Annotated in this window: 49 protein-coding genes (2 of these 49 running past the window's edge); 23 read left to right on the top strand and 26 right to left on the bottom strand. The window is 43.6% G+C overall.

Annotated features, from left to right (window positions below; all coding sequences use genetic code 11):
• From MKY52_RS03725 to MKY52_RS03735, 3 genes are all read left to right on the top strand, one after another.
• On the top strand, positions 1–248 hold the 3' end of the coding sequence (locus MKY52_RS03725; RefSeq protein WP_076301060.1) for an STM4011 family radical SAM protein. 619 nt of this gene lie to the left of the window's left edge; 248 of the gene's 867 nt are visible here — the last part of the coding sequence; its start codon lies off the left edge, out of view; it ends in the stop codon at positions 246–248.
• Between the two features lie 157 nt (positions 249–405).
• A complete protein-coding gene (locus MKY52_RS03730; protein WP_341049907.1) occupies positions 406–1,134 on the top strand; it encodes a glycerophosphodiester phosphodiesterase in 729 nt (242 codons plus the stop codon).
• Positions 1,135–1,151: 17 nt separating this feature from the next.
• The gene (locus MKY52_RS03735; protein ID WP_341049909.1) at positions 1,152–2,369 is read left to right on the top strand and encodes an SLC45 family MFS transporter; all 1,218 of its coding nucleotides are present in this window, start codon (positions 1,152–1,154) and stop codon (positions 2,367–2,369) included.
• A gap of 100 nt (positions 2,370–2,469) precedes the next feature.
• Here the strand turns inward: MKY52_RS03735 and MKY52_RS03740 are convergent, their stop codons facing one another.
• Together MKY52_RS03740 and MKY52_RS03745 are read right to left on the bottom strand one after the other, a co-directional pair.
• Entirely contained in the window at positions 2,470–3,288 is an 819-nt protein-coding gene (locus tag MKY52_RS03740) for a GGDEF domain-containing protein (protein WP_149646565.1), read from the bottom strand.
• 76 nt (positions 3,289–3,364) lie between these two features.
• Complete coding sequence (locus MKY52_RS03745; RefSeq protein ID WP_341049911.1) at positions 3,365–3,943, bottom strand: histidine phosphatase family protein; 579 nt, start codon at positions 3,941–3,943, stop codon at positions 3,365–3,367.
• 175 nt (positions 3,944–4,118) lie between these two features.
• Here MKY52_RS03745 and MKY52_RS03750 point away from each other — a divergent pair, with 175 nt between their 5' ends.
• The 11 genes from MKY52_RS03750 to MKY52_RS03800 all read left to right on the top strand — a co-directional run bounded on the left by MKY52_RS03750 (position 4,119) and on the right by MKY52_RS03800 (position 15,587).
• On the top strand, positions 4,119–5,276 hold the full coding sequence (locus MKY52_RS03750) for a phosphodiester glycosidase family protein (protein WP_076299211.1): 1,158 nt from the start codon (positions 4,119–4,121) through the stop codon (positions 5,274–5,276).
• 492 nt (positions 5,277–5,768) lie between these two features.
• On the top strand, positions 5,769–6,467 hold the full coding sequence (locus MKY52_RS03755) for a response regulator transcription factor (RefSeq protein ID WP_341049914.1): 699 nt from the start codon (positions 5,769–5,771) through the stop codon (positions 6,465–6,467).
• Positions 6,464–7,462, top strand: a complete 999-nt coding sequence (locus MKY52_RS03760) for a sensor histidine kinase (protein WP_341049915.1) — start codon at positions 6,464–6,466, stop codon at positions 7,460–7,462. Before MKY52_RS03755 ends, MKY52_RS03760 begins: the two co-directional genes overlap by 4 nt.
• A 222-nt stretch (positions 7,463–7,684) precedes the next feature.
• Positions 7,685–8,455 carry an ABC transporter ATP-binding protein gene (locus MKY52_RS03765; RefSeq protein WP_341049917.1) on the top strand — a complete coding sequence of 257 codons (771 nt, stop codon included), beginning with the start codon at positions 7,685–7,687 and terminating at the stop codon, positions 8,453–8,455.
• Positions 8,430–10,376: an ABC transporter permease gene (locus MKY52_RS03770; protein WP_341049919.1), complete on the top strand. Its 1,947-nt coding sequence runs from the start codon at positions 8,430–8,432 to the stop codon at positions 10,374–10,376. The genes MKY52_RS03765 and MKY52_RS03770 overlap by 26 nt, the downstream gene beginning before the upstream one ends.
• The gene (locus MKY52_RS03775) at positions 10,373–11,338 is read left to right on the top strand and encodes a DUF418 domain-containing protein (protein WP_341049920.1); all 966 of its coding nucleotides are present in this window, start codon (positions 10,373–10,375) and stop codon (positions 11,336–11,338) included. The genes MKY52_RS03770 and MKY52_RS03775 overlap by 4 nt, the downstream gene beginning before the upstream one ends.
• 86 nt (positions 11,339–11,424) lie before the next feature.
• Positions 11,425–12,381: a helix-turn-helix transcriptional regulator gene (locus tag MKY52_RS03780; RefSeq protein ID WP_341049921.1), complete on the top strand. Its 957-nt coding sequence runs from the start codon at positions 11,425–11,427 to the stop codon at positions 12,379–12,381.
• A 103-nt stretch (positions 12,382–12,484) separates the two neighbouring features.
• A complete protein-coding gene (locus tag MKY52_RS03785; protein ID WP_341049923.1) occupies positions 12,485–12,943 on the top strand; it encodes an SRPBCC domain-containing protein in 459 nt (152 codons plus the stop codon).
• A gap of 274 nt (positions 12,944–13,217) precedes the next feature.
• The gene (locus MKY52_RS03790; RefSeq protein ID WP_042185387.1) at positions 13,218–13,472 is read left to right on the top strand and encodes a FeoA family protein; all 255 of its coding nucleotides are present in this window, start codon (positions 13,218–13,220) and stop codon (positions 13,470–13,472) included.
• Positions 13,469–14,200 carry a FeoB small GTPase domain-containing protein gene (locus MKY52_RS03795; RefSeq protein ID WP_042185385.1) on the top strand — a complete coding sequence of 244 codons (732 nt, stop codon included), beginning with the start codon at positions 13,469–13,471 and terminating at the stop codon, positions 14,198–14,200. Before MKY52_RS03790 ends, MKY52_RS03795 begins: the two co-directional genes overlap by 4 nt.
• Positions 14,178–15,587, top strand: coding sequence for a nucleoside recognition domain-containing protein (locus MKY52_RS03800; RefSeq protein ID WP_076299203.1), 1,410 nt, complete (start codon positions 14,178–14,180; stop codon positions 15,585–15,587). The genes MKY52_RS03795 and MKY52_RS03800 overlap by 23 nt, the downstream gene beginning before the upstream one ends.
• Positions 15,588–16,119: 532 nt before the next feature.
• Here the strand turns inward: MKY52_RS03800 and MKY52_RS03805 are convergent.
• Together MKY52_RS03805 and MKY52_RS03810 are read right to left on the bottom strand one after the other, a co-directional pair.
• A complete protein-coding gene (locus MKY52_RS03805) occupies positions 16,120–16,803 on the bottom strand; it encodes a hypothetical protein (RefSeq protein WP_341049925.1) in 684 nt (227 codons plus the stop codon).
• Positions 16,804–16,932: 129 nt separating this feature from the next.
• Positions 16,933–18,342, bottom strand: a complete 1,410-nt coding sequence (locus MKY52_RS03810) for an aminotransferase-like domain-containing protein (RefSeq protein WP_341049927.1) — start codon at positions 18,340–18,342, stop codon at positions 16,933–16,935.
• Between the two features lie 161 nt (positions 18,343–18,503).
• Here MKY52_RS03810 and MKY52_RS03815 point away from each other — a divergent pair, with 161 nt between their 5' ends.
• From MKY52_RS03815 to glpX, 4 genes are all read left to right on the top strand, one after another.
• A complete protein-coding gene (locus MKY52_RS03815; RefSeq protein ID WP_341049929.1) occupies positions 18,504–19,436 on the top strand; it encodes a DMT family transporter in 933 nt (310 codons plus the stop codon).
• Between the two features lie 142 nt (positions 19,437–19,578).
• Positions 19,579–20,235 carry a CBS domain-containing protein gene (locus MKY52_RS03820; protein WP_341049930.1) on the top strand — a complete coding sequence of 219 codons (657 nt, stop codon included), beginning with the start codon at positions 19,579–19,581 and terminating at the stop codon, positions 20,233–20,235.
• Positions 20,236–20,247: 12 nt separating this feature from the next.
• Positions 20,248–21,054: a pyruvate, water dikinase regulatory protein gene (locus tag MKY52_RS03825; RefSeq protein ID WP_445670977.1), complete on the top strand. Its 807-nt coding sequence runs from the start codon at positions 20,248–20,250 to the stop codon at positions 21,052–21,054.
• A 42-nt stretch (positions 21,055–21,096) separates the two neighbouring features.
• Entirely contained in the window at positions 21,097–22,092 is a 996-nt protein-coding gene (gene glpX, locus MKY52_RS03830) for a class II fructose-bisphosphatase (protein WP_076283979.1), read from the top strand.
• Between the two features lie 82 nt (positions 22,093–22,174).
• On the opposite strand, the gene MKY52_RS03835 is transcribed toward glpX, so the two are convergent.
• Positions 22,175–22,843, bottom strand: coding sequence for a general stress protein (locus tag MKY52_RS03835; RefSeq protein ID WP_341049933.1), 669 nt, complete (start codon positions 22,841–22,843; stop codon positions 22,175–22,177).
• Between the two features lie 202 nt (positions 22,844–23,045).
• Between MKY52_RS03835 and MKY52_RS03840 the strand changes: the two genes are divergently transcribed.
• Both MKY52_RS03840 and MKY52_RS03845 read left to right on the top strand, forming a co-directional pair.
• The gene (locus MKY52_RS03840) at positions 23,046–23,894 is read left to right on the top strand and encodes an AraC family transcriptional regulator (protein ID WP_339269148.1); all 849 of its coding nucleotides are present in this window, start codon (positions 23,046–23,048) and stop codon (positions 23,892–23,894) included.
• Positions 23,895–23,988: 94 nt separating this feature from the next.
• The gene (locus MKY52_RS03845) at positions 23,989–24,978 is read left to right on the top strand and encodes an aldo/keto reductase (RefSeq protein WP_445671011.1); all 990 of its coding nucleotides are present in this window, start codon (positions 23,989–23,991) and stop codon (positions 24,976–24,978) included.
• A gap of 90 nt (positions 24,979–25,068) precedes the next feature.
• On the opposite strand, the gene MKY52_RS03850 is transcribed toward MKY52_RS03845, so the two are convergent.
• The 7 genes from MKY52_RS03850 to MKY52_RS03880 all read right to left on the bottom strand — a co-directional run bounded on the left by MKY52_RS03850 (position 25,069) and on the right by MKY52_RS03880 (position 33,662).
• Positions 25,069–27,624 (bottom strand): S-layer homology domain-containing protein, encoded by a 2,556-nt coding sequence (locus tag MKY52_RS03850; protein ID WP_341049937.1) that lies wholly within the window; start codon positions 27,622–27,624, stop codon positions 25,069–25,071.
• Between the two features lie 261 nt (positions 27,625–27,885).
• Positions 27,886–29,229, bottom strand: a complete 1,344-nt coding sequence (locus MKY52_RS03855) for an O-antigen ligase family protein (protein ID WP_341049939.1) — start codon at positions 29,227–29,229, stop codon at positions 27,886–27,888.
• 46 nt (positions 29,230–29,275) lie between these two features.
• Entirely contained in the window at positions 29,276–30,007 is a 732-nt protein-coding gene (locus MKY52_RS03860) for a ZIP family metal transporter (protein ID WP_076299193.1), read from the bottom strand.
• A gap of 170 nt (positions 30,008–30,177) precedes the next feature.
• The gene (phnE, locus tag MKY52_RS03865; RefSeq protein ID WP_341049941.1) at positions 30,178–30,981 is read right to left on the bottom strand and encodes a phosphonate ABC transporter, permease protein PhnE; all 804 of its coding nucleotides are present in this window, start codon (positions 30,979–30,981) and stop codon (positions 30,178–30,180) included.
• Positions 30,978–31,769 carry a phosphonate ABC transporter, permease protein PhnE gene (gene phnE / locus MKY52_RS03870; protein ID WP_042185358.1) on the bottom strand — a complete coding sequence of 264 codons (792 nt, stop codon included), beginning with the start codon at positions 31,767–31,769 and terminating at the stop codon, positions 30,978–30,980. Before phnE (MKY52_RS03870) ends, phnE (MKY52_RS03865) begins: the two co-directional genes overlap by 4 nt.
• A 1-nt stretch (position 31,770) precedes the next feature.
• The gene (gene phnC / locus MKY52_RS03875) at positions 31,771–32,553 is read right to left on the bottom strand and encodes a phosphonate ABC transporter ATP-binding protein (RefSeq protein ID WP_149646544.1); all 783 of its coding nucleotides are present in this window, start codon (positions 32,551–32,553) and stop codon (positions 31,771–31,773) included.
• 131 nt (positions 32,554–32,684) lie between these two features.
• A complete protein-coding gene (locus MKY52_RS03880; RefSeq protein ID WP_076283973.1) occupies positions 32,685–33,662 on the bottom strand; it encodes a phosphate/phosphite/phosphonate ABC transporter substrate-binding protein in 978 nt (325 codons plus the stop codon).
• A 172-nt stretch (positions 33,663–33,834) separates the two neighbouring features.
• Here MKY52_RS03880 and MKY52_RS03885 point away from each other — a divergent pair, with 172 nt between their 5' ends.
• Complete coding sequence (locus MKY52_RS03885) at positions 33,835–35,415, top strand: bifunctional metallophosphatase/5'-nucleotidase (protein WP_341049944.1); 1,581 nt, start codon at positions 33,835–33,837, stop codon at positions 35,413–35,415.
• Here MKY52_RS03885 and MKY52_RS03890 read toward each other — a convergent pair.
• The 3 genes from MKY52_RS03890 to MKY52_RS03900 all read right to left on the bottom strand — a co-directional run bounded on the left by MKY52_RS03890 (position 35,412) and on the right by MKY52_RS03900 (position 39,242).
• Positions 35,412–37,181, bottom strand: coding sequence for a M3 family oligoendopeptidase (locus MKY52_RS03890; protein WP_341049947.1), 1,770 nt, complete (start codon positions 37,179–37,181; stop codon positions 35,412–35,414). The two genes, MKY52_RS03885 and MKY52_RS03890, sit on opposite strands and share 4 nt — an antisense overlap.
• A 386-nt stretch (positions 37,182–37,567) precedes the next feature.
• Positions 37,568–38,779, bottom strand: a complete 1,212-nt coding sequence (locus MKY52_RS03895) for an MFS transporter (protein WP_341049950.1) — start codon at positions 38,777–38,779, stop codon at positions 37,568–37,570.
• Complete coding sequence (locus MKY52_RS03900; RefSeq protein ID WP_341049952.1) at positions 38,715–39,242, bottom strand: MarR family winged helix-turn-helix transcriptional regulator; 528 nt, start codon at positions 39,240–39,242, stop codon at positions 38,715–38,717. The genes MKY52_RS03895 and MKY52_RS03900 overlap by 65 nt, the downstream gene beginning before the upstream one ends.
• Positions 39,243–39,522: 280 nt before the next feature.
• On the opposite strand from MKY52_RS03900, the gene MKY52_RS03905 reads away from it, so the two are divergent.
• Entirely contained in the window at positions 39,523–40,062 is a 540-nt protein-coding gene (locus tag MKY52_RS03905) for an NADPH-dependent FMN reductase (RefSeq protein ID WP_042124617.1), read from the top strand.
• Between the two features lie 156 nt (positions 40,063–40,218).
• Here MKY52_RS03905 and MKY52_RS03910 read toward each other — a convergent pair whose 3' ends face one another.
• The 11 genes from MKY52_RS03910 to MKY52_RS03960 all read right to left on the bottom strand — a co-directional run bounded on the left by MKY52_RS03910 (position 40,219) and on the right by MKY52_RS03960 (position 55,785).
• The gene (locus MKY52_RS03910; protein WP_341049955.1) at positions 40,219–41,187 is read right to left on the bottom strand and encodes an alpha/beta hydrolase; all 969 of its coding nucleotides are present in this window, start codon (positions 41,185–41,187) and stop codon (positions 40,219–40,221) included.
• A gap of 39 nt (positions 41,188–41,226) precedes the next feature.
• A complete protein-coding gene (locus tag MKY52_RS03915) occupies positions 41,227–42,279 on the bottom strand; it encodes an LLM class flavin-dependent oxidoreductase (RefSeq protein ID WP_341049957.1) in 1,053 nt (350 codons plus the stop codon).
• 70 nt (positions 42,280–42,349) lie between these two features.
• Positions 42,350–43,219, bottom strand: coding sequence for an NAD(P)-dependent oxidoreductase (locus tag MKY52_RS03920; RefSeq protein ID WP_341049960.1), 870 nt, complete (start codon positions 43,217–43,219; stop codon positions 42,350–42,352).
• A gap of 68 nt (positions 43,220–43,287) precedes the next feature.
• Positions 43,288–43,863, bottom strand: a complete 576-nt coding sequence (locus MKY52_RS03925; protein WP_339245446.1) for a TetR/AcrR family transcriptional regulator — start codon at positions 43,861–43,863, stop codon at positions 43,288–43,290.
• 165 nt (positions 43,864–44,028) lie between these two features.
• On the bottom strand, positions 44,029–44,634 hold the full coding sequence (locus MKY52_RS03930; protein ID WP_341049961.1) for a flavin reductase family protein: 606 nt from the start codon (positions 44,632–44,634) through the stop codon (positions 44,029–44,031).
• 17 nt (positions 44,635–44,651) lie between these two features.
• The gene (locus tag MKY52_RS03935; protein ID WP_341049962.1) at positions 44,652–45,629 is read right to left on the bottom strand and encodes a ring-cleaving dioxygenase; all 978 of its coding nucleotides are present in this window, start codon (positions 45,627–45,629) and stop codon (positions 44,652–44,654) included.
• Between the two features lie 294 nt (positions 45,630–45,923).
• Positions 45,924–50,321 carry a chitobiase/beta-hexosaminidase C-terminal domain-containing protein gene (locus tag MKY52_RS03940; RefSeq protein ID WP_341049963.1) on the bottom strand — a complete coding sequence of 1,466 codons (4,398 nt, stop codon included), beginning with the start codon at positions 50,319–50,321 and terminating at the stop codon, positions 45,924–45,926.
• A 191-nt stretch (positions 50,322–50,512) separates the two neighbouring features.
• On the bottom strand, positions 50,513–52,708 hold the full coding sequence (locus MKY52_RS03945; RefSeq protein ID WP_341049965.1) for an alpha-galactosidase: 2,196 nt from the start codon (positions 52,706–52,708) through the stop codon (positions 50,513–50,515).
• Positions 52,709–52,718: 10 nt separating this feature from the next.
• The gene (locus tag MKY52_RS03950; protein WP_149646533.1) at positions 52,719–53,525 is read right to left on the bottom strand and encodes a carbohydrate ABC transporter permease; all 807 of its coding nucleotides are present in this window, start codon (positions 53,523–53,525) and stop codon (positions 52,719–52,721) included.
• A gap of 1 nt (position 53,526) precedes the next feature.
• Complete coding sequence (locus MKY52_RS03955; protein WP_149646616.1) at positions 53,527–54,366, bottom strand: carbohydrate ABC transporter permease; 840 nt, start codon at positions 54,364–54,366, stop codon at positions 53,527–53,529.
• A 132-nt stretch (positions 54,367–54,498) separates the two neighbouring features.
• Positions 54,499–55,785 carry an ABC transporter substrate-binding protein gene (locus tag MKY52_RS03960; RefSeq protein WP_341049966.1) on the bottom strand — a complete coding sequence of 429 codons (1,287 nt, stop codon included), beginning with the start codon at positions 55,783–55,785 and terminating at the stop codon, positions 54,499–54,501.
• A gap of 193 nt (positions 55,786–55,978) precedes the next feature.
• Here MKY52_RS03960 and MKY52_RS03965 point away from each other — a divergent pair, with 193 nt between their 5' ends.
• Positions 55,979–57,671 carry the 5' portion of a cache domain-containing sensor histidine kinase gene (locus MKY52_RS03965; protein ID WP_341049969.1) on the top strand. The gene runs 104 nt beyond the window's last position, so the window shows 1,693 of its 1,797 coding nt (coding positions 1–1,693); its start codon is at positions 55,979–55,981; its stop codon lies beyond the right edge, outside the window.

A 57,671-nucleotide genomic window follows, 5' to 3' on the forward strand; every position in this document is an offset into this window, starting at 1 on the left:
CCTGCAACGCTGGAAATGAAGTCTTTTATGTACAAGGCGCTGGACTGGTGAAACGCTGCTATAAGGACAGAGGTGTCATAGGCAATCTCTACCGCGATGGCTTGGAAGGTCTATCCGCTGTAAGAGCCTGCCGAATGAAGGTATGCGACTGTTATATCGGTTATATTCATATGCCAGAGCTAAAGCTGCAAAACATCTATGGATCAGGTCTGCTGGAACGGATTCCTTATGGCGCTATGAATCATTGATCCAAGAATTTGCAGAAGGTTAACTGCATGTTAAATTTCAAGAAATAGAGCCCTGTCAGAATTTCTAGACAGGGTTTCTTGTCTTCGTGTGGAATATGAAAAGTAGCCCTCGTCTACAGGGTGACAGCAAACACTAAGTTGGAGGGATGAATAGCTGATGAAAAACATTATTAATTTTGCGCATCGCGGCGCATCGGCAGTGTGTCCGGAAAATACTATGGCAGCGTTCCGCAAAGGTCTTGATTTAGGTGCAACCGGAATTGAAACCGATGTACAAATGACCAAGGATGGCGGGCTTGTTCTTATTCATGATGAAACCCTAAACCGTACGACAAGCGGAAGTGGCTATGTGAAGGATAAAACCCTTGCAGAAATTCTGGAAGTGGACGCGGGCTCTTGGTTCAGTCCCGAGTTCAAAGGCGAGAAACTCCCCTTGCTAGAAGATTTGTTAGATCTGCTGCAAGGTCGAGATACAGTACTGAACATCGAGTTTAAGAATGGTACTTTCTTTTACCCGGGTATGGAGGAAAAGGTTATCGCGGCTGTACGGGAGTTCAAAATGAGCGATCGCGTGATTTTTTCAAGCTTTAACCATTATTCATTAGCTCACAGTAAAACGATCGCACCTGAGATCAAGACAGGAATTCTATACGGGGAAGGTCTGTATCGTCCTTGGGATTATGCAGCTACGCTTGGCGCAAACGCACTACATGCTTATCATCAAGCGGTACTTCCTGAATTCGTCAAAGAAGCCGCTAAGCATGGCATCGCCTATCATCCTTGGACTGTTAATGATCCAGAACGGATGAAGGCTTTAATCGAAGCTGGAGTGTCAGGTATTATTACAGATCATCCAGATGTGCTGGCTGGGCTTCTAGCTAAATAATAAGGGAGTGTGACTGTGTGAAAAAAGTCTGGTTGCTCGGATTCGGCTTTTTCAGCATCAGCATTACGTGGAGTCTGTATAACGCATTTGTACCCTTTTTTCTAGAAAAATACGTACATAGTGTGGCACTTATCAGCTTCTTGATGACGATTGATAATTACTTTGCCTTATTCCTGCAGCCTTGGATTGGCAACCGTAGTGACCGCACTACCTCGCGTTTTGGACGCAGAATGCCTTATCTTATGATCGGTATGCCTTTCGCGGCCGTGCTAACCATGCTGATTCCGTTTCATACCGGACTATTTACACTTCTGTTGTTTATGATGCTAATGAATCTGGCCATGAGCTTATACCGTTCACCAACCGTCGCCCTTATGCCGGACATTACGCCAGAAGAGCAGCGTACAAAGGCCAACGGGCTGATTAATTTCATGGGTGGGTTCGGTTCTATTCTCGCTTTTGGCGTAGGTTCGATCCTGTATAAATCCAATCCAGCACTTCCGTTTATCGTAGCTGGACTGATTACCTTATTATGTATGTTTATCGTATCACGCTTCATTAAAGAAAATCGGGACGGCGTAAACGTGCAAATGAAGCTTCCTTCAGAAGCAGCTACTGCCACCAAGCCCTCTCGTATTTCCTTTCGAAGTCAGCTTGACCGTACCACAGTATTTTTGCTAGCGGCGATTTTCTTCTGGTTCGTAGCATATCAAGGCGTTGAGACACTGTTTACCTTATATGGCAAACATCATCTCGGCCTAAGCGAACAGGCGGCCTCTTTCTCGCTCACTTTCTTCTCTTTGGCTTTTGTGCTGTTCGCCATTCCGAGCGGTTGGCTGGGCGGAAGATTCGGGAAGAAAAAAATGATCATCATCGGCGTATGCGGACTAATGACCATTTTTGCTCTCGTCGGTTTTGCAAAGGACTTATTGCTCCTTCGAGGGTTACTGTTACTAGGTGGAGTCTTCTGGGCTTGTATTAATATCAATTCCTATCCTTATGTTGTGGCAACAGGGACAGAAGAGAGCATTGGTACACGAACAGGGATGTATTATCTCGTCTCTTCCCTTGCGGCCATCAGTTCGCCTCCACTATTGGGACTTATGATTGATATCTTTGATTACTCGATCCTGTTCTACGTGGCGGCGATTAGTATGGCAGTTGCTCTTGTCTGCTTGTTCCTCATGAAAGGCCGCAAGGATATGACTAGCAGCATTCATTCACCTGGCGCATAATTTCATTTCAAAGAAAATAGTTAGTCCAATAAAAATAGCGGCAGTCGTGGACCTATTGTAAAGGTCCCTGGCTACCGCTTGTATTTTATACCAACTCATTCTAATTCTTATAGACGGAGTAACGCCCCGTACCAAGCTGTTTGGCAGCGTACATCGCTGTATCTGCTTCATTTAGCAGTCTAAAATGATCTACCTTACCATGACTTATGCTGATCCCTATACTCATGGATACGAACAAGTTATGTTCGCCAAGCTGGTAACTCTTAGTCGTCTTCTCCAGAATCCGCACAGCAAGCTGCTCCGCTTCCTTCTGAGTGCTACCTTTGGCGACAATCACAAATTCATCCCCGCCGACGCGGAAAATATGACGTTTTCTTTTGCTGGAGAATTGAATTAGGTTTTTACCCACTTCTTGCAGCAATAAGTCCCCCACATGATGCCCCAAGCTGTCATTGATCGATTTGAAACGATTCAGATCCAGAAACAAAACGGCAAGCTGCTCATTTACTTTGCATCGATCCCAAAAATGATCCATTCCATTCTTATTCAATAACCCCGTTAAAGCATCCTTATACGCCAGTTCTTTCAATTGCTCTCTTTCAGCCAATACTAGATTCATGCGTGTAAGTAAAAACATACATAGGGCTATCGTAAGACTATAGACCACCAGCGGTATAATAACCCCATCATCGGCCACTTCATTTCCCAGTAAGGTTTCTACACCTAGCTGGTGCATGATCCATAGGGAGGCGATGATAATGATCACGGAAAGACCGGTATGAATCGCTCTTTTTTGAGGCGTTTTAGATGAAATATCCCGGTAAAGTCTTAGCACTAAATAACCGGCCGCTGCTGCGATGAGAATGGAGAATAACGTTTGTAAGTAAATCTGGACCTCTGCCACCTTAAATTCGCACATCCTTCTGACTACAAAAATAATTAACTATCTGAGCAATTACTATATTAAAATGCTCTGAACATTATCTGAACACTAATTATATCTTCAAATGCCGTGCACAATTGTATAGTTCACAATTCCATGTCGAATCGGATTTAATAATCCGGGTGATAGATGTATTACTCAGCAAAACAGTTACATTCAGTTCTGGAAAAAGTCTTCTAAGACTACTCCGTAAAATCGCACCATGGCTAACGACCAATATACGACTGCCCGGATGTTTCTCCGCGATATCTTCGATGGCCTGACTGCCTCTGATCTCACTGGCCTCCGGACTTTCCAGTCCCAAATCTAACTTCTTCCACTCACTTCCCCATCGTTCAACGCGATCTTGTTCCGTAGTACCTTCAATCTGCCCTGCGTTCATCTCACGGATACCTGGTACTAAGCCGGTGATCTCCATGCCAAGCCTTGTTGCAATTACCTCTGCTGTTTGTCGCGCTCTAAGCAGATCACTCGAATATAAATAGTCCCATTGTTCAGTGCTGAGCCGTTCAGCAAGAAGAACCGCCTGCTGCACACCCTCAGCATCCAATGGATTATCCGTATGCCCTTGCGCTCTGCCTTCTTTATTCCACGCGGTACTTCCATGGCGAATTAAACCTATTGTAGTCATAAAGATCTCCCTTTAGTTGTTGAGTTCTAGTACTATTCTTTTAATGGTATCTACATTCTATCAGAATCTTTCCATGAGTATTTGAAAAATGAGGTTATCCATGTTTTAGAACTTGAGGTATAATAAACCTTACCGCTTTTTACATCAGCTACAGGATAAGGAGATTTTGGTTAATATGAAAAAGTTATTGTTTCCGTTCTTTCTCGCATTTCTACTATGTTTGGTTCCGGTTTATACAGTTTGTTCCTCCACTGCTGGTGCTGCTCCGGTTCCGAAAAACACCGTGTATGTGACCAAGAATAATCACTCGTACATCCCGCTGCGTCTCTTAAATAATTTCACTGGTATACATGCTGAAATGAATGCTAGTGACAAACGTATAACCATTACGAACGCAGACACTAAGATTACACTTACTGTAGGACAAGCAGCTGCGCTAGTCAACGACAAGCCAGTTACACTAACCGATTCCGCTTTTAGTGATAACGGTACGGTATATATCCCTTTGTCTTTTATCAGCAAAACGCTGGGCTTTCAATTAGAGTGGAATCAGGAAGCCTCTTCTGTAACCCTTACTAATAACGGGGTTTCATCAACGGTACCTGTACTGACTGGCGCACTTATCAAAGCAGATTCCTCCCCCGTTGTCAGTGCTAGCAAAACTTTTAAGGTGGGCGGCAGATCCTTCAAAGCCCAAACGGTTACGGTATCCCTACTGCATCCTAAAGTGAAGCTCGACGTTGTACTAGCAGGAAATACGGTAGGAAAAGTGGAGGACCTGAGCAGTCTAGCCAAGCGCAATAATGCCGTAGTGGCTATTAATGGTACGTTCTTTGATGCCTATACTAAAGGGGCCTACAAAGCTCCTTACGGTTACATGGTCAGTGGTGGAAAAATGCTCAAAAACAGCTCTGGAGATCGCCGTACGATTTTCACCTATGACAGCAATCACCTGGCCTCGCTTATTCCCGGACTAGAGTTTACGAACCATTTCGCTTCCGGATCTATGGAAGGGGCGCTCCAAGCCGGACCACGTCTGCTTGTGAATGGTAAGGTATCTCTTAATGTTGCGGCAGAAGGCTTCAAAGATGCCAAAATCTTAACAGGCGGCGGAGCCCGCAGCGCACTCGGCCTCACTCGCGACCACAAGCTAATTCTGCTAACTACTGGTGGAGCTACTATCCCACAGCTGGCAGAAATGATGAAGCAGGCTGGAGCGTATCAAGCCATGAATCTGGATGGCGGCGCATCGAGCGGCCTTTACTATAATGGCAAATATCTCACGACCCCTGGGCGTCAGATTAGCAACGCAATTGTGGTTAAATATCAATAGAATGATCTAGCCAGCGGCACGAACGAGCGCTGTGCTAGGTTTCGGCTTCTTCTTCTAAGAATACTTTTTTTGATGCATCTATTGCAGTTTGTGCAATAGATGCATTCTTTTTTATAGGAAAATAGGATTCTGTTGTACTTTGTACATTAGAATTCGACCCATTTGTAATAATAAGACGTTTTGATAACCAATTGGTTGCAGAATGTGCAATAAAATCAAATTCCAATGTCTTTTTGATAGAATCTATTGTACAAAGTGCAACTATTCCTCGTGAAACTCTCTCCAGATTTTTTTAGTTGTATTTGGTGCAATTAAATTCCTACTTTTCCTTTCACAGCGCCGAATCTCTACTTTATAGCTGCACTAAGCTAATCTCCTCCTCATATTATTTTTCGGCAGCTAGATGTCCTTTTTGCATAATTTTCCTAGTCCGTGTTACTGTATAACCGTGTGAACCATTGCATTCTTATATTTGATCAAAGGAGCACAACTATGGAGACTATTCTAATCATAGAGGACGATGCTAAGCTCGCAAGCCTACTAAGCACGTATCTATCTAAATATGAATTTCGTACGGTGATAGTAGAGGATTTCAACAGGGTACTGGAGATTTTTAATGACACCCATCCTGACCTTGTTCTGCTGGACGTTAACCTGCCTAAATACGACGGGTTTTATTGGTGTCGCCAGATTCGCACTACCTCACTCTGCCCTATTCTTTTCATATCCGCTCGGGATAGTGGAATGGATCAGGTGATGGCGCTAGAAAATGGCGGGGATGATTACATCACCAAGCCTTTTCATTATGAAGTCGTACTTGCCAAAATCCGCAGCCATTTACGCAGAGCTTACGGCTCTTACTCACAAATTCAAGAGGAACGGACGCTCCAAGCCGGAGAACTAATTCTTTATCCTGAGCGGTATGTGATTCAATATGGCGGGCAATCCAGCGAACTGACACAGAAAGAGGCGATCCTGCTCGAAGCTTTAATACTAAAGGAAGGACGTGTCGTAAACCGAGAGCGCCTGCTTGATCTTATGTGGGAAGATCAGCATTTCATTGATGACAATACATTAAATGTCTATATTACCCGTGTTCGCAAAAAGCTTAAAGACCTCGGTCTTGGTGATATTGTGGAAACCGTAAGAGGTGCTGGCTATAGGCTTAATGCTACTAAGGATGCGCCATGAAGCTATTTTGGAAAGACCAGATTTCGATAATCCTTTTCTATCTGCTTCAAATGCTGCTTGTTCCACCACTATATTGGCTGACAGGTGAGGACAGACCCCTCTCGATCATGCTCTATGGCATAGCCCTGAGCACTGTAGTTCTTCTCTTATATCTCGGCTACCGATACGCTCAGCACCGGAGATTATACGCAGCCTTAAGTAATCCCAAGAATATGCTAGAGGAACATCTTGTTTCCTTAGGAGACACTCCGCTACCAGAAGCTATTCATGAGCTATTACAGCTTATTGATCGCCAGTATCAGGACCAGATCAACCAGCATGTGCGCCGGATGGATCAGCATATCGTATTCATGAACCGCTGGGTTCATCAGATGAAGACCCCACTTTCAGTCATTCAGCTTTCGCTAGAGGATGTTGAGGATGAGGCTGCTATAAGTATTCAGGAGGAATTGGAACGTCTGCGCAGAGGGCTGGAAATGGTGATTTATACTTCAAGGCTGGATCAATTTGAGGATGATTTCCAAGTGGAGCCGCTAGTTCTCAGTAAAGTGGTTAGTGAATCTGTAGCTGAGAACCGCAGGCTTTTCATCCGAAGAGGCATAAAGGTAAATATACAAATCAATCCTAACTTCACCGTATATAGTGATGCCAAATGGTTAATGTTTATGCTAACCCAAATCTTGACCAATGCTGTGAATTACACCTCCGGCACCGATAAAACCGTAACCCTTTCATCAAAGCACATCGGAACGGATTTCTTACTTAATATTACAGATCAAGGTATCGGCATTTCTCCTGAAGACCTCAAACGAGTGTTTAATCCATACTTCACCGGTGAACGTGGACGCCAATACCATGAGTCAACAGGAATGGGACTTTATCTAGTGCGAGAAATTTGCAACCGGCTAGGACATACTGTGGAGCTTCAATCTAAGCTTGGAGAAGGCACTACAGTCCAAATTACATTTCACAACAGTGACCATTTACAGAAATAAGATCGGAGGGTACTTCTTGTCATACTTAACTTATGGCTACGGAGTCCCTCTTCTTTATGTATGGCCTACTCGCTTCACGTACGAACATAACCTTAAACGGGTTGTAAGATAACGTTAAGGTAAATCCATAGCAGCACATAGCCCGATCTTGTAAATTATATACATAACACGTCCCCGCTTAGGGACGGCTGAAATCACATTGTAACGGAAGGAATGAAAGGAATGAATGTTTTAGAAGTCAAAGGACTTAACAAAGTATATCCGGGCAAAGTAAAGACACAGGCCCTCACCGATATTCATCTTAGTATTGAAAGTGGCGAATTTGTTGGCATCATGGGCCCCTCAGGGAGCGGCAAAACCACTCTGCTTAACATGGTGTCTACCATCGATCAACCCTCCTCAGGTGAGGTGAATATCAATGGCAGCAACCCTTATCTTTTGAACAAAAAAGACCTTGCTCACTTTCGTCGCAGAGAACTCGGTTTTGTATTTCAAGACTTTAACCTCCTGGAGACTTTAACGGTAGCCGAAAATATCGTGCTTCCTCTAACGCTGGATAATCGCAAGCTCTCCGAAATGGAAGCCTTGCTGCAAAAGGTCGCTGCACGCTTGAACATTACGGAAATTTTGAATAAACGCACCTATGAAATATCCGGCGGACAACGGCAGCGGACAGCGATTGCCCGTGCGATTATAAGTTCGCCTTCGATCATTCTAGCAGATGAACCCACAGGGGCACTTGATTCTAATTCCTCACGAATTGTGATGGAGTCGCTAGAGGATATTAACTGCAAAGAAGGCACTACGCTAATGCTCGTGACACATGATCCGCTGGCAGCGAGCTACTGCAATCGGATTATTTTTATAAAAGATGGGAAGCTAGCAGCCGAAATTCACCGGGGAGATAACCGCCAAGCCTTCTTCCAAAAGATTATCGACACTCTTTCATTCTGGGGAGGGAATAGTCATGAACTTTCCTCAATTCGCGTTTAACAATGTGAAGCGTAATTCTCGGGCGTATTTTGCCTTTTTCTTAAGTAGTGCTTTTATGGTCATGATCTTCTTCTCTTATTCCGTCTTTATTTATCATCCTGGGGTTGCCAGTATCGAGCTAGGTACAAATTCTGCCGCTGGTATGAAAATCGCTTCTTATATTGTGTTTGTCTTTGCTTTCTTTTTCGTTCTTTACTCGATTAGTGCATTTCTGAAACTTCGTAATCTGGAGTTCGGCATACTAATGATGTTAGGTGCACGTTCAGGTCAGATCAACAAACTGATTCTTATAGAAAATATGCTGATCGGACTGCTGTCCATAGTAACAGGTATGTCTTTCGGCATGCTTTTATCCAAGTTATTTTTGCTGCTCAGCACGACCATTATGGGAATGGATCATTTACCCTTCTATTGGCCTGTAAAACCACTGATGATCACATCTATTTCTTTTATATCACTGTTTCTAGTCATCTCTATCTTCACACTGTTATTTATCCGCAAACATCAAGTCCTTGATCTGTTAAAAGGGAGTGTTAAACCTAAAAAGGAGCCCCGTGTATCATGGCTGCTATCACTCCTTGGGCTTCTGTTGTTGACGGCTGGGGCACTCGCTATTCGAAAGCAATTGTCTCCAATTACGTTATTAGTTGCTGCTGTCACGGGGATCGCAGGTACCTATTTCTTTTACTCTCAGCTGTCCGTACTCGGAATACGCCTGCTTAAACTAAGCCGCAAGCGACTTTGGCGCGGAACCAACCTGTTATGGATTTCCGAGATGAGTTACAAGATCAAAGATAATGCAAGAATGCTGTTTCTTGTAACGGTTGTAACCTCGCTCGCTTGCATGGCGTCAGGATTTATTTTATCGATGAATCAAGCAAACGTAGAACTCTATAAAAATAGTCCATTCGCCATGGAGTATTCGATTTATAAACCAGGGAAAACTCCCCCTGATTTAGAACCCATTCATAATAAATTACAAAACGCCAAAGTGGAGTATACAGAGAATAAACTTGAGCTGATCTCTGCCTCCATTCAGAGTCTGGGTAAAGAAGCTACCCAAAGCATTGATTTAATATCCTGGTCCCAGTTTAATCAGTTATCTTCAAAAATGGATATGTCCGAAGTAGCTCCCTTATCTGACAAAGAAGCTGTCTTACTGCTAAACCCTCAGTTGAATTCACAGAATTACACTACTAATCAAAAGATTCTGTTGAAGGTTCAAAACGATACGGAGCTTATGCTGAAAGAGGTACAAATTCCGAAGAGCCATCCCATGGGGCAATATACAAGCTCACTCTTAATTGTAGATGACAGCTTGTACAAGAATATCTCTTCTTCAGCAGCGAAGTATACGAGATCATATGTGAAATATCTATATAAAATCCCTGCTTGGGACGGTCCACCGCCTGTGGAAACCTCACCTGAAGCCATCATCACTAAAGAACTGATCCAGTGGAGTAGGGATTCCAACAATACCAATAATCAATATATCTCCATATTAGATGCTCGAGCAGATAATTATCTAATTACCAAACAAGGTATGGCTATGCTTAGCTTTATAGGGATCTTTATCGCGCTTATCTTCTCACTTTCTTCGGCCAGCTTCCTCTTCTTCAAGCTTCATACTGAGCTGAATGCAGATAAGCAAATGTATAATGCCTTGTCTAAAATCGGTCTAAGCGTCAAAGAAATGTCTGCTTCTGCCACCAGACAAATCTCTGTGCTATTCTATATTCCGATCATTGTCGCCACCATCCAGACGCTTGTCGTAATCCGACCGGTATTGAAACAAATTAGTATCACGAATGTAACGGTGCCTGTGCTGATTACGTCTGGAGCATTCCTTGCTGTGCAAACTATATATTTCATCATAGCGCGATCACGCTACATTCAAAGTCTCAAGAAGATGATGGTATGAAGAATATGGTGAAAAGAATCATAACACTCGATGTACTCCGTGGCTTTGCTCTAATGGGTATCATCTTCATAAACATTCGTCAGATGGTATTCGGTACGATGGAATTTAACTCGCTCGATTTGCAGATTATTCGTTTTCTTGATGTAGCAGTGGATCACCGATTTTTTGTAATATTCTCATTTTTATTCGGTGTTGGCTTTCAGTTATTCTTATCCCGGGCTGAAGCTAAAGGGGAGTCTAAGCCCTGTTTATTATTTCTGCGTAGGCTGTTCATTTTATTTCTAATCGGTCTGGTGCACCATTATTTCCAACCCGGTGAAACCTTGCTCATCTATGCAGTCATTGGACTGATTCTCCTTCCTTTTTATAAGTTAAAGTCAAGTTTTGTACTGGCTGCGGGCATTGTGGTCACCCTTGCAGGTCTCTACTTAGGCCCGATAGTGGTAACGTTTGGTATGTTTCTGCTTGGGCATTGGAGTGGTCTGATTGGATTATTTCAGAATCCATCACGGTATAAGCAAGGATTAAGGATCACACAAGTGGTTTCTCTGCTGCTAATCATTCCTATGTATTTTGCACAGCAGAGTATCATGAATAGTACGGGCGCTCTGGATGTAGCTCTCGCAGTAGGCGGGCTTCCAGTCAGTATTTTTTATGTGACAACGCTAACCCTACTCATGCGCCATGGAGCTGTACAGAAACTACTTGCGCCCCTTGCTTCTCTAGGCAGAATGGCTTTAACCAATTATTTAATGCAGACCGTTATTATTTTAATGCTATCCAATCTGCTAGATTGGCCTGGTACAGTGCATGTATCGACGCAGATGATTGCAGCGGCGGCCATACTGCTTCTACAAATCATATCTAGTACCCTTATTCTCAAACGGTTCCGGATGGGACCGGTAGAATATTTATGGCGACTCGGAACCTATGGTAGACAACGTATGCTTAAACAGCGATAAGATCATACCGAAAGGATTCTGGCTGATCTATGAGCATTTTGCTATAGTTGAACTACTAATTCCTACAGCAAGGAGGCTCAAGATTTATGTCCAAGGCTGATCATATGTTATCCATTCTTTGGATGCTCAAGCAGCGGGGAAGAACCGCCGGAGAACTAGCGGAAGCGTTAGAGATCAGTGTTCGGTCTGTGTACAGGTACATCGATGCGTTATGCATCAGTGGTGTACCCGTTATTGCGGATAGCGGGCCTGGTGGCGGTTACAGCTTACCGGAACATTTTATTGAGGCTCCATTATTCTTTGACTCCGAAGAGCAGCGTGCCCTTCTACAAGCTTCTTCTTTTGCCAGGGGGACCGGATATCCTTATGTTGAAGCTCTGGACCGAGCCCTATCCAAGCTAAAAAGATATAGCAATGCCCAGCAATTAGAACAAATGGAGCGCCATGAGAATGGCATTGAGACGATCCATTCTCCTTCCCCGTCGCTTAGCCACTTGATTCAGGAATTGGAATTGGGGGCAGCGAACGGATACACCCTGCAAATGGAATATCGTAAGGGTAATGGAGAAACCAAATCATCCCGTGCCATTGATCCTTACGGACTTGTACTCTGGAAGGGCCAATGGTACACCGTAGCTTACTGCCACGAGCGACATGAAATTCGTAGTTTCAGGGTGGATAGAATCATTGAACTACATCGTACAGAAGCTGTGTTCGCTCGTCCTGCTGACTTCTCTGCACGTGATTTTTTGTTAAAGAGCTTACTGCCTGCACGCAATACTGAAGAGAAACTAGTTACAGTAGTCATCGCATCCGACGAGGGAGTCTTGAATGATCTATGCAGTCATTGGTTGTTCGGACATACGCTGGTACAGCGCATGGAAGGACAAGCCCGCTTTCAAGTGGACGAAACTTCTTTACTGACTTATGCACCCTACTTCTTGTTGCCTTATGGAACCACATTACGAATCATGGAGCCTTCCTCACTTAGAGAAAGACTAGCCTCCATAGCCTCCAATTTAGCAGCTCATTATAAGACATAAATTATTCTTTAGGATCACTGACCGTAGTTGTCAGTGATCCTTTTGTATAGTGTAAATGAGTCTGAGGGAATAAATGAACCTATAAATCAAGGAGGAATAACGAATGAAGGAACTACACTATGAATTTTATATTGGCGGAACACCTGAGCAGGTATGGGAAACCTTAATCTCTCCGGAAGGTACGAAGCAGATTTATTACGGCAGCATTATTCGTTCAACCTTCAAAGAAGGAGAATTACTGGAATACATCGGACCCGGTGCAGATGGAGATGAAACGCTGCATGTCTATGGGACTCTGCTGGAGTTCACTCCGCAAAAAGCATTGCGTTTCACGCATAAGGTAGGACCTTCCTATCATAAAGGACATGAAAGATATGAGTCGCGTATTTCTTGGCTGCTTGAACCAGTGGGTGGAACTACTAAGCTCACGCTTATCCATGATGAATGGCATCCTGAAGATCCTTCGTATGCAGGCAGCATCAGCGCTTGGTGGCAGGTTCTAAGTAATACCAAGACTTTAGTAGAGACTGGACGCACGCTTGATTTTGGAAGCTGGACATAACTTCACGGCTAATAAAAACTTGGATTAGACTATTCCAATTAAAGACAAGCCTATAAGTAGACTCAACCTTAGCCCCTCGGCTGGAGAGCGCAAGCCTTCTTTACGTTAGGGGCTTTTTTGCGCCTAAATTAATTTTGCCTTAGGGAAACATTCTTGTTGCAGGGACAAAGTTGTTCACATATACTAATATTGTGTCAGACCACAAGAAAAATTCCAATGCACAAAATAATAACCATAAAAATACAAATAATAATAAATGAAAGAAGGGGATCTAATGTCTGGAGCTAGTATTCCTTTATCAGAAGCGGCTAAAGGAAGCACACTGCGTATCAGCGGCATTGAAGTTCAGGGCGTGCTTAGAAGAAGATTACTGGATCTCGGGTTTGTAGTCGGTAATGCCGTTGAGGTGTTACGGCGTAGTCCCTTAGGAGATCCTATAGCTTTTCGGGTAAGCAACACGACCATTGCATTACGTAGAGAAGAAAGCTCTTTAATATTTGGAGAAGTCATCGGAGGTGTAGAAGCATGAGTCATTTCACAGTCGCTTTTGCAGGCAATCCTAACACTGGCAAAAGCACGCTTTTCAATCTGCTGACCGGCATGCGCCAGCATACAGGAAACTGGGCAGGTAAAACCGTCATTACCGCTGAAGGCGAGTTTAAGCATAAGGACCATACGTACCTCGCAGTAGATCTTCCTGGTACGTATTCGCTGTACTCGAATTCTGCTGATGAAGAAGCGGCTAGAGATTATATTATTTTTGAACAGCCCGATGTGACACTAGTTGTTCTCGACGCTACCTCGCTAGAACGAAATCTCAACCTTGCCTTGCAAGTGCTGGAGATTACCGGGCGGGCTGTAGTCTGCATCAACCTCATCGACGAAGCCCGTAAACTTGGTATCGACATCAATCTGAAACGTATTTCCAAACGTCTCGGCGTGCCTGTTGTAGCGATATCGGCTCGCAATAAAATCGGTATTGAGGCGTTATTGGATCAGGTGGAGCGAGTGGCTACAGGCGCATTCACTGCACAGCCACTGCGTATTACGTACAACGAGGAGATTGAACGAGGAATTGCAGAGCTTACACCGCTGGTAGAACAAACCATTGGCAGCAAATACCCGGCCCGCTGGATTGCATTGCGCCTGTTAGATGGTGATGACAGCCTTCTTACCTCACTTAAAGAGAATATGAAGAATAAAGAATTACCTGAAGCAAAGGAGGTCATCGGTCATGGAGTCACCGCATATCACTAAGGGATTAGATCCTCTAGATTCCTTGCTGTCCACAGCGAAAAAGCTCGCTGACGGCGGAGCGATACGGGATGAGATTGTCAGTGGTATCTATGGCGTATCCGCAGGCATCTGCGGGGATGCAGTCACCTATAGGGATAAGAAGAAGCTGAACAGCACTTATAAGCTAGATAATATCGTAACTTCAAAAATATGGGGATTCCCCATTATGCTCGCCATCCTCGGTATCGTATTCTGGATTACAATTGCCGGCGCCAACTATCCTTCAAGCTGGCTTGCTTCCTTCTTCGGCTTCATCGAAGGTTATCTCACTGCCGGATTTGAGGCGATCCATGCCCCCGCTTGGCTACACGGTGTACTTGTTCTGGGATTATATCGAGGAACCTCTTGGGTCATCAGCGTCATGCTGCCACCAATGATGATATTTTTCCCAGTGTTTGCGCTGCTTGAGAATTTCGGATATCTGCCGAGAGTTGCTTTTAACATGGATCGGTTGTTCAAAAAATCAGGCGGTCACGGCAAGCAAGCCTTGACCATGTCTATGGGTTTCGGCTGTAATGCCGCCGCGATCCTCTCCACACGAATCATCGAATCGCCGCGTGAACGGATGCTCGCGATTTTGACTAACAATTTCGTTCCATGTAACGGCCGCTGGCCGACATTGATTCTATTGTCTTCCTTATTCATGGCAGGAGCGGCTACGACAGGCGCACTCCGTACCCTCACCACCGCCTCCGTACTTATGGGGATGGTGCTGATCGGCATCATCGTTACCCTGACGGTTTCCTGGGTCATGTCCAAAACTGCGCTACGCGGTGTTCCAACGCACTATACACTAGAGCTCCCGCCCTATCGTCGTCCACAAATTTGGAAGACCATACTTATTTCCTCTAAAGATAAGTCCCTTAACGTACTTACTCGTGCCATCGTCGTTGCTGCCCCTGCCGGTATTATCACTTGGATTCTTGGCAACCTGTTTGTTGGTGGAGATTCTGTCCTGAATCATATGGCCGCATTCTTCGATCCTTTTGCACAGATGCTCGGCATGGATGGCTTTATCATCATGGCCTTTATTCTTGGACTTCCTGCGAATGAAATCGTACTCCCCATTCTGCTTATGGGCTATATGTCCTCAGGAGCTATGGTCGATATCGATAGCTTGGGCAGCATCAAAGATGTCTTTTTATCGCATGGCTGGACTTGGCTGACCGCACTTAATATGATGTTGTTCTCCCTGCTCCACTATCCTTGCGGCACTACACTCGTGAACATCTATAAGGAGACGAAAAGCATGAAGTGGGCTGTTCTCTCAGCAGTCATCCCACTCGGTATCGCCATTGGAGTAACCTTTGCTGTCGCTCAGCTTGCTCGGTTGTTCGGGTGGGTGTGACGTAAGCTTGCGGCATGAATTCACCTGACATCAGCGAACTTTAACTGATTTCAACTTACATTAACTAAATTTACCTTGTCTCACCTTACAACATCTAATGTTAACCGTATCTCACAAAATTCCGCCCTCCTTGAACTCATAATTAGGGAAATTCTCCCCAAAATTCGAACTTTATAAGTGCAAATTAAACTTTTTGCGGAAATTCTCCCTAATAAATAGTCGATTATAGGAAAAATAGGCGGTTTCCGCAGAATTTTAGGGAGGAATTCCCCAATTATCGATCATATAGAGTAAAATACGATTAAATCAGGGGGATTTTCCCTAATTATCGATAATATCGAGTAAACCACGACAATTTTAAGAAGGATTTCACTTACGTCGAGTTTTGATGACCCGAGCTATACTTAAGCACCAGTACCCACACCGCCCACCACCTACTTAAGGTCAGCTCAAACAAATAAGCGGTCGCCCGAATAACTCCCGGGCGACCGCTTATTTCATCACGACATAACGTGAACCTACAGTTATAGCGTTATTTCTTACGCGTTCCATCATCTCTACGACGGTAGAGTACAGCGCCAGCTATCGCTATCAAAACGATAATGACTCCACTGATCCCTACATTCACAAGTGGAAAAGAGTCACTCTCCGCAGCTGGTTTCCCCTCAACTTCAGTCGCCCCATTATTCCCAGTTTCGGATTTCGGCGAATGGTTTGATGTTACCTCCGGAGAAGCTGTAGGAGTACCTGCCGATATACTAGGTCCAAGCTCCTTCAGATCCTCTGATGCCGAGGCAAGCAGCTTCGTTCGGCTGCATAAACTGGCCTCTAATTTACCAGAGTCATCTTCGTCATTAGCATATGCATAGACGATATAACTTTCCCCTTCCACGAATTCAAACCCACAGCTGGCAGACGATAAAGCAGTACTCAAGGTAACTTTATTCCCCTTAATTCCTTTCCAGCTGGAATCGACTTCAAAGGTTACTTTTACTGGATCCGCAGATGAGATTATAGTCCCCTTTGGCTCCTTTTTGTCCACTACTTTCCCAGTAAAGACGGCTGAACTTGACTCCAGCGCCTCAAGTGGCTCCGCAGGTACAACACAGGAACACGCATAAGTAACGGAGGGACCCACCGTCAGTAAGGCCATAAATATTAACATTATACTTAGGAACATCATAAGTGGACTGCGGAACTTGGTCTTAAACATCATAATAACCTCCTTCTTTACTCTACAGACGGAACAGAAGAAGAAAGTGTTACAACAATTTCCAAACAAGTTATACAAGTCTAATCCCATCCTAATTAGTCTTCATTAGTTCCTCATGTCTACTGTACCTACTCATAACCCCCGCGCAATTGCAATCATCCGCTGAATCCCCTCACGTAGCACCCCTTCGCTTGCAAAGGAGTAACTTATTCGAATCCTCGACTTCATCTCACCAAGCGGATCAAACAACTCTCCTGGCACAAAAGCAATCGACTCGGCCATACTTGAGGCAAACAGTCGATCCGCCGAAAGATGGTCCGGCAGCTTCACCCATAAATTCAAGCCCCCTTGCGGAGGCGTCCACTCCCACCCAGTCCCAGCCAGCTCCTCCTCTACAATCTCCTTATGCACCTGAAGTGCAATGCGTAGCTTACCGAGATGCTGTTGCAAACGTGATGACGTGTAGTAATGTAGGAATATCTTCTGGTTAAGCAGCGGAGTACCATTGTCCGCGAGTGATTTGGCCGTGATCAAGCGCTCCATAAACGGATAGCGACAAGCCACTGCACAGATCCGTAAGCCTGGGGCTACATACTTACTAAAGCTGCTAATATAGATCACCCAACCTTCGGTATCGTAAGCAAAAAAGGGCGGCGGGGGCTCCTCTTCAAAATACATATCGCGGAACGGATCATCTTCGACTAACAGACAGCGATAACGCTCGGCAAGCTCGACCAACAGTTTACGTTGCTGCGCTGGCACCGTATATCCAGTTGGATTATGATGAGTCGGATTGATATAGAACATGCGCGGTCTATGCTTTTTCATCAGTGCTTCAACTTCCTCCAAGTCGTAGCCCATCGGAGTGATCTCCACCGGAACCAGCCTTGCCCCCTCCCGGCGAAAAATATCCATGGCCACACTGTAGGTTGGTCGCTCCACAAGCACCGTGTCCATAGGCCCGAGCACAATTCGTGCAATCAGATTGATCGCCTGCTGCGCACCTGAAGTAATAAGCAGCTCTTCCGAAGATAACTGTAGCCAATGCTTCTTCCGAAAATGACGACTTAGCGTCTCCCGTAACTCCTCATCTCCCTGAACCGAAGAGTACGTCCCCATGACCTTGGGATATAAATCGAACACTTTTTTGACATAGTCGGATAAAAAAAGGTTCGGCAGTAATCCCGGATCAATCAGCGCCTGTGAGAACTGATACTTAGCAGGCATTCTCTGTATATCCGAAAGAGGATTAGTGAGCGCATAGGCAGTCACTGCTGCTCCTTTTTCTACAATAGGAACCAAGCTAACAGGCGATACGTAATAACCTGATTTATCTTTTACATAAACTTTTCCATCCTCTGTCAGCATTCTATACGCTTTGAATACTGTCAGTCGATGTACCTGTAATTCCTCCGCCAACAGCCGTATAGAAGGAAGCTTATCATGTGCCCCCCACTCCCCCCGCTCCATGCGATTCACTAGAAATTCATATACCTGCCGAAACAAGGGATGATTATGCTCCACGCTCGCTGACTTTTTCACCTCACTGCAACTCCTCTCCGAACAACTCCTATTTACAGTATTGTACACGATTTTCGAAGTCATCTGTTCTATTCAACATCATCTGTTCTGTGTTCTCCCCTATATGATTAACGAACTGGTTCAAGGATCGCTTTATACACACACTAAAGGGGACTTTCAAAATGATCTTATTCGCTTATGCACTCGTATGTCTGATCTTCGGTACGACCTTTCTAGCTATCAAAATCGGTGTGGATGCCGGTGCGCCGCCCTTCTTTTCAGCAGGCTTGCGATTTTTTGTTGCAGGCGCTGTTCTATTTCTATGGATGGTCTGGAAACGAAAGGCCAGCTTCTCCCTGCTCCTGCGTAAAGAAATGCTCTTCACCGGATCTGCGTTAACCTTTGGCACCTTTGCAGGTCTCTACTGGGCTGAACAATATGTATCTTCCGGGTTAGCAGCTGTACTCTCTGCCACGGGTCCGATCATGATTCTGTTGCTCCAAACTTCTATTCTTCGTCAAAAAGCACCTGCCATCTCCCTATATGGTTGTATCATCGGGTTGACTGGCGTACTACTGCTCGTTCTTCCTAATCTTGTCGTTGATATTTCACCGTTATGGCTCATCGGCTGCGCAGCTGTCCTCATTGGGGAATGCTGTTACGCAGTAGGTGCGATTTATTCTAAAAAAGTAATCAACAGTATGCCTGAGGTCTCTCCAATCGCACTTAATGCAGCCCAAATGATGTATGGTGGAGTGCTGTTATTCATTCTTTCCTTAGCCACCGAAAATGTACATCCTGAGTTTCTGCTCTCTTACGAGACCGCAGGTTCACTGCTCTATCTAATCGTAATCGGCTCGATGGTCGGTCATTCGTTGTTCTACTGGCTCGTCGCTAAGACAAATCCTGTGTTTCCTTCTACCTGGCTCTATATCTCTCCACCGATTGCCGTAGGGGTTGGCTTTTTCTTTTATAATGAAGCCGTGAATTGGGTTACGATCCTCGGTGTATTCACTATCATTGCTGGGACCATCCTGGTCAATGCTGATGCCTTGAAACAATTAATGTTAAAGCATAGGGTTCGTACATCTGCGTCAAAAAAAATGAATATATGACGTACTATATATTGCATTTATGACCACTATTGCGTATTATATAACCAAGTTAAATTAAAAACATCTATATATGACTCATATATGAAAGGAGGATTCGCTTAACGGCGCTTCTTTTCTAAAGAGGAATGCCTTTTTATCTGAAGTGGAGGGAATTGCGATCGAACTGACATCACGTCAACTAGAAATCATTGATATTGTGAACAAAAGAGCTCCGATTACCGGCGAACAGATTGCCGAATGTCTGAATTTAACACGGCCAACGATTCGCTCCGATCTCTCTGTTCTGGTTATGCTCAAATATATCGATGCTAAACCTAAAGTCGGTTACTTCCCGGGACTCAAATCATCTAATCGTCTGGGAAGCAATTATTTGTTGCAGGAGACAAAGGTAAAAGAGATTCAAAGTGTACCTATTATTATCCGTGAGACTACTACGGTTCAAGATGCCGTAGTTACGCTATTTCTACAGGATGTTGGCACCCTTATTATTTGTGACGAAGAGGGCAAGCTCACCGGTGTTGCTTCACGTAAGGATTTCCTGAAAGTAACCCTTGGCAATCCGGGTGCTGTCTCCATGCCCGTAAGCATGGTCATGACACGCCAGCCCAAAGTAGTCACAACTTCACCAGATGAGACGGTGCTTGATGCCGCACATAAAATGATTTTTCACGAGGTAGATAGTTTACCGGTAGTTGTTCCCAGCGCCACAGAAGACAATAGTACGAAACTGGATGTCATAGGACGCTTGACGAAAACTGCTATCGTAAAACTTCTCCTCGAACTAGAAGCCAAAGGATAACAGGAGGAATTCATGAGCATCGAGCAATCTTCCAACCTAATAACGATCTGCTCAGATTCTATAGGAGATACGGCGGAAGCTGTCGTGCAGGCCGTCATTCATCAATTCCAGAATCAGCAGATCACCATCAAAAGATACGGGAACATTAGACATGAAGATGAGCTCCGGAAGCTTATGGAAGAAGCCGCGCAGCATAAAGGTTTTGTCGTCTATACGCTGGTGCAGCCGGAGCTAAGAGAAATGATTAAAGAAGAGGCTGTACGGCTTGACCTTCGTATCGTCGATATCATGGGCCCAATGATGCAAGCTTTCATTGATACGTTTGACGACGCTCCTCAGCAGCGACCGGGTTTATTGCACCAGCTTGATGAGAACTACTTCCGCCGTATGGAGGCTATTGAATTCACAGTCGCCTGTGATGATGGCCGCGATCTCGGCGCTATGCTGAAGGCCGATATCGTTCTGCTAGGGATGTCCCGCACTTCAAAAACACCACTTAGTATCTTTTTGGCCCATCGAGGGAAAAAGGTCGTTAACTATCCGATTATTCCTGAAATTGCTCCTCCGCAAGAGCTGCTAAGCTTGCCGTCGAACCGACTGATCGGACTAACCATGAAGCCGGAGTATATGCTGAAGATCCGCTCCGAGCGGCTGAAGGCGCTTGGGTTACCGACTGGCTCCCAATATGCAAGTCTGGAGCGGATTACAGAGGAGATGGAATATGCCTCTTCTCTGTTCAATAAGCTAGGCTGTCCTGTAATCGATATTACCGACAAAGCTATAGAAGAAACCGCTGGTATTATTATGGGTTATATCTAACATTCAGATTAAAATTTATGGGATGTACTGGAGGGAATTAGAATGGATCGCGAACTGGCTCTTGAGATTGTACGGGTAACTGAACTAGGTGCATTATCCTCAGCTCGCTGGATTGGGCGGGGAGATAAAAATGCGGCAGATGATGCAGCCACGACTGCTATCCGCTCCATGTTTGATTCTGTCTCCATCGACGGAACGGTCGTCATTGGTGAAGGAGAGATGGATGATGCTCCAATGCTCTATATTGGCGAGAAAGTCGGGAATCAAAAGGGGCCTTCTGTCGATGTAGCCGTCGATCCTCTGGAAGGCACTGAAGTGGTGGCCTGTGGTCTACACAATGCCCAATCTGTGATTGCCATAGCAGATAAGGGCAGCCTGCTGCATGCTCCAGACATTTATATGGAGAAACTCGCTTGCGGTCCTGAGCTTGCCGGGAAGCTTAGTCTTGAAGACCCTGTGGAGGTCACTCTCCAGAAAGCATGCCTCTTCAGTGGCAAGTCCCTCTCCGAGCTAACTGTAATGGTACTTGACCGCAAACGGCATGAGCAGCTCATTCATAGTCTTCGAGAAGCGGGTGTACGAATTAAGCTACTCGGTCACGGCGATGTGGCTGGCGCTATTGCGGCAGCCCTGCCGGATAGCGATGTCGATTTGTACATGGGCTCGGGCGGAGCACCTGAAGGCGTCCTTGCAGCTGCCGCACTGAAATGTCTTGGTGGAGAAATGCAGGGCCGTTTGCTTCCCGATGGACCTCTGGAGCAGCAGCGCTGTGTCCGTATGGGAATCTCTAATCCTACACGAGTGTTATACATGGAGGACATGGTTGGCACAGGCGACGTACTCTTTGCCGCCACTGGCGTAACCTCAGGTGAATTTCTGAACGGTGTCCGTTTTATCGGCAAAGAGCGCGCTGAGACGCATTCGGTCATCATGCGGGCACAGAGTCGAACAATCCGCTACATCCGTAGCATTCATTTTCTGCCTGGCAAAGAAATACCGGATGGACTAACCGTTAGACAGAATGTTGCCTCTTTATAAAACCACAAAAAACAGGCTATCTCACCAGCACACCCATGGCTAGTGAAATAGTCTGTTTTTTTACGTTATAACTAATCTATACTTATTTATTTCTAATACGCTCACTCGCTAAGGTATCCATGGCATCCAAGGTTCCGGTAGCTTGAGCTAGATTTCTCGCCTCTTGTTGATCAGCTGCCCGGAGCGCATCACTTTCCTTTACACTACCATCATAATTTCGATTTTCAGCTGTATTCATATTCGCAATATCCTCAAAATGGTCCGCATTCAGACTATTATGCTGTACGAAGATCCGCTTCACTTCTTCCTCTTTCTGCTCGCCCTCCACATCCACCATTACAAGAATATGGCCTTCATCTACGTAGTTATCGTAACGCTTGGCTTCCTCTTCAGGAATGCCAAGTCCAATAAGACCGCCAACTAATCCACCGCTGCCTGCACCTATTGCCGCTCCAGCAAGTGTTGCCGCAAGCGGTCCGGCTGCAATGATCGGGCCGATGCCTGGAATAGCCAAAGCGCCTATCCCCATCAAGAGCCCAGTTAATCCACCCAGCAGACCACCCGTAGCTGCACCAGTAGCTATTCCTTCCGGCGCTTGGGTCCCTGATTCATCTCTAAGCGTATCCGCACTCTCTGAATTTCTCGCGATAATCGATATGTCCTCTGTTCTGCAGCCTTGACGTTTCAACTCTTCAATAGCCCTCGAAGCTTCGTATTCGGCAGCAAAGACACCCACTATTCTCTTATTCATCTCCATTACCTCCTAATGATCGAAGTTAGCTCATACGTTCAGCTTCATAGCTTACTTAACCAAACTGAGCTGGGATAAACTTCTATCACAGAATTCGCAAACCATTCCAAGTAATGTTCCCACTAAAATATGCTGTATAATAAAAGAAAGTGGGCACAATCACCCTTAGTTAACTCTATAAATGAAAGAGACTGAAGCATTCATGGCGATTTTTAATTATAATTCTGAGCGTCCCTTCAGAGGTAATCCCGATCTGCATCTCCATTACTGGGGGCGGGAGCAGTGTCTACCTGGGCATTTTTTCGGACCTGGAGTTCGTGACGTTTACAAAATACATTTCATTCATGAGGGAACTGGAAAGGTATCTGTGGGTGAACAAACCCATATTCTGCAAGCGGGACAAGCTTTTCTTACCTACCCTCATATCGTTACTTCTTATGCAGCGGACCTGACCAACCCTTGGATCTATTCCTGGGTAGCCTTTACCGGAGAACAGGTATCATATATTTTATCCAAAACCTCCTTGACCCCTGAGCAGCCAATCTTCCCGATGGATAAACAGCTTATGCCTAATCTCTACGAACGCCTGACAGAAGGAGCCGACAATTCAGATTGTCTTGACCTGCCGCTAAAAGCGATCATGTATGAGTTTTTCTCCCTCTTGCTACAAGCGGTGCCAGCTGTTCCGGATGTACTTCCTTTACCGCGTCAAAAGAGTATTTACGTCGAGCAAAGTCTCCACTTTTTGCATACACATTATTGTGAGAACATTTCGGTGGAAATGCTGTCTTCTTCTCTCAAGCTGGATCGCAAATATTTATCTTCCTTGTTCAAACGGACCATTGGTATGCCACCACAGCAGTATTTATTGAATTACCGTGTCGCTAAAGCATGCGAGCTTCTGACAGAAACCCTCTGTACTATCGGTGAGATCTCGCGTTCCGTCGGCTATCAGGACCCCTTACTCTTTTCGCGAATGTTCAAGAAGGTGAAAGGTTGTTCTCCAAAAGAATACCGTATCCGTCATCTCGAAAATGACATTGTGCTATAAACTTCTTCCTTGCTGACATACGTTTGTCCGGGATCTTTCGCTACAATAAGGACGTAACGTAATCAGAAATAAGTCTTTTTAGGAGGAAATAATGATGTATAACGCAAGCGCTACCAGATATGACAATATGAAATATAACCGCACTGGAAAAAGCGGTCTACTCCTTCCGGCGATCTCGCTAGGACTTTGGCATAACTTTGGCGGAAACGACTTATTCGAGAATGGTCGCGCCATGGCAAGAAGAGCTTTCGATCTTGGAATCACTCATTTTGATCTCGCTAATAACTACGGTCCCCCAGCTGGCTCCGCAGAAGAAAGCTTTGGTCAAATCCTTAAGAAGGATCTTGCTCCTTATCGTGATGAAATGGTCATCTCTACTAAGGCTGGATATTATATGTGGGCCGGTCCATATGGCGAATGGGGCTCCAAGAAATATCTCGTCTCCAGTCTAGACCAAAGCTTGAAACGTATGGGCCTTGATTATGTAGATATTTTCTATCACCACCGTCCAGATCCGAATACACCACTGGAAGAGACTATGGCTGCGCTGGATCTTATTGTACGTCAAGGTAAAGCGCTGTATGTTGGGATTTCGAATTACAACCCTGAACAGACACGCGAAGCGGCACAAATTCTGCGTCGACTTGGAACGCAATGCCTGATTCATCAACCTAACTACTCCATGATGTCCCGCTGGATTGAAGATGGCTTGCAGGATGTATTAACTGAGGAGGGTATCGGATCGATTGTGTTCTCTCCACTACAAGGAGGCATTCTGACCGACCGCTATCTTAACGGAATTGCTCCTGATTCTCGCGCTGCTGGACCAAGTGTATTCCTGTCCGAAGATGCCATTACGGAAGAGAAGATCGCTAAAGTTCGCAAACTGAACGAGATTGCTGCTGCACGTGGACAAAAAATGTCTCAGCTAGCGTTGTCTTGGGTACTCCGGGGAGGTAAAGTCACTTCTGCTCTGATCGGCGCAAGTAAGGTGAGCCAGATTGAAGATGCAGTCGCTTCCTTGAATGCACCGGAGCTAAGCGCAGAAGAGCTGGAGCAAATCGAGACGATTTTGCGAGGATAATTATAGATTAAACCATAAAGATGGCCAATGAGGTCAGGCAGCTTAAGCTGCTCTGGCACTTCATTGGCCGTTTTTTTTAAACTTTTTAGATTAGAGTTTAGAAATCAATTGTACCGCTTCAGCACGGGTAGCATTCTTATGAGGCTCGAGCTTATTGCCATTGCTTCCTTGCAAGAATCCAAGCTTCTGTGCGGCAGTAGCATAAGGCTTAGCCCACTCTGCGATATCCGAACCATCAGCAAACGGACGATCTGACTCTCCTGCATTCAAGGTCGTGTTGTTCTTGTAGACATAAGCCTTCATCAACATCACAACCATTTCCTGACGGGAAATCGTACGCTCAGGCGCAAACTTCGCCTCTGACTGGCCGCTAACAATTCCCGCTTCAGTTACTGCTGCTACTTCATCCGCATACCACTTGGAAGAAGCTACATCAGCAAACCGACTTGCTCCAGTAGCTTTCAAGTTCAATTTACGAGCAATAAAAGCTGCAAATTCAGCGCGTGTAACCTGCTGATTCGGTGAGAAGGTAGTGTCGCTTGTTCCAGTTACCACCTGCTGTGCTACCATAGATTTGATCGCTTGAGATGCCCAATGTGTAGAAGGAACATCACTAAACGATTTATCATATTGCAGTACGGCATATTTGCTGAAGTGACTAATAACTACTGTTATATAGCCATTATCCAGCTGACCACCAATATATTGTAGTTCCCCTTGTTCACTCAAGTAATAGACACCCGTCAATTTCGAGTTACTACCTTCGTTCACTTTCAACTTCAGGGTAATTGGAGCATTAAACTGAGTAAGCTTTGTCTCTTTACCGTCTGTCGTAAGGAGTGACAACGTAAAGTCATAAGCTACACCAGCTACTGTAATTACAGTATTCGCTGATTTTCCTGTAATCTTGGCGATATCTTCAGCACTTATCGGAGTGAATCCTACTGAGATTCTCGCATTTTTCAATTGCTCTGCTGAAATGGAACCCTTCAGCTGTTCCAAAACCGAACCCGGAATTTGGAGTGATACATCATCTTTTGTTACAATTAGTGCATTGTCTTTATTAATTACAGCTGTTGCAACAGGTAGTAATAATTGTTTGACGTCAGTTGCAACGGAAACCGTCACCTTGTTGTTCTCACTCTTTAATACAATGTTGAGAGACTTTGTGACTCCAGCTTTGTCGACCACGCTTAAGACAGGAGCTGTAGTCGTTGTATCGGTTACGGTTGGAGTTCCACCGCCACCTCCACCAGGACTACCTGGATTACTAGGTCCACTAGGGTTACCAGAAGCCAACGGAACTGGGAAGATATAGGCTTGTAAAGAGCGATTTCCGACTTTATCTACAGCAGCAACGTTGACATGATATGTTGTGCCATTCGTTAATCCCTCAATTTTATAGCTAGTTTGATGAATGGGCTTCTCTGTAAGCAGCTTACCATCAAGCCATACCAAATATCCGTCCAAATCCGCTTCCTTATTACTTTCCCATGTTACATATAAACCACCATCGCCAGATGCTTTTAGCTCTGTAGGCTTGGCAGGAGCATATGGATCACCTATAACGATATTGTTTGCTGAGTATCTGTAGTCATAAGAATATTCATTAACATTCTTGTTATATACATCCACGTACAAATAGGCACTGAATTTGCGAGAATTCGCATCAGGCAGCTTAATCTCTTTACCGGAAGCTGACGAACTGAGTCTCAACGTATACTGTTTATCCATTTTAAGTTCTTCATCGAAAATAAAGAAGAAATAACCATCAAAATTATGAAGATAATTCACCGAAATGATAGCTCCATCATCTGCGACCAATTCAAAATCAGAAGCATTAACTTCATTTTTATCGACCGTTAATTGCGAAAATTTACCTTCTGAATAAACACCCCCGAAAGAAAGTTGTAAGCTATTCCAACCTTTTGTTGTTCCATTTTGCGAATCACCCGATAACTTCAAGGTAGCGATCTCATCACTAGGTTGAAGCGCATATCCAGCCTCTTTTCCACTAAAAAGAAATTCAGCCTCATTCATGGCTCCTGAAACACGTAAAGTACGGGGCGTGGAATAAGCAGACTCTCGGCCCAACAAATCTACTGTAGTAACCTTGAATTCTTGCATGGAATGATAAGGTAGATCGGGAATCGTAACATATGTCTCTTTAGTCGTTGCAATCAGCTTATCTTTGCTATAAACATTGTAAAATAAGATTCCTATACTGTTTGGTTTTTCCCAAGAAATATGGACATCCGCTGAGCTTTTATCAATATTAATCCATGAACCCCAAGACTGAATAATTGGAGGCAATGGTTCATCTGCAAACGAATACACATTACCCGTCACACTTGCAGCAAAATCTTTTGTATCCCCCGCCGTAACGATGGCATTCCCTGGCTGTAGACCTGGAGCAATAGTTCCTTTAACATCAGCCCAATATAGATTATTACTTTCGGAATGATATACCTCTCCAAGTACCGACGAAGGTACTTGATATTTCTCTCCTCCTTGATCCAGAACTAAATCAATGTCCTTCTGATCAGAGTAAATAACCCCGGAAATTTCACCTGTTGTTGCGTTATAGTACACTTTCAGCATACTAGCAGCATAGGTCAATACCGGGGCCGTTAAGGTTAGCAGCATTAGAACTGCTAGTGAAGCGCTAATTTTGCGAATGGTGTTTCGCAGATAAACTCCTCCTATTCTAAATATGTATGTGTTGGAAATACTTCCCTATATTAAGGTAGAATCTAACAAATAACAATGTATTTTTTCATATAAATCATGCTATTATCGACTATTCTCCACTTTCTTCAACATCTCTATATACCTTCTATTGTCCGGAGTCATAGAGGAGGCGATTGTGAGTTCTTCTATAGCCCTTTCTAGGTGCGCCTTGTTCCCTTACAATTTCGCTAGATGCGAATAAAAAGCCGCTAATTGATAATGTACCTCATGAGACCACGGAAGAATTTCTTCTGCGAATTGCAAGTTTTTTTCTGCCTTACTCCAGTTGCCCTCGGAAATTGCCGATTCTCCCTTGACAAGTTGCGTATATCCAACAATCATCCAAACCAAACAGCAAGAAATGATAGTTCCGAATATCGCACAAGATACAAATAACAATCGTTTTAGTTGAAACTCCTTCTGCTTATATCCCTCCATCTCCATACTGGTCAGCAGCATAATAAACAACCCGAATACGAGAGGATATGCCAGATCAATATCGAATGCCAGATGGGCACAGAATAGTAACAATGCTAGGATTACCTCAACACCTTTTCGTCCTTGACGCATTGCCACATTTAACGCAGAACCAATCATAGCGATGAACACCAATACCCCGAACACTCCGGCATCCAATGCAACCTGCAAAAATTGTTGATGTACATATTTCACATACACAGACGGGTATAAAATTGCAAAACCGCCACCGCCAATACCTGCCAGCCAATGCTCTTTCCATAACTGAAAAGCATCTGACCAATAAATACGGCGTAACTCAAACTCCGAAGCATTCCAAGTCATTTCTCGGACGCTTCCACCGCTGTTCATGATCATTCCCGCAACAATCACCAGGATTAGAACGATTAGTGCTCCACCACCTAACAGCGCTGTAGGTTTGTTCTTCCTATTTATGCATACAAAGGCGATGGCCCCCATCACAATCAGGATCAGTACCGCTCTAGAGCCCGACAATAATAATCCACATAGCTGTATTAAACACAGCACAACATACTTTTTTTGATTTGAGCGCATAAAAGCACGCCAGCCCGCTGCCATTCCCGCCGCAACAATCACAGCAAAAACATTCGCATATCCCAGCGTCGATTCCAGCCGTTCCTCCCGAAATAAACCAAAGACCAGCCCCCAAAGAGTTAATCCTGCGCCACTCCAGACCCAAGTCACCCAGATCTGATCACGCCTTTTCCCAGAGAGACTTGAGAATAATAAGGATACGGGCAAGAGCAAGGAGACCTTGATCGCTTCCAGCACAGCCTGTTCTTGATCAACAGCACTTCCTACTGCAAGCCAATATAACAGAATGAATGCAAGTAAGAAGCCATGGATCGGTAGAAGCGTAAGCTTTCTAGCATTAATAATATACAGGGCCGTTACTCCATAGAGCACAGCAGTCAACGCCAAAAAGGAACGGGTATAAAAATACCCCGCTCCAATAGATCCAGCAACGATAAAAATAAGTAAGGTGTAAAAAGGTAGCTTTTCAAGTTTATGTGTTGTCATCATAACTACTCTTGTTCGACAGGATTCACTAGAATCCCTTCTACCCTATTCACCCAAATATCTGCGTGATATACACCATAATTAACAATCCAAAGATAAACGAATACGTCGAAGGCCGTTCGTAACCATGACCATGACTCTCTGGAATAAGTTCCTTGTAGACGATGAATAGCATAGCCCCGGCGGCAAAAGCAAGACCATAGCCCACTACATTCTGTAGGTAACTCGCCGTAAAATACCCAATAACCGCAGATACCATTTCCATAAGTCCGGTAAGCGTAACGATTCCCAATGCTTTTAACTTAGTTGTTCTAGAGTTCATCAGAAAGACTGCGAGAATCAATCCTTCAGGCATATTTTGTGCACCAATCGCTATGGCCACGGTGGGACCCAGACTCGCTTGCTCACTAGCATAACTGAATCCCGTACTAAGACCTTCTGGTATATTGTGAATGAACAACGCAATCAAAACGAGCAACGCCTTGGAATCCATATTGGTATATCCGGGTTTATTCTCCACGTCGATATGCGGGATGTTCTTTTCAATTAAATCAAGCAGTAGAACTCCTGTAATCAGGCCCAAGGTTAATGCGATAATCCCCGATTCTTTAATCGCTTGCGGCATGAGTCCAAATGTAGAAGCCGATACCATTATACCTGCAGTAAAAGCAACGAGAACGTCCTTCCATTTCTCAGATAACCTCTTCACGAACAGGATCGGAAACGCTCCAAGCACCGTAGCCATTGCTGATACAAAGCTGCCAATAAGCGCAGTTTCCAAGTTTTCAACTCCTTTGGTACAAGTTCGGATAGACCAACATATGTTAACACAAAAAGTATTATTACTTCTATATAGCTTTTCCGAATAGTGCGCTAATCATAAAAAGACCCCCATAGGTTCTATTCATACCCTAAGGAGGTCTTTGTCTAACATGTAATTACGCGATTCAGTTACACTAGCTTCTTCCGAATCATGCCGGAAATCAAATCAATAATCGTAATCATCGCAATGATACCTAGCAGGATAATTCCGACACGGTCCCAATTCCGTGAACTGAGGGCGAAGATTAACGGTGTGCCAATTCCGCCTGCTCCAATCACACCCAGAATCGTAGCTGAGCGAACGTTAATTTCGAATCTGTATAAAGTGTAAGATAGAAAGCCTGGCAATACCTGCGGCAAAACAGCAAACCATAACACCTGCATGCGGCTGGCACCAGAAGAGATTAAGGCTTCGAGTGGACCGTTATCAATATTCTCAATCTCATCCGCGAACAATTTGCCGAGCATGCCGACGGAATGCAGTCCTAGTGCCAGTACACCCGCAAATGAACCCGGCCCAACAGCCTTGATGAACAGCAAAGCCATAATGATCTCAGGGAATGTCCGTATAAAGCTTAATATTAGCTTGCCGGAGCCCGAAATCGCCTTTCCCTTGCTCATGTTGACCGCAGCCCAAAAAGCAAAGGGGATACATATGAAGGTCGAGATAAAAGTCCCTAAAATTGAAATAGCTAACGTCTCAAGTAATCCTCGAAGCAGATCCTCCCCATCTGGTAAATAAACGAAGGCCCAGTCAGGTGAGAATATCCCGGCAAAAATGGCCTTAGTAATGATCCCGGCGGTTTCTTTAAATCCATTAAACGGCACTCCCGAAAAAGCCCAGATGTACACTGCCGCTAATGCTACATAAATCAGCCATCGGAAACGATTTTTACGAGGTTTGGGGACTAGGGTATTCCATGATTTACTCATATTAATTTCTCCCGCAGCTTAGTGCTTACATAATCAATAATCAAGACTACTGCTAATGTGAACAAGATGATGGTGCAAGTCTTATCGTATTCTAAAAAGCCTAATGTCACTTCATAGTAATGGCCGATTCCACCCGCGCCTACCAAACCTAAAACTGCTGCAGCACGGACATTAATCTCAAAGGCATACAACACATAAGACATGAAATGAGCCTGTACCTGCGGAATGACGCCGAACATAATTCGTTGAGTCTTATTCGCTCCGACTGAAGTCATTGCTTCCAATGGTCCCTGTTCAATCGTCTCCAACGATTCATAGGTAAGCTTGGCGATCAGCCCTAGCGAAAATACCGTCAAAGCAAATATTCCCGGAAGCGCACCGAGGCCAAAAATAGCGACAAAAATAGAAGCCAGCAGTAGATCGGGAATTGTGCGGATCAAATTCAACAGCATACGTACCGGATAATGAAGCCATCGGCTTTGCGTAATATTGCTTGCACACAGCAGGGCAATGGGAACCGCCAGAATGGCACCAAACGTTGTACCGACCAATGCCATCCGGATCGTCTCCAGCATCGCATCTATAATATTGTCAAAATACCCCCAGTTTGGAGGGAACATTTCCTTAAGCAGATCCAGCATATTTGGCAGACCGGAGATCAGCTCTCCAATGGATGAATCAGTCAAGACCGCACTTCTCCACAGTAATACTACTAATATAATAGCTGTAAAATAATGCTTTATCTTCCTTGGTGGTTTGGGATGTAACTTCTCTGCATTCACACTCATATCACATGCCTCCGCTTACAGGCTCACCTAACAACTCATCCTGATGAATCGGTCTGCCGTAAATCTCAGCAAATTTCTCATCGGTGGCCTCGGATACAGGACCATCGAAGACCACTTCTCCTGCCCGGAGCCCAATAATCCGGGTGGCATATTCTCTAGCGAGGTCGATAAAATGCAAATTCACGATGGTCGTAATCCCAAGCTCCATATTAATCTTTTTCAAATCATCCATAACCTGCTTGGTCGTCAGTGGATCCAGTGAAGCGACAGGTTCATCTGCAAGGATGATTTGCGCCTCCTGCGCAAGAACACGAGCAATAGCCACGCGCTGCTGCTGACCTCCAGATAGTTGATCTGCACGTGTGTAGGCCTTCTCAGCAATATTGACCCGATCGAGAGACTCGAAGGCTAAATCAATATCCTTCTGTGGGAATTTGCCAATTATCGTCCGTATTGTGGAATGATAGCCGACCCGCCCTGCCAATACATTACGAAGCACCGTCGTACGTTTGACTAAGTTAAAGCTTTGGAAGATCATTCCAATATTTCTACGGATCATTCGGAGCTGGCTTCCCTTTGCCTTCGTGATGGATTGCCCATTTATAAGAATATCGCCTTCTGAAATATCATGAAGCCGGTTAATGGAACGTAGCAGGGTTGACTTTCCAGCACCCGAAAGACCAACAATAGCTACAAATTCTCCAGCTGGAATAGTCAGGTTAATGTTGTTTAAGCCTTTGGTTCCGTTTAGATACGTCTTGGACACATTACGAAGCTCTATCATGAAAATCATTCCTTTTTGTGTTTTCGTATATTCGTATAAAAGAGATAGCCAGTCCGGGGGGGGGAATCCGGAGCTGGCTATCCTTAGTTCCTGTTATACACCAACATCGTTGTATCCTTGAACGGCCTGAACTACTCTGTTTTTACTTTATTGTTGTATTCACGAACAATGTCAAAGTTGCTATCTTGCGACTTCACATAGCCTTCATGCGAGTAAATATCTTTGATAATCTCATGTCCTTCTTTGTCAGCAGCGATATCAATAAACGCCTGCTGAATCTTCTCAATCCATTCCTTATTCATATCTGAACGGACCGAAATCGTGTCGTTAGGGATTTTATCAGTAAAGGCGAGAACACGAGTATCTTCAAATACTTTCGGATAATCCTTAACGACTATATTACGAGCATCCTGGAAAATAGCTGCGGCATCTACATCACCGTTCAGTACAGCAAGTACGCCTTGGTCATGTCCCTTAACCGTGATAGCTTGTACATCCTTCAACGGATCAAGTCCTGCATCCATTAGTGTTGCAGCCGGCCATACAAAACCTGCTGAGGATGTAACGTTTTGATAAGCGATTTTTTTGCCTTTCAAATCGGCAACGGATTGGATCGCAGAATCTTTCTTAACAATAATCATAGATTTATAGAAGTCAGCCAATTCATCTGTCGGAGCACCCGTTTCATCATTTACACCAAAACGTTGAGCTTGAAGAATAACTTCAGCAGCTCCTTTTTCTTTTGCCAATACGTAAGCTGTTGGAGGAAGGAAACCTAAATCTACTTTTTTGGAAGCCATAGCTTCGATAACAGTGTTGTAATCAGTAGAGACACTTACTTCTACAGGAATACCGAGTTTATCACCCAGTAATTTTTCAAGAGGTTTCGCCTTAGCTTCGAGCGTATCCGCATTTTGGGAAGGGACAAATTGTACTGTGAGCTTCTCTGGAACATAACCCTCTGCTACAGGAGCTGCCGTTTCCTTCGGTGCATTTGCTCCATCCGTCGATCCTTGGTTTGCAGTATTGGTAGTATTGTTAGCACCACAACCACTAAGCAAAGTAATAGACATCATTAGCGGCAATACGAATTTACTTATTTTTCTCAAACGAAAGACCTCCACTGTTCTCTTTTTTTTAGTACTTCTAGACTATAAATATTTTGTATTAAATCTAAGGCCTCTAACTATTAAATATATGTAAAATTTATTTTAATCTCTTAAAATTTCCAAATTATCTGATAGAATGAGGTCTGAACTTATTATCCGTAGGAGGCTACCCATGAATAAAGACAACACCTTAACCTGCGAAATCCTCATAACAAGTGATCTACATGGGCATTTAGGGCCCATTGATTACCGCACGGGTGAGAAACGACAAAAAGGCTTAGCAACCATTGCTAGCCTTATTAAACAAGAAAGATCCCATTGTCCGGAGCTAATACTTCTCGATAACGGTGATCTTATTCAAGGTACACCGCTAGCTTATTATGCAGCCACACAGTACAGTGACGAACTAAATCCAGGCATAGCTGCATTGAATGAATTGAAATATGACGCTGCAATTATTGGTAACCATGAATTTAATTTTGGTAAGCCACTGCTTAATAAAGCCATTCTGGATTCCAAATTCCCTTGGTTATCTGCTGGAATTATAGATCGCGCGACATGTAAACCTGCATTTGGTAGACCCTATATCATCAAATGGATAGACAAAAAAATCAAAGTAGCTATTCTAGGAGTTACCACACATTACATTCCCCACTGGGAGAATCCTGTCCATATAGAAGGACTTCAATTCAAGGATTCGTTAGAGACTGTAAAGCTTTGGTGTGCCACTATTAGAGAAGAAGAACAGCCCGACTTACTCGTTGTAGCTTATCATGGCGGGTTCGAGCGCGACCTCCTTAGTGGTGAACCTGTAGAGAGACTAACTGGAGAGAATCAAGCCTATGCAATGTGCACAGAGGTTGAAGGCTTAGATGTATTAATTACCGGACATCAGCATCGCTTCATAGCTAGTGAGCTAAATGGTGTGACGATCATACAGCCTGGTTGTAATGGACATTCCCTCGGTAAGATTTCAGTAGTCTTTCAAAAAGAAAACGAACGTTGGAAGATTAAGAGTAAACAAGCCGAACTCCTTGCTGTAGACGACAAGACCGCTGTAGATGATACAATTCTAGAGCTTAGCAGCACGCTTGAATCAGAAACTGAAGCCTGGTTGGATGAGAGAATAGGTACAGTTACCGGTGACCTTTCTATTTCTAGTGCAGATGAATGCCGATTGGCTGACCATCCCTTTATAGAATTCATGAATAAGGTACAAATGGAGGCTACAGGTGTAGAGATTTCGACAGCAGCTTTACTCAGCAACGATTGCAAGGGCTTCAGTAACACCATTACCCGGAGAGATATTCTTTCCAACTTCATTTATCCTAACACGCTAACTGTGCTAAGACTGACCGGACAAGATATAAGAGAGGCACTGGAACAAACCGCCAACTATTTTCAAAAGGATCTAGAGGGAAATGTAATGGTTAACCCTGCTTATGTAGAACCTAAATCGCAACATTACAATTATGATATGTGGGAAGGCATCCACTACGAGCTTCATATCAATAAACCTGTAGGCAAAAGAGTCCTCCATCTGCTGCATCGTGGACAGCCTGTAGAGGACTCTAAGGAATATGATGTTGTTATGAACAACTATAGAGCAAGCGGCGGTGGAGATTATGAGATGTATAAGGGCAAGCCGATTGTCAAAGAAGTACTGATCGACATGTCTGAAATTGTCACGAATTACATTGAAAAACGCGGCCAAATTGAAGCTACCTGTGATCACAACTGGAGAGTTGTTTAGGTCGTACTGATGAATGCCTCAATATCGGTTTCAATCAGCATTAAAGCACCTCTCCAAAAATCAATGGAGTGTACATCAATATCCATAAACTTTGCTACATCTGCAATATTATGCTTGCTGGTAGCACTAAGGAACTGACGATACCGGGCGACGAACTCCTCGCCCTTTTTTAAATATTCTGCGTAGAGTCCTTTAGCGAATAACAGTCCGAAAGAATACGGGAAGTTCATAAATTCATAACCAGCCATAAAATATCCGGCCTTGTTCATCCACATGTAAGGATGGATCGTATCAGGATCAATGCTCTCACCGTATGCTTCCACCATACAAGCGATCATCAATTCGTTCAGCTCTTGAACTGGAAGCGGACCCGAGGTTCTTCTCTCATATAATTTAAGCTCAAATAAATAACGAGCATAGAAGTCTACAAGATAATACCCGGCATCGGAAATACTTCTCTCCAATAGAAGCTGCGCTTCCTTCTTGGTCGAACTAGTGAGTAGTGCCTGATTTACGATCGTCTCGCAAAAGATCGAAGCCGTTTCGGCAATCGGTATCGGATAATCTGTGTTCAGCATCGTTTCTTTTCCCAGACAGGAGCTATGATATGCATGGCCGAGCTCATGGGCAAGAATACTAATATCTATAGCATTTCCAGTGAACTGTGTCATGATTCTGCTCTCGCCTATCGGAAAAATATCAATGCAGAGCCCATATCCACCCTTACCCGCTCTAGGTTCTGCATCAATCCATTGCTGATCAAAAGCCTTTTGAGCTAAATTGGCCAATTCCTCACTAAAGGTTCCGAAGCTAGAGACAATTCTTTTTTGTGCATCTTCGTAAGAGATTTTCACACTTTCTTCGCCAATCGGTGCAAAAATATCGTAAAAAGGCAGCTTTGTGGAATGTCCCAGCAGTTCGGCTTTCTTTTGATAATAGGTATGAAAAGCTGGCAAACTCTCCTGAAGAGCGGCGAGCATTGCCGATAAAGTTTCACTGTCCATTCGCGATGCCACTAACACCTTTTCCAGAGAAGATTGATATCCACGCATGCCATAAATCGTTAGCGCCTCACCACTTATTCCATTCATGCAAGCTGCACAAACCCCAGCAATACGACTGCAAGCTTCAGCCTCGGCTTCATAAGCCGCTTTTCTTAATGTAGCGTTATTCTCATAGGCCATACTCCTTAGTTCCGCAAGCGTTACTTTCTTAGTTTCCCCTTGTACTACCACATCTGCAAGTGTACTCGATACGCTCTCCATGTAGAGCCTTCCCCACGCTTTGGAACCCGTGCTCTGCATTCTGGCAATCGCAACTTCCACTTCCTCATTTAACACATAACGGGATTGCAGAAGAAGCTCCTTTAAATAAAATTGATGTTTCAGAAGATAAGTTGAGCTAACGATAAGCTCATCTATGTGTTCACAAGTGCTAATCCATCGTTTAAAACCCGCAACTACCCCAGCAATCTCTGAGCTCAAATGTTCAATATCATCAGCAAGATTCATGGCTTCCTCAGAACTGCTGTCTGCGCTAAGCGTTAACTCTGCATAGGCTAATAAACATACATATACGCTTTTATAATCGTTGTAGAGTCTTAGAAAGTCCTCGATCGCTGCGACGGAAACACCCTCAAGCTTTAGATTGCCCTCAGCCCAGGTTTTTAAATCTATAATAAGTTGACCGAGTAGCTCACGATCCCCTTTTAACTTCTCTGACTCAAAGGAAGGATATAAGCTATCCAGATTCCATGTCATATTCATTTGTGAACCTCTCCTCTACTTCTTTGGCCATCCCTAATTTCTTCATTATACCGTCCTTAGTGGATAAAATCTGTATACTACCTATGTTTTCGGGATGGCGCAAGAACATAAAAAAAGGACCCTACCAACGTATGGCAGGGTCAAGGTCTATATTATAAGGGGGTTATGTGATTACTATAACCCTCTTAGCTTAAAAGAATATGAATAGTAGATAAAGATTGGCTTAATCTACAGATCTCTGTCCTCTTCATCAACAAAAAAAGGACCCTGCCAACGTCCGGCAGGGTCAAGGTCTATATTTAAGGGGGTTATGTGATTACTATACCCCCCTTAGCTTAAAACGATATGAATAGTACCTAAAGATTAGCTTAATCTGAAATCATCTCTTATTGGCTTAAAGCTGAAGGGTTATTTCTGGCCTTAGTAATCTGAATCCCAATATAAACAATTAGAAACAGCACCATGAACCCAGCAGAATAACGATACATCATCCCATAATCGGATGCCGCCGAGATTGCCCCAAGAATAATGGCCCCACTGGCTACCCCTAAATCTGTTGAGTTATAAAACATACTGTTCGCCATGCCATACTGTGCAGGTGTAGATGTCCGAAGCATCCAAGCCTGTATAGTTGGCTGAATAGCTCCAAAGCCGAGTCCATAGAGCAATGCGGATATAATGAGCATGGGCATGGATGTTGTATACGAGAGCACCGTTAAGCTCGCGACGACACAAACCGCTGCGGGAATCAGAACAGCAGCGGGTCCTCTTTTATCAAATAGTCTGCCGGAAATAGGTCTAATAATGATGATCGTAATCGCGTTAAATAAGAAGAACAAACCCACTTGCTCTAAATGTACCGCTTCGCCGAACAAAGCGATAAAGCTAAGTAATCCACCATAAGTGATCGCGAGTAAGACATTCAGTATTGCAGGCAATACTAACTTTGTATTAAAAGGAACCTTGAGTGGTTTGGATGGTGTAATGGATTGCTCGATAGGCTGTTTTTTCGGTACAGCTGGAAGCGAACGTGAGAACAATAGGACTGGAAAGGCAAGAAGCAAGGTGAATGTTCCGATCATCGCCAGTGTTCCGAACCCCGATTGCTTCATTACGTTCAAACCAATCATAGGACCAATGGACATTGCAAGACTGGTTGATAAGCCGAAATAGCCGATCCCTTCGCCCATTCTTTTGCTAGGAATAATCTGTGAAACAATCGTGGGAATAATCGTACTGGCTATCCCAAACCCAATGCCATAGCCTACCCGCATCAGCAATAGTGACCCGATTGAGTCTGCTACCACATAAAGACCGGTTATGGCGGCCGCGATGGCTAAACCAATATATAGTAGTACATTGCGGCTAACCCTCCGCATCAGAAAAGCAGTCATAAAACGTGAAGCAATCGCAGTTAGCGCAAATACACTTGTAACCAAGCTGACCATAATATCACCGGCTTGAAATTCACTTTTAACATAAGACGGAAATGAAGATAGCAGCATCTGTAAATTCATAAATAAAAATAAAGCACTAAACGTTAAAGCAATAAAAGACTTGGTCCATAGTTTCGTACGTAGTTCTTGTTGTTCTGGCATAACTTATGTTCCTACTCTCATCATTTATTTGATCAATATGATTGTTTATTCTTAGCAGCAACCCCATGAGCAGCTCATATTCATCACTGGAAATACAGTTCATAATCTCATCTGTGACTTGATCCTCAATAGGAAAGGTCTCCTTAATCAGAGCTCTTCCTTTTTCCGTAATATAAACCTTAAAAGAACGCCGATCATTCTCCCCGGTTCTTTTATAGACCAGTCCTTTTCCCTCCAAGTGATCCAGAATTCGCGTCGTAGTTGGTTTATCCTTACCCGAACGCTTCGCGATATCCTTCTGAATCAGCCCTTCCGTTCTGTCGACTTGAAAAAGAACTGACCATTGCTCAGGTGTTATATCATATTCCTTTAGCCCATTTTGGAATAACGCGCTTAATTTACGATAGGTCGTTCCCATCATAAATCCTAACGTAAGTTCGGATTGGTTATGCTTTGTCGTCATGATCAGACCTCTTCTCATTTCATCTTCTTTTTAATAGTTGCTTAAACAATTATATTCTAGACAACTAATTTTGTAAAGGTGAGACAAAATTATAAACTAACTATTATTAAGTTGCTTGACAAAGTAAACTAAACACGGTATTATTATCTCATGTTAAAGATACTTAACTTAAAGACAACTAGAGCGTAACACGCTTAATATTATTTATTTAAAGGTTGTGTAATTCATGGGATTTCTAGACAAACTATTTGGTAGAACAAAAATCGAGGAGGAACAAACAATGTCTAAATTAAACATCGGAATCATTCTGGGAAGTACTCGTCAAGGTCGTTTAAGCCCACAAGTAGGGGAATGGGTTAAAAAAGTAGCAGATGCACGTGGAGATGCTAATTATGAGATCGTAGATATCGCGGACTTCAAACTTCCACTAATGGGAGAAGTTGATGCCACTGAACAAGCAACCGCTTGGAATACAAAGCTTGCTACGTTAGACGGTTTCGTATTTATCGTTCAAGAATACAACCACAGTATTTCCGCATCACTGAAAAATGCACTCGATTACGCGCGTGAAGCTTGGAACAACAAAGCAGCGGGTATCGTGAGTTATGGTTCTGTAGGTGGCGCTCGTGCAGCTGAGCATTTACGTGGAATTTTGGGAGAACTGTCTGTAGCAGACGTTCGTGTACATCCAGCCCTGTCCCTGTTCACTGATTTCGAGAACGGTTCTGTGTTCAAACCAGCGGACCTGCACCTTACCAATGTAAACGGCATGCTTGATCAAGTATTGGCTTGGAGCGGTGCGCTCAAGACGCTTCGTTAAGATCACCCGCTTTAATATTATGAAATACACCTCTTAGAATAGACTTTGATAAACCTATGGTTTGTCCGGTCGATTCTAAGGGGTGTATTTTTTGTGTGTGATGAAATGACCACCTTAGAACAAGGAGCAATGATCATATGGTTTGTGCTTGCATTATTAACAGCTCTCTCTTGGGGAGGGTGAGTGTTTGGGGTGAAGCGCCCGGGCCATCGCATCCATATAGTGCTGAACGGCGCGCTGACTCACTTCCGCTTCTGGAACGAATATTTCGAAAAGGTGAAAGCATCCGGGATATAGGTGAAATTCGACATCTACACCTGCTTGCGTAAGTCGTGTTACATATTCGATCGTCTCATCTCGGAAAAGATCAAGCTGACCTACACAAGTATAGGTTGGTGGCAGTCCTGCTAAGTTCTCCGCACTCGTTGGTACCGCATAGGAAGATATCCTGCTGGCATCGTTCTCCTCGCCCAGGTACATGTTCCAAGCCGTTAAGTTGTCCGTCCGGTTCCAGATTGCACCTTCTTCCGTAATCTCATGGCTTGATGGCGTAATGTTACGATTGTCGAGCATCGGATACAACGGCATCTGAAAGATAATGGAGGGTCCGCCTTTATCTCGTGCCATCAGCGCAAGTGCTGCTGTCAGCCCGCCGCCACCGCTTGCACCAGCAATTGCAACCCGATTCTCATCAATGCCAAGCGATTCCGCCTCTTCTGTCATCCATACCAAGCCAGCATAACAATCTTCGATTGCAGCTGGATAGGGGTGCTCGGGTGCCAGCCTATAATCAACCGACACGACAACACATCTCGCCGTCTGAACAAAGCGTTCACACAACTCGTCGTCCATATCAGGATGTCCTAACACGTATCCGCCCCCGTGAATCCACAGCATAGCTGGAAGCTTGTCAGCATTTCGCCCAGCAGGTTCATAAATTTTTACCAGCATCTCCCCTGCAACACCCGGAATTTTTCGACTGGTTGTGTTTACATGCTCTGACCTCTTCACTGGCGGAGCCGACACTAAACTTCTGCTCCACTCTAAATTCTCTTCCAATTGAAACCCTGGAAATTGTGAATATGCCTCTCTTAATTCTGGTAGTATACGTTTATCCATACTCATGAAAATCCTCCAATACAATAATGATTGCTTGTATAATCCTTATTCCGTCTCGGCTTCCCACTTGGCAATTTCCTCTCGTACTCGAGGAGCAACCTCCGTTCCGAGCAGTTCTATAGCCCGCAACACCTGCTCATGCGGCATCGTGCTTAGCGGAACATACATCATAAAGCGTGTTATACCTACATGCTTCCGCAGATGAATGATCTTCTGGGCAACTGTTTCCGAATCACCAACGTACAATGCGCCTTCAAAGCTTCGGGCGGCATCATAGCTGGAACGGTCGTAATAAGACCATCCTCGCTCTTTACCGAGCTTGTTCATGCCGTACTGGGTAGATGGAAAAAAGATATCTGCTGCCCGTTCCGTATCTTCTGCGACGAATCCAATCGAATGAGATCCCACCTGAAGCTGTGATACATCATGTCCAGCGCGGGCCGCTGCCTTCTTGTACAGCTCTACAAGCGGAGCAAAATTCATTGGATTCCCGCCAATGATCGCCAACATCAATGGCAGACCCAAAAGTCCTGCACGCACGGCAGAGCTTTGCGTACCTCCGCTGCCAATCCATATAGGTAAAGAGTTTTGGACGGGCCGCGGGTACACGCCCAAATTATGAATGGCTGGCCGATGGCCTCCCTTCCATGTTACTTTCTCGGAATCCCGTATTTTCATAAGCAGTTCGATATTTTCATTGAATAGCTCCTCATAGTCATGTAAGCCATAACCAAACAACGGAAAGGATTCAACGAATGAACCCCTGCCCGCTATAATCTCGGCACGTCCATTGGAGATGCCGTCAAGCATAGCGAAATCCTGAAACACACGTACAGGATCAGCAGATGAAAGGACCGTCACAGCACTAGCCAGGCGAATCCGTTTAGTCAAGGACGCAGCAGCGGACAATACGATTGCTGGCGAAGAAGCTGCATAATCTTCACGATGATGCTCACCTATGCCAAAAACATCAAGTCCCACCCGATCCGCAAGTACGATTTCTTCGACCACTTCTCGTAATCGCTGTGCGTGACTCATTACAATTCCAGTCTCAATATCCGGCTTTGTTTCTACGAACGAAGTAACACCTATTTCCATGGTTTATCACACCTCTTTTAATTTTTCTCATGCACTACAACCAACAGAGATTTGGGGCAATCCTATTTTTTTAAGAAGAATGCTCTAGACAACGGATTAAAGCTGTCCAATCCATCTCACCATAACCACGGCTTATTCCTTCAGATAAATGATGATGGATAAGTTGGCCCAAAGGTAGAGGAGCTTGGACGGACTGCGCTGCCTCTATAGCCAGTGCAACATCCTTCAGCCCTAGCTTCATTTTAAAACCAGCTGGTTCAAACCGCTGTTCTGTCATTATCGCCCCATAGTTCTGATATAAGGGAGATTGAAAAAGAGCATTCACCACATCCATAAAACGGGCTGGCTCTATGCCATACTTTTCTACCATCAGCTGCGTTTCTGATAAAGCTTCCAGCATAGAAGCAATTAAAAAGTTTACGCCTATTTTCACAACATTTCCTTCTTCGCTATAATCCCCAATCTCGAATATTTCCTGACCTAATTGTTCTAAAACAGGAATTAACTGTTGTCTGGCTTGCTCCGGACCTGCCAAAATGATGCGCAATTTAGCTGCTTTAGCGGCATCCGGACGCCCTAGCACTGTGGCAGACACAAAGTACTGCTTTCTCTCCGCATGCGCCGCGGACAATTTCCGAGCCAGATCTACACTGATCGTACTGGCAGATATGTGAATTCCTTTTTCTGATAATCCATTCAAAATTCCATTTGGGCCCTCAACAATCTCCTCCAAAGCGGCATCGTCAGAAAGCATGGTTATGACCATATCGCTCTTTTGTGCGGCCTCCAATGGTGTCTCGGCATAATGCGCTCCCTGATCTATTAGGGGTTGCGCTTTTTCACGAGTACGATTAAAAATGATTAATTCATTACCAGCTTTCAACAAATTTTGGGCCATTGGAAAGCCCATTTTCCCAAGCCCGATAAATGATATTTTCATAAGTCTCTTCTCCGCATTAAGGATGATTTACAATAACGGAACGATCGTTCCAGAATAACCAAAAAAATTTATATTCCTGCAATTACAAAGCTTATCATCTCTTTGGCACGTTGCTGATCTTGATCTGCTTTTGCCATAATATTTATGCTTTGATGTAAATTCAGCAATAAATAAGACCACGCTTTGACATCAGTGGTTTTATCAAGTTCGCCTGATTGTCGGCCTTTTTCCAAAAGCTCACAAAAAGCCTGTTCTAAATTCAAAAAACTAGTCTTTATCAATTCATTTATTTTTTCATCCCGCGACTCTAGTGTTGTAGCTGCATTCGTTACAAAACACCCGCCGGGTAAGCTCGTATCGTACGCTGAAGTAATATGTTGCTCAAAAAATTGTTGAATCCCTGCTCTAACGCTTGACGCCTGTTCAAGAATGACCTGTCTATTGAAGCTAACCTTTTTGTAATGTTCCAGTGCGGCAATGTACAACGTTTGCTTGTCAGAAAAAGTATCGTAAAGACTAGATCGGCTAATGCCCATAACCTGCAGCAAGTCCGGTATGCTTGTTGCCTCATAACCCTTTTTCCAAAACAACAGCATCGCTTGATGTAGTGCTTGATCCTCGTTAAACTCTCTTGTCCTTGCCATGAGTAACACCTCCCGTAATGGCAATATAACATATCTGGAACGATCAGTCCAGATAAACTTCGAGAGAAAACCTAACGTTTTGCTTTGCATAGCTGATGAACTCTAATTTGCACACAAAAAGGCCTGTTCGGTAGGCTTCATCGCTTACGAACAGGTCTTAGTTTATTATTCCGGTCTCTCAATTTCAAAAATCTCACCAATCGTAGCGTAATTAGCTCCCGCTAAACGACTTACTGCATTTAAGGCTCTAGGGTCAATCCGCCCCTCCTGATAAATCGATTCATCGATATGAAACTGAACAATTTCGCCGATGAATAAATCACTCCCAGGTTCTTCTGCTCCTAGAGGTATCGCTTGTACAAGCTTACATTCCATTCGAACCTTTGCTTCCAATACACCAGGTACAGCTATATTTTTACTTGGGACCGGTGTAAGATTGGCAAGTTCAATTTCACTTTCTGCTCTTGGCAATGAAGCAGCGGTTTGATTGATTTTTCCAACATTCTCATCATCTACAATATGCACAACAAACTGATGATTGTTATAGATATTACGGGCTGTATCTTTTAATCGCCCCGCTGGTCTTTGAATAGACAGTGAAACCATCGGAGGATTAGACGAGACGATATTAAAATAGCTAAACGGCGCACCATTCAAAATGCCATCTTCTGATTGAGTAGTGACAAAAGCAATGGGCCTAGGAATTACAGTACCAATTAATAATTTATAGTTATCGCGCTCACTATTTTGCTTCGGATCAATCGAAATCAATCTCCCCAGCTCCTTCTTCACTCTTTCACGAAATCGATCGTGCTTCTAACGGTATCAATAGGGCGTACTAACTTCTCAATTTGCTCACGTTTAGGTTCCAAGAATGGTGGCAATGAAAGCTTTTCTCCAACCGTTTCGTATTCCTCGTCTCCCATAAATCCAGGTCCATCTGTCGCAAGCTCAAACAGGATTTGTGGAGCAACACGTGTATACAGCGACTCGAAGAAATGACGATCCACATAACCTGAAGTACGGAATCCAAAGTCTTCAAAATGCTTAGTCCACTCATCAAGCATCGCACGGTCTTCTACTCGGAAAGCCGCATGGTGAACCGTACCAAAGCCTTGACGCGAATTCGGTAAGTCCTCGTTATGCTCAACAATAATTTGCGCCCCGTTTCCGCCTTCGCCGACTTCAAACAAATGATAAGCATCTTCCTGACCGATTTCTTTAAACAGCATGACTCTTTCCAACATTTCTTTAAAATAGCTGAAGTCAGCTATGCGTACAAAGATCGGTCCCAAACCAGTGATCGCAAACTCTAAAGGAATCGGTCCTTTTTGCCATGGTGTACCTGATGCGACCCCTTCATTAAATTCATCAGAGATAAGTTGATATTGTTGATCATCAAAATCTACGAAGGATAAAGTCTTTTTGCCGAATTGCTCTTTAATTCCATTATGCTTCACATTAAGGCGATCAAAACGCTTTACCCAGTAGTCTAATGAAGCATCTGTTGGTACCCGGAAGGATGTCTTGGCGATCTCATTGGTTCCGTGTACGCCTTTAGGAATGTTAGGAAAGTCAAAGAACGTCATATCCGTTCCGGCACTGCCCTTATCATCTGCAAAAAACAAGTGATACGTTTGGATATCGTCTTGATTGACGGTTTTCTTCACTAGACGCATTCCCAATACGTAAGTGAAGAACTCGTAGTTTTTCTCTGCGCTGCTTGTGATAGCTGTTACGTGGTGAATCCCTTTTAAATTTCTCATGATTATACACTCCTATAGTTTAGTTTGATTTTGTAATATAATTCCCTAGATCAAGAAAGATTAATTGAATTATCTTAATGTTAAGATATCAGCGAAAAATTTTTGTTCGATATATGAACGTTATACTATTACTGCCTTCACGCTTATATCTTTACGTTAAATATCTTTAACTTAAGATAAATTTAACACAACTTCGCTATTTATGTCAACCAAACAGACCAAAATAAATCCCTCCACAATTCAATCCTGGAGGGATGATCCGTTTGAAGTCTATTTTGTCTCTCTCTAATTCTGCTATTTATTTACCAAATTATAAATCGCTTGAGCGGCTTCCGCACGTGTGGAAATGCCTTTTGGTTCAAATATCCCGTCGGAGCGTCCTGTAATCAACAGTAAGCTTCCTGCCCCCTTTACATATTGTTCAGCCCACGGCGAAACTTTAGAATCATCCTTGAATGAGAAGTCAGGGTTTATCGCTGTCTTACCGTTTATGATTTCGTATGCCCGCATCAACATCGTAACCATTTCTTCACGTGTAATTTGAGCGTTTGGAGCAAAAATCGTGTCACTCTTTCCTGTCACAATACCTGCTTGGACGGCGATAGAAATGGATTCGGTATACCAATCGTTCAACATCACATCAGCAAAACTGATTTTCAATTCGCTTGTTTGCTTATGTTTAAATGCTCGAACCAGCATTGTCGTAAATTCAGCACGGGTTACCTTACGTTCTGGCTCAAACACTTTTTCGTTCGTTCCACTTAAGATCTGCTTCGACGCCAATTCTTGAATGACATTAGCAGCCCAATGACTAGCCGGCACATCAGTGAATGTCTTCGTTACTTCTAGAACAGCATATTTACTGAGATGGTTAATCTGCGCAACCCATTCGCCATCCATATATTCCCCACCAATATAATCGAGTACTCCACTATCGGAGATATAGTAGATACCCACCAATTTGGAATTTTGATATGGATCCTCTTTTAAGCGAATAGTGATTGGTTTATTGAATGTAGTAACGCGAGTTTCCTCCCCGTCTTTCATGATCGACAAGCTAATATTAAACACTTCACCTAACAACTTAACGCGTTGGGAATAATCCCCATTAACTAGGAGTTTATCAGCCTCGGCTTCAGGCAATGGGTTGATCGTAAATTTGATACTGCTGTCCTTCAGGTTATCGTTAGAAATACTGTTGACCAATTGTTGAACCCATTCGCTCGAAAGATCTAGCGTTAATCTATTGGTCTGGATCGTTAACTGATTTTGACCGAGTAGCTGAGCTGTATTAGCAGGTATTACAATATACTTTTGATCATCGGTAGCTGAAATCGTTACCTTTCCGTTTGCTGCTAATTTCGCAAGATCTTCACTCCTCACAACTAGCGTATCAGGTCGAGTGGTCTCCGGTTTAGGATTGCTTGGACCTGGATCTTCAGGAGTACTAGTGGTCTTGGCTGGCACAATAACTACTATGCTTGTTGTACTTGCTTTGGTATCATCGGACGCTCTCGTAACTTCCAATACAAGATCTACGACCGTCTCTTCGCTAGGTGGCACGATTGTCCCGTCAAGTGCAATTACATTAGTCGAACTTGATGTCTTAATTGCAATAGTATACCCTGCCGGTACAACTGGCAGCGTTAATTTCGTAGCATCTTTTGCTGGTGCCGCGATCGTTGTAAGGGTCGCTGCGATTTCAGCCGCTGTCGGCGAAACTTCAGCTTTACGCGGTATGAGTTGAGCGTCAGCCCAATCAGCATGGTCGCTGTTCGTTGGATTATTCACTGGCGTGCCTGCATCATTCACAAATAACGTGAGCTCATATATACCTGTTACATCCACTTCTATAGGAATGCCTGGTGCAGGGCCGTTTATGGTATCGAAAGTTGGACTTTTATAAAGTGATAATCCATCCCCTAAAACTTCAAACCACATCGTGCTTGGTGAGCCTTTGGTGTTCTTCACATCGTCTATACCAATAACAGCCTTAAATGTCCCATAGGCACCGCCTATGTTATATACAATGGTTGAAGTGGCGTGAGTTCCGATTCCTTTTTCAAAAGTTTCTCCATTAATTTTAATTGGTGTTTTGTTGTTGTTAATCGCTCGATCCTTAAGCGGTGGATGACCTGCCCAGCCACTTGTTGCGCTTACCCAGTCCAAGTCAGAAATATACACAGATTTAGTGGCTGTTTCAGGGAGTGAGTCCATGATGATATATACAAAAGATACGATCTCGCTGTTCGTATACCCATCCTTTACAGCAATAGCCTTTAACGAAGTCGATCTGGATAGATCGATTGCACCTGTATACAGGGTACTCTCCTTCGTAGGCATATCGCCGTTTGTTGTATAGTATATTGAAGCGCCTTCCGTTCCAGATTCAAGGCTAACCTGGATACCCTTATCGTAACGTCCTGATGCCTTGCTTGCTGTAGGGATAGTAGTCTTTGGCAAAACAATTGCATAGTTAAAAGTCTCTACCGGACTATCTACCCAGTCCTTCTTATAAGCTATCGTTTTTATTGTAGTTGTTTCTAAAATCTTAATAGGCCCATTATATTTCAAGCTGCTTTTAGTCGGAGTCTTACCATCAGTCGTGTAATAAATGTCTGAATCTGCAGTGGTTGTGCTTAACTCAAGCGAAAATGGTGCACTATACGTGCCAGGCTCCACATTAGAAGTTGGCTTTTCAACAGTCAATGCATCAATAGTATAGTTATAAGAAATCACATCGCTGTCCAAAATCGTTTCGCTAGCTGCAAACAACTTTAATTCAGTAGTTTTTTGAATGATAAACGGACCCGTATAGAGGTTTGAGTCTCTTGTCGGTCTTGTTCCATCCAATGTGTAATAGATTTTCGCATCAGTTGTAGCAGTCTCTAAAGCAACGGTAATTGTTGTAAGATAAATACCTGTTTGTTTATCACTAGAAGGAGCTACTGTCTTCTCATCCACTGTGCCGGATGCAACTGCCTCTGCAATCACTGTTGAGCCTACTTCAACCGTTGTCGTAACATAGCTTACTTTAACGCCATTTACTGTTTTATGCAGAGCCTTCTGGTCAACTCCATCAAGATTAATCGTTGGATATTCGCCATAAAAACGCGCTTCCCATGTGATGGGGAGTTCTCCTGAAGTATTCTGGAGCTCCGTTTTGGTATTGCCAGCATGAGCTACACTAATTTCGTTGTCTCCAAGCTTGAGGGCATTCACCTTTACGTCTGGAACTTCTCTGGACAACCTTGGAGCAGTCACAATAACATGCTGCGGCGCGTTAGGTTCAACCCCCATCAGCCCTTCAATGATGTTGCCGATAATCGTGTAAGAAATCTCCGGATATTCTCCATTTGTCAACGTACCCGAGTTATATAACTCATGTCTATTCTCCCTCGTTTCCATGAGGAATTTCAACCATTTCCAACCTTCATCTACTCTATTATATGGATAGAACGTATCTGGCAAATAGGAATATGCTTCAATATTCGCAGGCGAATTTGGCTTGTCCAGCTTGGCTTTGGAGTTCTTATCTGCATAAATCAATCCATTACCAATTTCACTCGAAATATAATCCAGGTATTGACTATTTCTTTGGCCTGGGTCGGTGATAAGTTTCATGGGCATGAACCAGCTGTTCTCTTTGCCGAAATCGTTGTATTTTGTTACCCCGTCAATATTCAACGCTCTAGCATAGTTTCCTATTGTGTCACCGTCCTTGACGCTCCATTCCTTGTTAAAATAATCTTTCAATTCTTTCGCTTTGCTAAAGAAAGTAGTAGCTTCAGCATTCAAACCTTTTGCCAGTAACATATTTGCATACGCTAGTGTTGCTTGATATTGCGATCCTATTGCATCCCCAGCTTCGATAATAGGTTCGTCACTTCTTTCGTTATAGCTTACTGCTCCTGAGAAAATACCTCCGCCAGTACCTTCAGCAACGCCATTGCCGTTTGAATCATGTGCCTTAATAAAATCAGTCATAACCTTCGTATAGAAATCCCACATATATGGATCATTAATATACTCGTCATTTCCTGTCCAAAGGTATTGCTTGTATGCTTTTTCGACTAACTCAAACTGGGCCGGTACCTCCCGTACGAAGTTGTTATCGTTCTTCCAGTCAATCGTATAATTAGAGCCATCAAAGTTAAACGCCCAAAGGGTGTACCACTTTCTGGCCTCGGTCATCCCTTTGGCAAATGTATGAAACATACTAAAGTTCTCTTGATCAAGTCCAATCATATGCGCCCCTGCAGACTGGTGAACAAAGTCTCTACTATAAAACGCAGTACGATGCTTATATCCCGCCCAATAAGATGGGATATAGGTAAAAGGGCCTGCTTGACCGCCACCATTATTCACGTTATTCGGTCCGGATTTACCCGTTTGTACAAACCCAAGCGCCTGGCCAACTGCCCATGTGAAGGTATCCTCCAACAGCCTATTTGAAGATTGCAGCGTTATGGGCTTGACCTCGTCTGATAGGGTATACACGGCTTTAGCTACAGTATTTGGATGGTCTATCACATCTTCATAGACCGTTTCAGCTACCGTGCTCGGGTTTACGATCAAATTCCTGGATTGCGCATGGACCTTTGTGACAGGCCAAAATCCTGCAGGAAACAACGATCCGATCATGCAGAACAACAAAATCACACTTACCATCCTTTTATTCATTTTAGACATGTAATTTCTCCTTTTATATATTTGATAACGCTTACAACGAAATATTATCATGGTCATAATTTGATTTATATGTATCAGTTCTACTGTCGAAGCGTTCATTTCTCCTGTCTACCTCTCCACCCAGACAAAAAATAGAGCTATCTTTAGCTCACAACGTTTCGCCATGAGAGAAGATAGCCCTATTCTATATTCTATGCGTTCGTTACACGCCGGAAATGCCAGCTCACACTTTGAAAATCACCTAACGTGATTGGGATTTGTACACCTGCATGCATTAATGTGTCTCCATGTAATTCCATACCTGTCGTTTGTTCCACATATACATCCGTCGGATTTAAGCCTCTCAGTTTCAGACGACGTAGCGGTTCCGCTGGCTCAGCCAAGACCTTAATCCAGAAGACTAATGCTTCCTCTTGACCTTCAGACACAAACATCCAAGCTGTCTCATTGCCTTCAAATGGACTGCTTAAGCGATAAAAATCCCCGTTAAACGTCAAATATCTGACATCCTTACATTGCTTAATCTGCTCCTGAACAAGCCTCTTCTCCGCTTCTGTCATCTTCTCCAAATCCAGCTCATAACCAAAATTACCAGACAACGCGACATCTCCACGTGTACTCAGCGGCGTATTTCGATGTACCTGATGATTGGGTACAGCAGTGACATGGGCTCCCATCGAGCTTATAGGGTAGACTATGCTAGTGCCATATTGGATCTTTAAACGTTCAATTGCATCTGAGTTATCACTCGTCCACGTTTGCGGCATGTAATACAGCATGCCTGGATCAAATCGTCCTCCACCGCCTGAGCAGCTCTCGAAAAGAATATGCGGAAAGCGTTCTGTGATCGTCTCCAAAACATGATACAAACCCAACATATATCGATGAGCGGTCTCCCGCTGGCGCTCTGGGGATAGAGAGAGCGAGCCAATCTCTGTCATATTTCGATTCATATCCCACTTCACATAGCTAATAGGTGCAGAAGATAACACCTCACTTAAATTGTTTATCAAGGCATTACACACCTCTTGTCGAGATAGATCCAACATAAGCTGGAACCTGCCCTCAGTTCTACGACGATTAGGGATGTGTAGACACCAATCAGGATGAGCTTGATACAACTCACTTTGAGCAGAGACCATTTCTGGCTCCAGCCAAAGTCCAAATCTCAACTTTCGCTCATTAAGCTCCTTTGCTAATCCAGCAAGTCCGTTCGGTAATTTACGGCGATTCTCGAACCAATCCCCAAGGGAAGTGCGGTCATTATCTCGTCCTCCAAACCAACCATCATCCAGTACAAACAATTCAATTCCCATGTTCTGGGCTTCATCTGCCAGGCTTATAATCTTCTTTTCATTGAAATCAAAATAGGTCGCTTCCCAGTTGTTCACAAGAATAGGGCGAACTTGATCGCGATATAACCCACGACTCAACCGCGTACGATACAGCTTATGATACTGTCGTGACATCCCGCCTAATCCTTGACTCGAATAGACCATCACCACTTCCGGTGTCTGAAATGACTCACCCGGTTCAAGGAGCCAATTAAAATCAAATGGATTGATCCCCATACTAACTCTAGTCGTCTGATGCTGATCCACTTCTACGGAAGCTAAAAAGTTCCCGCTGTAAACGAAGCTAAACCCGTAAGCATCTCCATGGTCTTCTGTCGTGCTTGGCTGAACCAAAGCTATAAACGGGTTGTGCTGATGACTGCTTGATCCACGACGGCTTTCAACGGATTGAATACCCGGTGCAAGTGAATTACGATATAACCAGCGTTCCTTCGCCCATGCTCCTGACAACTGAATCCATTCTAAGGATTGATAATGAAAATCCACACTCGCACTCAAGGCACGGAGTAATTTAATCTCCTGTTCACCACGATTCACATAACGAACTGATCTTATGATGGCTCCGAAACTCTCATAAATGGTGTAGCTCAAACAGACTTCCATCTGAGAAACCGGATCAAGAAGCATGATTTCCAGCGTAGTTGCTTCCTCATCAGACTCAACGTAAGTTGCTGGGAGTCCTTCTAACCTCGGCTTTCCAGAAACGATACGATGAGATTGATAGAGTAGCTCCGCTGCGGTTGATCCGTCCATGAAGGACATCTGGTACGCCGGTTGCCGATAGTCCGATGTACCGTAGCCTGGATATTCTTGTGCAACCACATCAAGCGAGAAATAGGGTTCTTCTTTATCCGTCATCGGGGAGAAAGGTCTTTCTACAATGGGTAGGAACTGTGTTAGATCTCCGTCCGATACACTTTGTCCCCAATACAAGTGAATTAAATAGCCACGTGAATCAGCTTGAAATATATAACTAGTCTTTTTGGATCGCAGATGAAAAATACGTTTATTTTCGTCATACACAATGCTCATACGATTTCACCTAACCTTTAACAGCACCATCCGCTAGACCACGGATGAAGTATTTTTGTAAGAATAAATAAAGAATTGTAACAGGTAACATCCCGATTACACATCCCGCAGCTACCCAGCTAATTTGGTTCTGGAACTGTGAGATAAACTGAGATAGTGCAACTGGAATCGTCTGTACTGAAACTTTTTGTAAAAAGAAGATAGAGAATTGATAGTCATTCCACACATTAAGTCCCGTAAGAATAATAACCGTTGCTGTTATTGGTTTCAGAAGCGGTAGAATAATGCGAAAGAAAATCATAAACTTGCTACAACCATCAATGGAACCCGCCTCATCCAATTCTCTCGGAACCGAACTAATAAATCCAGTAAATAAGAAAATCGTCAATGGTAGCTGAAATGTCACTTGCGTCAGAATTATAGCCCAGTAAGTATTAATTCCGCCCAATTCAACGATCATCGAATACAGAGGGACGAGAATCGTCAATGCAGGAACGATCATACAAGAGATACATAGTAAATAAATGAACTGATTCCACTTCGTTTGAAAACGTGATAATGGATAGGAAGCAAATGCACCAACCATTACAATTAAGACCACTGAGCATCCTGTAATAATGACGTTATTCATAAGCGCCTGACTCAAATGAGCCTGATCCCAAGCCTTCATAAAATTCTCCATGGTCATATCCGTTGGAAATATCCACTTTGAGCTTGTATCCTCTGTTGGCTTGAGTGCCATCCCAAGTAAGATGTAGAACGGAATTAAGTGAATGACTCCTATTAAAGTTAGAACACTATATTTTAAAGTTCGCATGTTATAACTTCACCTCTTTTCGCTTCAAGAGGATCAATGAGGTAATACTGACAGCCGCAATAAATAAGAACATAACATTACCTAAAGCCGCTGCATAACCTGCATCTTGTCTGGCAAAGTATAAATTATACATCATCGTGGACAAGGAAGAAGAAGCATACCCTGGTCCCCCGTTTGTCATCGCTACGATTACATCAAACAGCTTCAAACCGCCAATGATGTTCAAGACAACGTTAATCGTTATCGCTGGCATTAACAGCGGAAGTGTGACGTTTTTGAATTGCGACCACCAGTTTGCCCCGTCAATAGAAGCGGCCTCATAGTAATCTTTCGGAATAGACTGTAATCCAGCCACGAAGATAGTCATGGCAACACCCATGAACTGGAATGTGTTTACAAAAGTAATTATCCCAACTGCCCGTGGTCCGTTTGCTAGCCAGTCGACTGGCTGTGCACCAAATATTGCTAAGAGATCATTGACGGCTCCCCCATCAAATTGGAAGAAGAAATACCAGATGTAACCCATAATTAACGAACTGATAATAACCGGTAAATAAACGATGGTTCTTATGAGTCCTTTTGCTCGTAACTGCTGATCTAAAAATAAGGCATAAGCAAGACCCAGGATATTCTGAAATATAGTACTACCAAATCCATAGACTACCGTATTAATCATCGTTGTCCATGTATTCTTATCTGTTAACATATAGATGTATTTCTCAAAACCTACATAGCTGTACTGCTGGGAGTAGCCATCCCAATTTGTAAAGGAAATACGAATCCCTTCAATGAATGGATAAAAAATAAATACGGCAAAAAACAGTAACGCTGGGATGTACATGACATTTAGTATTGTCGAGGAACCCCACACTTTCCGTTTCACTTACACCATCCCTCTCTCCTCGAACTTCAAAATAAACACCCAGGACCTTATTCCAGCTCTCCTGGGTGTCTTCAAAGTTACTTTTTCTCTTTATTTGGTTGCACTGAGACGATCGAATTCTTTCTTCATGTTCTCGGAGTATTCTCTTGCATTAATACCACCTGCAAGGATATCCTGCCCGTTCTTACAGAGCACATCCCACATACCGTTTGGTAAATAGACACGATCAAAGAAAGGTAACACTGGGGTTTCTGCGTATTGTTCATAATAAGCTGTTAGATCACCTGCATCGATTTTCACATTCCCTAATCCTGGTGGTAGTTGGTTTGACTTTGCAACAGCTGAAATATTCTCAGCTTGTGCATAGTAAGCAACGAATTTCTTTGCAGCTTCGATATTTTTGGAATCTTTCCATACGCCCCAAGTTGTCTTCTCTCCCCCAGCAAACGTTGGGATATCCCCAGCTTGGATTGAAGGAATTGGCATAAGACCTGCATTTAGGTTGGCGTTAATTTTCTTTGCCTCTTCAATAAAATAAGGTCCATAGAAGCCAAATACCGCCTTTCCTTCCGCGAATGCCTTAGCAGAATCACTGTATTTAGCAGTTAATACGTCTTTGTTTAAATATCCTTTATCTTGCATATCTTTGAACATTTGCGGTAGCTGATCGAAATTCGTCCAATCAAATGTACCATCGAGCAGAGCTTGTCCTGAATTCTGTTCTGCACTAATCAACAGTGGTGTTGCCATAAAATCAAACCACTGTCCGATAGGCCATGCATCTGCGCCGCCAATGTGAATTGCAGCTACTTCCCCGTTACTCTTTGTCTTTATAACTTCCGCTGCCGCCAAAAACTCATCATAAGTCTTAGGAACTTCTAATCCATATTCTTTCAAGAGATCAATGTTATACACCGGACCCGATTTATCCTGATCCATAGGAAGCACATAAAGTTTACCTGAATCGTCCGTTACGCTTGGTTTAATAGATGCATCCAAATCCGCTGCCCATGTTTCTCCCGAAAGGTCAGCCAAATATTCACCATAGCGATTCTTCGACCATCCATGCGTAGCGAATACATCCGGCATATCCTTGGAAGCCATTTTAACCTTCATCATGTTCTCGTAATCTTTCCCCGGTGCACTAAAATCCACTTTAATATTAGGATTGTCTTTCATAAATTGCTCTGCAATCGTTTGAAGCACCGTTGCTTGCTCACCCACGACATTTGTCGAAACCGTTAGGGTGACTTTTTTCTCCGATTTACCCTCTGATGAATTTGAAGAACTGTCTCCTGTATCCTTGGATCCACAAGCCGTTAGCGATGTAGCTAATGCCAGTACAAGACATGACATTGACAACCATTTTTTTCTCATCTTTTCGTTCCCCCTATGGTTAATAAGAATTATTTTATATACTAAATGTATCATTGGTGTAGCCGCTTACATATGTACTAAAACTACGATCGCTCCGACGATATCTACACACCCTATCTGAATGAGAAATACTACGTTATGATGACATTTCAATGCATAAACTTCACTACACAGTAAAGGTGGCTCTTATATCTTGAAGCAACATTTATATACTTTGAGGTTTAAGTTAATGATTCTTTTTGCCATAACTATTATGATTCCCGTTCTACTCATTGGTTTTGTCATCCCCTATTACTACCAGACCATGATAACGGAGGAAAAACAAGTTCTAACAGAAGGAACCCTGAAAGCAATGGCTCGTAATATTGAAACTTATTTGGATGATTTGGAACGAATAACCTTGATGCCCTTCTGGAATGAAGATGTTATGAACGCATTGAAGTTTAAAGCTACCAAGCAATATGATACGGCAAACGACTATATAAAGCTTCTTACCGATCGCGCACTAAATGAAACGCTTCCTCTAATGCTACAAAATACGAGAAAAGACATATTAGGCACCCTACTCATCCCAACTGACGGGACAGTATATGTTAACGATACAAAAGAATTTGCGAGACCCATTTCTGATTTTTCTTATCAGCAACAAGACTGGTATAAACAAGCTTTTGCTGCGGATGGGAATGTAGCATTCATAAGTGCACACAAACGTGATTATTTAATGTTTGCTGAAGAAAAGCAAGTATTCTCCGTTGCTAGACTCATTAAAGATCCGGATTCCAAGCGTGCCCTAGCTGTAATTATGGCAGATGCAGATACAAATATATTGAACACGATCGTAAGCGATATCTCTTTTGATGTTAGTTCAATCGTTGTTATTCAAGATAATAATAGTCAGTTGCTCTATTCCAGTGAACCCATCTCAACAGCTGCACTAAATGGTATTGGAGATTCTCAAGAGTTTGTAGATGTCAAAGGGAAAGACTATGCCAAAGTTACTGAGAGCATCGCTCAAGCCGAATGGAAAATAACAGTACTTCTCTCGGCGGAAGAAACCGCCTCCAAAGTAAGATGGTTGTATACAGTAGCCTTTCTATTCTTAGGGATAGGGCTTCTCGTCACCTTTGTATTGTTCCTATATCTGTCACGTAATATCGTAAATCCGTTTAAACAAATGATTCTAGTCATGCGAAAAGTACGGCAGGGAAACTTAGAAGCTAGATTCAACACAAAAGGCCGAGATGAGATAGCTCTCCTCGGCGAAGCGTTGAATCAGATGATTATACAATTAAATGAAATGATCAACCGGGAATTCCGCACCGATTTAGCGAAACGAAATGCTGAGTATCGCGCACTACAATCGCAGATTCAACCTCATTTCCTCTATAATATATTAAATGGATGGATTGGACTGAATCGTGCAGGTGAACGCGCCGTGCTAGAAAAAGCCATACTCGCCTTAAGCGGCATGCTTCGGTATTCCCTTGAGTATAATGATTGGTCCAGTATTGAAGAGGAATTTCTGTTCCTACAACGATATGGTGAACTTCAGCAATTACGATTCGATGATCGATTAAGCATCCAAATGTCTTACGATCCTGAGCTGAGATCATTCCGACTTCCGAAGCTTCTGCTTCAACCATTATTAGAAAACACCATTATTCACGGGTGTGAACCAGCAAATCATGAATGTACTGTCACCATCTCTGCTTCTACAACCCATGAGAATGGAGTAGCTTGCATACAGATCAGCATCTCGGATAATGGTATTGGGTTTATATCCGATAAGCAGTCACCTTCTATAACGAACGGTGTTGGTTTACAGAATGTAAGTGAACGCTTGCTTCTTGCCTATGGCAAAGATAACGCACGTTTTGATATTCAAA

The sequence above is a fragment of the Paenibacillus sp. FSL P4-0184 genome (assembly GCF_038004625.1).
GTDB lineage: Bacteria > Bacillota > Bacilli > Paenibacillales > Paenibacillaceae > Paenibacillus_AQ.

Bases quoted from the DNA above. Each gene is read 5' to 3' on its own strand.
- MKY52_RS03730 (WP_341049907.1), top strand. From the start codon at position 406: ATGAAAAACATTATTAATTTTGCGCATCGCGGCGCATCGGCAGTGTGT.
- MKY52_RS03740 (WP_149646565.1), bottom strand. From the start codon at position 3,288: ATGTGCGAATTTAAGGTGGCAGAGGTCCAGATTTACTTACAAACGTTA.
- MKY52_RS03745 (WP_341049911.1), bottom strand. From the start codon at position 3,943: ATGACTACAATAGGTTTAATTCGCCATGGAAGTACCGCGTGGAATAAA.
- MKY52_RS03750 (WP_076299211.1), top strand. From the start codon at position 4,119: ATGAAAAAGTTATTGTTTCCGTTCTTTCTCGCATTTCTACTATGTTTG.
- MKY52_RS03755 (WP_341049914.1), top strand. From the start codon at position 5,769: ATGGAGACTATTCTAATCATAGAGGACGATGCTAAGCTCGCAAGCCTA.
- MKY52_RS03760 (WP_341049915.1), top strand. From the start codon at position 6,464: ATGAAGCTATTTTGGAAAGACCAGATTTCGATAATCCTTTTCTATCTG.
- MKY52_RS03765 (WP_341049917.1), top strand. From the start codon at position 7,685: ATGAATGTTTTAGAAGTCAAAGGACTTAACAAAGTATATCCGGGCAAA.
- MKY52_RS03770 (WP_341049919.1), top strand. From the start codon at position 8,430: ATGAACTTTCCTCAATTCGCGTTTAACAATGTGAAGCGTAATTCTCGG.
- MKY52_RS03775 (WP_341049920.1), top strand. From the start codon at position 10,373: ATGAAGAATATGGTGAAAAGAATCATAACACTCGATGTACTCCGTGGC.
- MKY52_RS03780 (WP_341049921.1), top strand. From the start codon at position 11,425: ATGTCCAAGGCTGATCATATGTTATCCATTCTTTGGATGCTCAAGCAG.
- MKY52_RS03785 (WP_341049923.1), top strand. From the start codon at position 12,485: ATGAAGGAACTACACTATGAATTTTATATTGGCGGAACACCTGAGCAG.
- MKY52_RS03790 (WP_042185387.1), top strand. From the start codon at position 13,218: ATGTCTGGAGCTAGTATTCCTTTATCAGAAGCGGCTAAAGGAAGCACA.
- MKY52_RS03795 (WP_042185385.1), top strand. From the start codon at position 13,469: ATGAGTCATTTCACAGTCGCTTTTGCAGGCAATCCTAACACTGGCAAA.
- MKY52_RS03800 (WP_076299203.1), top strand. From the start codon at position 14,178: ATGGAGTCACCGCATATCACTAAGGGATTAGATCCTCTAGATTCCTTG.
- MKY52_RS03805 (WP_341049925.1), bottom strand. From the start codon at position 16,803: ATGATGTTTAAGACCAAGTTCCGCAGTCCACTTATGATGTTCCTAAGT.
- MKY52_RS03815 (WP_341049929.1), top strand. From the start codon at position 18,504: ATGATCTTATTCGCTTATGCACTCGTATGTCTGATCTTCGGTACGACC.
- MKY52_RS03825 (WP_445670977.1), top strand. From the start codon at position 20,248: ATGAGCATCGAGCAATCTTCCAACCTAATAACGATCTGCTCAGATTCT.
- glpX (WP_076283979.1), top strand. From the start codon at position 21,097: ATGGATCGCGAACTGGCTCTTGAGATTGTACGGGTAACTGAACTAGGT.
- MKY52_RS03835 (WP_341049933.1), bottom strand. From the start codon at position 22,843: ATGAATAAGAGAATAGTGGGTGTCTTTGCTGCCGAATACGAAGCTTCG.
- MKY52_RS03840 (WP_339269148.1), top strand. From the start codon at position 23,046: ATGGCGATTTTTAATTATAATTCTGAGCGTCCCTTCAGAGGTAATCCC.
- MKY52_RS03845 (WP_445671011.1), top strand. From the start codon at position 23,989: ATGTATAACGCAAGCGCTACCAGATATGACAATATGAAATATAACCGC.
- MKY52_RS03850 (WP_341049937.1), bottom strand. From the start codon at position 27,624: ATGCTGCTAACCTTAACGGCCCCGGTATTGACCTATGCTGCTAGTATG.
- MKY52_RS03855 (WP_341049939.1), bottom strand. From the start codon at position 29,229: ATGATGACAACACATAAACTTGAAAAGCTACCTTTTTACACCTTACTT.
- phnE (WP_341049941.1), bottom strand. From the start codon at position 30,981: ATGAGTAAATCATGGAATACCCTAGTCCCCAAACCTCGTAAAAATCGT.
- phnE (WP_042185358.1), bottom strand. From the start codon at position 31,769: ATGAGTGTGAATGCAGAGAAGTTACATCCCAAACCACCAAGGAAGATA.
- phnC (WP_149646544.1), bottom strand. From the start codon at position 32,553: ATGATAGAGCTTCGTAATGTGTCCAAGACGTATCTAAACGGAACCAAA.
- MKY52_RS03885 (WP_341049944.1), top strand. From the start codon at position 33,835: ATGAATAAAGACAACACCTTAACCTGCGAAATCCTCATAACAAGTGAT.
- MKY52_RS03890 (WP_341049947.1), bottom strand. From the start codon at position 37,181: ATGAATATGACATGGAATCTGGATAGCTTATATCCTTCCTTTGAGTCA.
- MKY52_RS03895 (WP_341049950.1), bottom strand. From the start codon at position 38,779: ATGCCAGAACAACAAGAACTACGTACGAAACTATGGACCAAGTCTTTT.
- MKY52_RS03900 (WP_341049952.1), bottom strand. From the start codon at position 39,242: ATGACGACAAAGCATAACCAATCCGAACTTACGTTAGGATTTATGATG.
- MKY52_RS03905 (WP_042124617.1), top strand. From the start codon at position 39,523: ATGTCTAAATTAAACATCGGAATCATTCTGGGAAGTACTCGTCAAGGT.
- MKY52_RS03910 (WP_341049955.1), bottom strand. From the start codon at position 41,187: ATGAGTATGGATAAACGTATACTACCAGAATTAAGAGAGGCATATTCA.
- MKY52_RS03915 (WP_341049957.1), bottom strand. From the start codon at position 42,279: ATGGAAATAGGTGTTACTTCGTTCGTAGAAACAAAGCCGGATATTGAG.
- MKY52_RS03920 (WP_341049960.1), bottom strand. From the start codon at position 43,219: ATGAAAATATCATTTATCGGGCTTGGGAAAATGGGCTTTCCAATGGCC.
- MKY52_RS03925 (WP_339245446.1), bottom strand. From the start codon at position 43,863: ATGGCAAGGACAAGAGAGTTTAACGAGGATCAAGCACTACATCAAGCG.
- MKY52_RS03935 (WP_341049962.1), bottom strand. From the start codon at position 45,629: ATGAGAAATTTAAAAGGGATTCACCACGTAACAGCTATCACAAGCAGC.
- MKY52_RS03940 (WP_341049963.1), bottom strand. From the start codon at position 50,321: ATGTCTAAAATGAATAAAAGGATGGTAAGTGTGATTTTGTTGTTCTGC.
- MKY52_RS03945 (WP_341049965.1), bottom strand. From the start codon at position 52,708: ATGAGCATTGTGTATGACGAAAATAAACGTATTTTTCATCTGCGATCC.
- MKY52_RS03950 (WP_149646533.1), bottom strand. From the start codon at position 53,525: ATGCGAACTTTAAAATATAGTGTTCTAACTTTAATAGGAGTCATTCAC.
- MKY52_RS03955 (WP_149646616.1), bottom strand. From the start codon at position 54,366: ATGTACATCCCAGCGTTACTGTTTTTTGCCGTATTTATTTTTTATCCA.
- MKY52_RS03960 (WP_341049966.1), bottom strand. From the start codon at position 55,785: ATGAGAAAAAAATGGTTGTCAATGTCATGTCTTGTACTGGCATTAGCT.